We start from the raw sequence: 51,596 nt of genomic DNA, 5'->3' as shown, positions 1-51,596 counted from the left end.
CCGGCCGGGTCGCTCCTTTTCACTTCGGTGTCGAAACTTCTTTGGCGCAGGCCTGCCAGGCCGTCGCGAAGGCAATAGCCCCCTATAATTCGAATTGGTGATGCGCATATTTTTGCCTGCCCAGGGGGTTCTCATTGAGGTCCTACAGCAGGAGATGCACTGGATTTAAGGATAGGCCCGAGAGCCAAGGCGACAACCATCCGTCTAATAGCACTACGAACTTCAGCTTTTCAGTTCACTGTGGATTTTTAGAAGGGTGAAAAAATGAAAAGCGAGGAACGATTACGTGCCAAAGTGCTGCAGCACTTTGAGGCAGAGACAAACCGGATTTTGCTAGGGCAATGGAATCCGGAAAAAACTTATGATGAGTTGATCAAAACTTTAAACGGATATGTACTGAGCAAAATCATCACTGAGCCTGAAGCTCAAAGCATACGATTTTTTGCAAAAATCGCTCTTATTAACAGCTCATCAATGATCCCCCTGCGTGGCCTCGCGGATATACGCTTGGCATGCGGTTAGTTTGATCAATCCGCGATCTCCTTCACTCGTGATTCTGATAATTCGTTGAGCATGCGCCGGGTCAAGTCGGGCACGTGTGGCTCCATGAACCACGCCGCCGGCGCTGGTGGTGGCTGGCACCGCACAGCCGTTGGCGGTATCGGTGGCGTCGAGTAGGACTGACAGCCGGACATCAGCAGTAGCGAGGCGATCACGCAGGCGATCCTGATCACGTTGGGCATCGGTTAGGGCTCGATAGTGGGTTTGGTCTTTGGCGGCCAGCCGCTGCTCCAGAGCCAGGCGCTTATCATGCTCGGTACGCTGCAGCGCGGCCGAGGCCAGGGTGATTTGGTTGAGGGTTTCGGTGTGGAGCCGGGCTTGTTTTTCGAACTGCTGACCGTATCGCCAGCCCTGGACCGTCCAGGCGATGACCGCCGAGGCGGCGACCAGAGCGAACAACAGAAGCCCGGCGGCTAGCACGCGGTATTGCAGCGGGATCAGGTCGACGAGACGCATAGCACCGCCCTCGCCCGCTCCCAAAGCTGCAGGCGATCCTGCAGGCCATTGAGCCCGCCATTGATTCTCCGGGTGATCATTTCGAACTCACCCCGATCAGCCAACACGTTCAGTTCCCTGACCCACCAGAACCATGCAGCCGACTCGGCCGCCCATTGGGGTAGCTCCAGCAATTCGGGCGTGCGCAACAGGCGCTCGTCGCCGAACAGTGCCAAGCTGCAGCGCAGGTAGTTGCGGGCACCGGTAACCTGGATTAAGCCGCGACCGCGATAACGCTGGCCGTCTCCGTCGGGCTCCGGGGTGTTGCCGAGTTTCGCAGCCAGCGAACCGGTGTCGTATTTGCTGAGGTACTGATCGCCGCCCAGCTCTCGCACGTACTGCAGTTGGCCGGACTCATGCCCAACCTGGGCCAGGAATGCCGCCTGCCGCTTGGGCGTGTCGATTTGTCGGTGGGCCATGGCGGCGTTCAGGGCCGATACAAAAACGCCCGCTTGGCGGCGGGCGTTGGGCATGATCCGTTGTAGTTGCTGCTCGGTGATTGACATGGGGGCTCCAAAAAAAAGCCCGCTCGATGGCGGGTTGCGGTTGTGTTTGAGGGTGGTGCTGGGCGCGCCTAAAGCTGGACGACCTTGACCGGCTTGGCTTCCTTCTTCTTTTTCTTACCTTTGGCATCGGCCTTGCCCTTCTTGCCGCCGTTGCACTCGACGGTGGTGGTCCAGCCACTGGAGGTAAATAGTTGCTCAACCGCCTCAGCCAGGTATTCACCATCAAGCCCGGGCTTGATCCCCTGGACAATGATGGACCGTTCGGCAAACACATCGGTACGCCCGGCCATTTCCAGACGAACCCCGGCGCTGCTGCGATTGAACGCGGCCAAGCGCGCCTTGGCGGCCTGCTCGGCGGCTGACTTGTTGGGGTAGATGTGCCGGTCGGTATGGACCGCTGGCAGTCCGTTCGGCAGGTCATCGTTATCCAGCACGACCACCTTCAGGGCTCCGGATTTTTTGTCCTGGTGCTTGGTGCGTACCGCCTTTTGCGTATTGCGGTCGCCGAGACGGAATTGATAGCGACTCAGATCCGAGCGCTTCAAAACCACAGGGCTCAGATTCTTGCCGCTGGCGGTCTGGCCGCCCTGCCGAGGCATGACCAATAGCTTGCCGTCGGCCAGCTTGGCCGTGCAGTCATATTGTTTAGCAAGGCGGGTGATGAAGTTGTAATCCGACTCGTTGAGCTGGTCGACTCGCGGCACTTTTGTTTGCACAGGGCACACCGGCTGCCATCCATTGCGGGCTGCCACGTCGCGGACAATCTGCTGCAGAGGCACATTTTCCCAAGACCCGCTGCGCACGGTCTTGCCGCTGCCGCGCATGTCACTGGCTTTACCCCGGATCACCAACGTATCAGGCGGCCCCGACAACTCGATCTCGTCGACGGTGTAGCGCCCCAGACGGGTCAGGGCCTGACCGGTATATCCCAGATAAACCTCGATACCCGCCCCCCGCGTGGGCAGCGCAACCGCTTGATCACGATCATCGATCCGCAACTCGAAGTCATCCGAATCCATGCCCGGCTTGTCCGAGGTGCGCAGGCTCAATAACCGGTCATTGATCAACGCGGTGATGTCTTTGCCGTCCGCAACGATGCGATAGGTCGGCTTCATGGTGATACTCCAGAAAAGAGAAACCCCGCACGGGGCGGGGCTGGTGACTTGCGACGGTGCTGGTTAATCCCACAACTGAACGTCCTCCAGCGTCTGCGCTGGCAGATCCGGCAGCAGGATGATCACCCCAGCGCGAAACGGTTGAGGCTCATCGGCCAGGCCTTGATTGGCGGCAAGCACGGCCTCCACCGCGCCATTCAGATGGCCGTAGTAGTGATGACAGACGGTGTCCAGCAGATCTCCGTCAGACGTTCTGCAGGTCGTTGCCATAGCTCACAAACTCCAGTGAAAAGGATTGCTTACGCGGAATGCCACCGGCGAGCAGGTTGCTTTGATCTTCCTCGATGTTGAGCAGGCACCAGGTGCCGAGCACTTCGCCGTAGCCGGTGGTCAGGTTCACCGGCTGCAGACGTCGCCCGATGGTGCGCAGAGTGTCCAGCTGTTTGAGCCCACCTTTGAAGCCCGGAAAAATCACGCCCTTGAGGCTGATCTTGTCCTCTCCCTGGCCGACCGCCTGCTGGGCGATGCTGCGTGTAAGACGTTCCTGGCCTGCCCAACGAAACGACGTCTGCCGACGTAGCTCTTCGAATGCCGCCGTATCCAGGTTGAAGTAGTACGGCTGCGCGTTCGGCTCCAGGGGCTGCATGATCAGCAAGTGCGGGAACGGCTTCACTGCCTCGGCCGCAGGGGTCAGCTCTGGAGCAAATGAGCCCGTGGGCATGATATTGCTCAGTGATGGACTCACCTGGCCGGCGATGCGATTAATCGCTGCACCCGCCTTGCCGGCCTGCTCCTTGAGCGAACCCAGCCGCTCTTGGACTTGGCCGGCTGCGGTGACGGCTTGGTTGTACTTCGCCGCCACCTGGCCCACGGCGGACTGCGCCGCGTTGATTGCCCGCATGGTCCGTTGCATCTTGGCGCCGATGGCAGGCCCAATGAAGGGCACCCCCTCCAGCTCCGAGGCAGCACCCGTCATGTCGCTGATTGCACCATTGAGCGGGCCCAGCATGCCGTCGAGACTGGTACGGCCAGCCTCCCCCGCTGCAAGCAGTGATTTGAACACCGATTGCAGTTGCTCCATGTAGGCCATGGCACCTCCTTAGACGTGGGGGGCATCGAACAACTGGCTCGACGACTGTCGAGCGAGCGTCTCCCGAGAGAAAGCCTCCATGAGCTGACGCAAATGCGGCTCCAGCTCCCGAGCCAGTTGCGCAGGATCTTTAACGTCGCCCTGAACGGTGATGGAGACATTCGGCGCGAAGCTGAAAGCCTGATCAACCTTGGGCGGCACGGGCGGTGTAGGTTCAGTTGGCTTGGCGACCTCGGGAGGCTTGGCCTCTTCCGCCTTGGCCTCACTGCCAAACCAGGACTTACCCAAGAAGCTGCCGATGCTTTCCCCACCCAAGCCGCCCAACGCGGCACCGATTGCGCCGCCAATGGCGGTACCGATGATCGGCACCACCGAACCGATAGCGGCACCTGCTGCACCGCCGGCCAGGGCGCCCGCGAAACCACCCGCAGCACCGCCGTATCCCTCGGCTTTTTCGTCTTGGGTCTTGGCGTTAAGCGCGGTATCGATAACTCCCACCCCGGCATCCAAGACCGAACCGCCGGGGAGACGCTTGGTGGCTCGGGTGACGCCCCTGATCGACTGAACCGCACGGCCGAGCGAGCCATCGGGCACCGCCTCCGCCGCAGTGGCAATATGCGCAGCAGCCAACAGGCCAACCTTTGGCATCATAGAAACGGCGGCAGGAGCCGATACGGACGGGATACTCGACGCCCGGCCGGGCAATCGGCGACGTGGGAGGGTTCCGATGCCGGAACGGCGACCACGCCGCCCACGCTGACGTCTGCCTGCACCGTCGGGGCCTGAGCTTGGACCAGAGCCTGCTCGGCCTATCGCATCAGCGTTGACGACGAACACACGTTGCGGCTCAGTGCTCAGCCCCCCACCGGAATCATTGCCCGCCCCCATCAGCTTACCGAGTACGAGGCCCTTATCCACCGTCTTGATACCGGTTTTCGGAGCTTTGGCAGCAGCATCACCAAGAGCACCCACGCCTCGTTCCATCGCCCGGCCACGCGAGATGTTGTACAGCCCCTTGCCAATTTTCACCGCGCTGGCAGCCGTCTTGAGGGCCAACAAGCCAGCGGTGATGCCAGCAATGCCAAGCACCACCGGTTGCGAGCCATCCGACAGCTTGGTCAGCCCACGCACAATTGAGGTCAGGCCCTGGGCGACCGCGTCGGTCGCCGGGCGGATGGCGTCCCCCACGCTGCGCATGCCATCGCTAACCGCCTGGCCCAGCTCGTCCCACATCTGTTTCGACGTTTCGCGCCGCTCGGCCAGGTTCTTATCGAGGATCCCGCCAGAGGACTGCGAATCCTTTTTCAACTGCTCGTACAGCGACTTGTTTTGCGAGTAGGCCGTGAGCGCCGCCTTGACCTGCATGTCTGCGAACAGGTCACCGGTACGCAGGGATTTCTCCAACGCATCGAGCGCCGCCTTGGCCTTCTCCGGATCTGTCTCCTTGCTGATCTTGGCCTGGGCCTCGGCCATCTTCGCCGCTTTCGCCGGGTCGGTGGCCTGAATGTATTTCATCGCCAGGGCGAAGCTGGATTCCAGGGTCGACATGCCCTTCTGAATCCCAGTGTTCAAGGAGCCTTGATAGTCGATGCCGGCGTCCTTGTACGCCTTGACCACATCGCCCGAGCCGATTTTCTCCATCCAGTTTTTGAGGTTGTTAGCCGCCTCGTCCGAGCCGCCGGCCGTTTTCATCTGGACTTGAAGCATCGCGCCCAAGGAGCTGACCGCTTCCATGCCGGTGCTGCCGTTCTTCTCCATGCTTGCCAACAGTTGAGGAAACCACCGGGCCATGTCGCTGGCCTCGAAGCTCCCCGCCTGTCCCTGATAGGCGATGGCCTCCAGGGCCTGCTGCATCACCTTGGGGTCGTTGATCTTGGCGTTCTGCTGCAGCGCCATGATCATGCTGGCCGTGTCGACGCCGGACGCGCCCTGGCCGATGGCAAATTTCGCCGCCGTCGGCGCGTAAGCCATGGCCTGCTTGAGGTCCATGCCGGCACCGACCAACTGATTTACCAGGTCCGCCACGTCGTTACGGGCCATGCCCGTATCGCGAGAGGTCTGGATTACGGTCTGGCTAAGCTGTGTTTCTTGCGGCCTGTTGACCACATCCGCCTTGATCGCGATGTCGCGGATGATCGCCTGATAATCCGCGCTGATCTTGGTCGGAATCGCTGCAAGGCCGGTGGCGACAACGCCTTGACCAATGCTTGACGTGAGCCCTTTCTTGCCGGCATCGAGCTGCTGGTGACCTTTAAGTTGCAGATCGGCGGCTTTGGCTGCACGGCCGAGGCGCTGGTACTCTTGCCCCAGCCTGCCCACCTCCACGCCCTGCTTGCGCAGGGCATCAAGGTTGCCGTTGAGTTTGCGCAACAGGCCATCCGCCGAAGCAGCACCGCTGTCGTGCGACCGCTTCCATTCATCGCGCAGGCGGATGGTTTCGCCAATGGTGCTCTTGAGCACCTTGGCCTTGCTGCCTTTTTCCTCCAGCTTTTTGATGTGGCCATCAACCGTGCGGAAGGCAGACGCCATCGTCGAACTGACGGCGCCGCCAATCACCAGCGATAACGCCAGTTTGCTAGCCATCGTCTACCCCTTGTTCAGTCTGAGAGCCACCAGACCATGTCGGAGAACGGCATGGCTATGATTTCAGCGGCGGAAAAGTTCAGCTCGGTGGCTAAGCGCTTAGCGAGTTGTTTTTGCACTTTCTGGTCGAAGCTCATCATCTTGCACCAGGCGAAAATAGCCGGCCTGCAAGCGATTGAGGTCTTTCACAAGTAGACCGTCTAAATCCTTGGTTCCGATCTCAGCCAGCGAGGTATACAGGTACTCATCCTGTTTCTCCTCGTCGGAGGGGAACGCCTCCCGAGCGTTGCGAAGGTCGCGCACAGTCGGGGCTCGCAAACTCAATGTATCGACGCGTACCCCGTTGGCTTCGCTTGGTACGCTCAGCTTCACAGTCACGCGGTCAGCCGTCAGGGTCATCCAGCTTGGGATTTTGGTGTCGCTCATAGTGTTATGTCCTTGAAGTAGGCAGGAGGACGCCGCCCAGGCGAGGCACTGGGCGAACGGACAGAAGGAAATTAGAGGCCCAAAGCGGAACGCTGGGCGGCGAGTTGGTCAACGCCGTTGATCACTCGGCGCATGCCGATGGGGTCGATCTCGTAGACGGTTCGGCCGTCCACTTCGAGCTTGTAGTACGTCAGCCCGATGGAGTGCTTGATCTCGGCCTTATCGCCCGGCTTCCAGTCGCCCATGTCGACTTCTTTCAACGTGCCGCGCAGGGTGACGATGACCGGCGTGACTTTGCCCTTGAGCCCTTTATAGGCCCCTCGGAACGTACCGTTGAACGCCGTGCCGTCGGCCAAGCCGAAGAACTTCAACGACTCACGGCGTACGCCAGTGGTAGTAAAGTTCGCTTCCTGTTTTTCCATGCCCATGTCCAGCTCGACCGGCGCATCCATGCCGCCGCCGCGATGCTCTTCCATCTTGAGCGTGAGCTTGGGAAGCGTCAGGCTCGGCACATCGCCCTGGAAGCTGACGCCGTCGACGAACAGGTTCAGGTTCGCCAGGGTTTCGGGAATCATTGCCATTGAGGTCGCTCCTTAAGCGGCGGTGTCGAGCACTTCGGTCAGCCATTGATTGGTGACCTCTACGCGGAAGTTGGGGTTCTCTGCCGGCGGAACGTCGGTGAAGCGGATGTTCCAGTACACCTTGCCCTGCTCCAGCTGGCTGGCCGTGTTCAGCTCCGGGTCCGCGAATACCTCGAAGTTGATGATTGCGCCTTGGGCTTTCAGGTCGCGCATAAAGGCTTGCAGCCCTTCGGTCACGTCCTTGATGTAAGTCGCGGTGATGGAGCGGTCGACCGCCCATTTGTGGCCGTAGAGGATCGCGTCCATGACGATGTCCATCGTCCGTACGCGAGTGACGAACGCCCACTTCGGATCGCTCGACAACGTGCGGTTGCCCCACAGGCGGAAGCCGTCATCACGGATGATCGTGGTGATGTTGGCGTTGTTGAGCAGGTTGGCTCGGCAGGTTTCGTCACCGTCCAGAAACTCAATCGGGCGAGAGGTGCCGGTGATACCGACGAACTCTTTGTTCGAAGGCGAAGCCCAAAAGCCGTATTCGCTGTCGGTCCAGGCAAACAAGCCAGCCACCCAGGCAGAGCCCGGCGCGTCAACCGTGGCGTCCGCCGTCGTGTCCCAATACTGCACACCCGGATCAACCAGGTACGCCCGCTTGGCGCCAAAGTTCTCGGCGTAGGCCATCACCGCCTCGTCGGTGGTGTTCGGACCGTCGAGGATGGCGAGCCCTCGCAACTTGTCGGCCAGCGCGACTAGCGCAGTACCGACAGCCTGTGTCGCACTGTGCTTGGGAGTCACCAACAGCCGCGGCTGGGCGTTGAACCGGCTTTTGCCGTCCAGCAGCGCTTGCAGGCCGGTGCGCTTTCCGTTGGCCTGTACGCCGCCGATGATCGCCGAGGTTTGTTCGGCTGGACTCTCCAGCTTGGCCACACCGCAGGCCACAATCACGGCCTTGGCTCGCGTGTAGATAGCTTGGCAGGCTTTGGTCATTGCCGAGTCAGGACCGAAGGCGGCCACCGCTTCGCGCTCATTGGTGATCATCACCAGGTCATTGGGCTGTGCGCTGTAGGCCGGCGCCGGCACGAAGGTATCGACCAGTCCGATAATCGACGACGACGGCAACGCAATGACACGAGCACCGGTATCAACGTTCGTGACGGTCACGCCATGAAAGAAACTCATAGATTCTCCAGGTACGGAAAGGCCCCGCAGTGCGAGGTCTTGTTTGTGGTGAAGCGGAAAAGAAAACGCCCCGTCAGCGCGGGGCGTTTATTGGAATTGCTGATTTAGCCAAGCAGGGGCAATGGGCCGATGCTCCGCCAAGGGAAATTCGCCGGACTCCGGCCAGTTGCGCAGTTTTTGACGATAGGCTTGCAGTTCGCTGTATTGCAGCGGGGTCAGGCTGGTGGTGCCCCCGGCCTCCAGCTCATCGCGATGTCGCGATACAACCCCATCAGTTGCAAGCAGGCGCTCATCGCGCCATCGCCTTTCAATTCCTGCAAGAACATCAAATGTTGGCGGTGGTGGATCGATTAGTTCCGGTCCACTGTCCGGGCTGAAATCAATGACCTTGCCTGCGGACTGTCCCGCAAGCAGCTCCGCGTGACGTTCCGCAGTAATTTCAATAGCGTCACGAGGCATCGACAAGTGTATCGACGCGTCGTAAAACCCCTGCGCACTTTTAGAAGCGAACATAAATATCTCCTTAGTAGCCGACGGCCAGCCATGCGCATGATGAAACTACAGCTGCTAGAAAAGAGGCGGAGCCCTTATTTAGAGCTCCGATGTTATGGCCGGTGAACCCCGTTTGTCCGTTAAGGGTAAAGGTCCAGATGGAGACGTTCGGAGCGCCTCCGTTATCTTGGCTACCGATCCACGCGCAACGGTTTGGGAATGCAATGGGAAATGTTGCGGTTACGGCAGAGGTGGTCGGCGCCGTCCACCCCCACTGCAATACCAGGCCGCTGGGAAGTTTCTGATAGCCATTCATGCCAAACAAAGCGCCGAACTCAGCAGTCAGGCCGAGACCACCAGACACCAGTCCAATCCAGAGCGTCTCGGTAATGGCCACGAAGGTAATGGACTGGCCTTCAACCATCTTCACGGTGTTATTTGCTAGTCCAACAGTTAACGATGCACCCGGTACCGCCGCCACGGTGCAAGAAGTTCTTCCCCCCATCACAATCGTGATTGCTCCACCTGAAGGAATACCAGCCACCGCAGGCACGGGTAACAAAATTGCGGCCCCTTCAGCGGGCTGATACAGACCTCCCATATGCGCGGCGGTAACGACACCGGCGGGCAAGTTGCCATAAATTTTGTAATTTCCCAATGCTCTCTGGACGAACTCGGTAGTGGCTAGCAGCCGTGAGTTATCGAATTGTGTAGGGGTGTTAGCCGTAGGGTTGATCAGGGCAGGGGCATTAATCGCCGCAAACCCTTGGGTGACGTTTTGGAACGTGAGGGGCGTGGTTCCAAGAGTGATCGTTCCGTCAGTGATTAACTGCCACCGAGTATCGGCAAGGGTTGCGCCTTGCTCGACCGACAGTATCAGCGCGGAAGTTACTTCAGTACCGCTATCAGCATCTGCCGCACGCTGCCAAGCCGCTATGCCGGCTATGTAAATGCCGTTTTCCTTTGAGACTGCCTGATTCTTCACCAACACTCGATCCCCAGCGAGCAGGCTAACGCCGTCAATCGTCTGAAGCCCGGCTAGCTCAATATTAGCCGTAGTCGCCGCACGCACCGACTGCTTGTTATCGAGCTTGTACAACTCTTCTAGGATCTTCGTATCGACATATTCGCGGGTGGCAAGCACCACGGATGGATCAATCTTCAATTGAATGTTCGAAGTGCCGTTGGTGATGATGTGCATCCGCACCACCTGATTGCGGCCAGAGTTTTGCTCGAGCAGCGGCTTGTAGCTGGGCGCCACGTTAGAAACAGCGCAGAACACGCCGTCTTTGTCTTCCAGCGCCAGCTCGCGAATCCACCAGCCGCCCACATCGGGTGGCAATACCAGCTCCGCGATCAGAACATTGGCATCCTTTTCTGATACCCGGAGTTGATTGAGCTGGGCTCGATAAACCTGATTGATCAGTCTGGTTTGCGACGGACTTGGCACCGGATCGGTGCCGTTCGCATCCCCGATCAGCATGTATTTAGGCTCCCAGGGAATTCCCAAGGCGTCGCAATTGGTTTTCTTGTTGGCACCTAATGTGGTCAGCATGCCGCCAAAAATGGTGTTCTTATCAACCATAAGGGTAGGTATCCAATTCATCGATTATGTAATGGCCAATGCCGCTGTACTCCTGTACCTCGACATCGATATCGGGATTGCTCCAGGGATAAACGTCAATCTCATCGCCGTCATAAACGGTGAACCCCACAAAAGCGTCGAGGCGAGCCTCCAAAACGATGTCCAGACCCGATAGGTGGCGGCTCACCGGCCGGGCGTCATCGATCAGCCATGTCAGTTCTCGATAGGTTTCTTCGCTGATACCTTCGTCAGAAATGCCGATTTTCAAGGCGAACGTTCCCGGCACGCCCATGGGCTCGGTCTCGAACCACTCCGCTACCTCAATGAGGTAGCCGAACGGCTCCACCACACGACGCAGGGCGCCGATGGTGCCTTTATGGGCATGAACGTAGAACGAAGAACGGATCACCGAGCGCTTGACCTCTTCGGGCCACGCCTCGTCCCAACGATCTACCGACCATGCCCAGGCCAACTGGTAAAGCAGGTGCGCCGGGCAGGTGTCCGGGTTGTATAAAGTCCTGAGCGGCACGTCAGTGGTTTCGTCGATGGCCGCTTCGATAGCCCGTTCAAGCTGGGTGCTGTTGAGGGGAAGCAAACTTTTCATCAGCCACCCCGCGTGACGGTAAAGCCTGAACACCATGCCGCTTGCGCTTTGGTTGGCCGGATGTCTTCCCACCCAGGGATCTCGACACGAGCCACGCCGCTGACATGGGCTTGGGCATCGATGGCCGAACGAGCCACCTCTACCCCCAAACGACGCCGTGGATTGATCCAGCCTTGCAATCGCGCCCTACATTCGGCAAGCGCCGCTTCGGTTTCAGGACCGCTACCGGCCATGTGCACGATGGCATCGATTCGATAAGGCAGGATCTCGGCGCCCTGAACCGTCAGCCGGTCAGCAACCGGGCGCCGGTCATCATCGTTGAGGTAAGTGTCGACCTCGGCCAACAACTCTGGGCTGGCCGTGCCATCGCCTTCAAGCGACAACACGGTCACTACCACCTCGGCCGGCGCTGGGCTTTCGGCCGTGGCATCCGCGACCAATCCAGAGGCGTTGCGGGCATGCAGGATGTAGCTGTTTCGAGGTCCTGCAGTGGTCAGCCCCTCGTACCTCAGTTGCACACGCTCGCGCAGTGCGTCGTAACTCTCCAGCACCGCCGGCACCGGGGGCACGGCGGTTGAGTCTTCAGCCTGGATGACCAAACGCTGCAGGTTCACGTTGGCGGCCAACTGCTCCAGGTCCGCACCCGTGGCATGAGCCAGAAACAGCGCCTTGGCCGCGTCGTTGACCCTGGCTCGGTTCTGCATACGTCGATAGGCGCCCAGTTCCAGCAGCTTGGTCACCGGATCGCTCTCCAATAAGGCGGTCCAGTTGTCGCCCATGTACTCTCGAAAAATCGACAGCTGCCCCTGATACATTTCTTCAAAGTCCAGGCTTTCCAACACTTGCGGCGCCGGTAGCGCCGAAAGGTCGATAGTGCTCATACGTTCACCTCCAGCACTACGCCGTTGCCAATATAGGCGCCCGTCAGCTGCAGGATGATCTGGCCATCCATCACAGCGGTGACCCGCACGCGTTCCAACTTCAAGCGGGGCTCCCAACGCCCCAAAGCGCGGGCGACTTCAGCCTGCACCGCGCTTTTCCAGCCCTCATTCACCGGCAGGTCGACATAACGGCGCAGATGGCTGCCGTATTCCGGCCGCATGCGCCGGCTGCCGACCGGCGTGCTGAGAATGTCTTCCACGGACTGCCGCAGATGCGCCGAACCTGACAGCGGCTGCCCCGTGCGACGGTCCATTCCGATCATGGTGTTTACTCTGTCAGCGGTTGCAGATCCGGGTGGGCTTTCAGGAAGGCGTATTGCTCATCGCCGCACGCCGTCACCTGACCGGCAATCACCGGTACGGGCTGGCCGTTAGGCATGATCAGCGTGCGCGAGGTGTAGCGCGTGTCACGAAACACTCGCGCCGGGCCGATGGTGGTCTGCGGCTCAGATTGGGCGGGCTCAGGTAGCACCGCATCGGCGGTCGGCCGCTCCCCCTCAGTTCTTGCTTTGCTCATATCGACGCTCCAGGAATGAAAAAGCCCGCACGCGGCGGGCTGTAGATAGATGTCAGGCTCAGTGTTTGTGGTTCGGCGTGTTGCCGGTGGTGTCGATGATTTTGCCACCGCCGTTGATGTCGCCCGTGACGCGTAACGGGCCGTTGATCAGCACGTTACCGGCCAGGGTGATGTCTGCCGCCGAGGCGTTGATTGCGCCGTCCTCGACGACCACTTCGGTGCCTCCGACCTTGATGGTCACGGTGCCGCTTGGCACGGTGATGCTGTAAGTGCTGGCCTGCCAGTCGTAGACCAGCGAGCCACCGTCATCGAAGCGCCATACCTCAACGTGATCGCGGTTATCTGGCTGGCCTCCGGCGTTGCCATACAACCCAGGCACAAACGTGCCCTGCGCTGGCTCGCCGCTCGGGCTGATCAGCGCGCCCTGTTCACCCAGACTGGGCGACCGCCAGTGGCGGGCCTTGCCGGCGGCGATGCTGTGCCAGCGCACCCAGGCGCTGGTCCACTCCCCTCCGTCAGAAACGCGAACCATGCCGGCGGGCAAATCCACCCCAACTACGCTACAGGGGATGATCAGACCGGCAAGCATGCGGTCATGCTGCGCGCTCGCGTAGGTCATGCCATCTCCTCCGGAGGCAGGTAGCTGCCCTCGCTACCGGGACCAGTGTCAGAGCCGAAGCCCCAGAGGAGCGTGCCGGGCGGCTGGTTGGGCCAGGGCCATTCTTCCTCACCGAGGTAAATAGTTTGTGTCCATTCAACGACCCAGACCGCATAGCCGTCCAATTCGGGGCGGGTCCAGTCTTGGGCTGCCCGAACAAACTCGGCGGGCTCGACCTCCAGCCCCCATGTCTGGATACGCAACAGCACGGCCATTTGTGCGGCGGCGAATGCCGCTTTCTGTTGGCACTCGGCATCCTCACCGCCAACGATGAAGCGCACCTCCAAACGCGCAACCAGCGCCGTCTCCCCTGTTCCGGGATCTCGGCCGGGCTCCAGCTCGACCAACTCAATCACCGCAGCAGGCAAGTCAATATGATCGGCCATATAGGGCATGGTCCGCACGCAGGCCAATCCAGGGATCGCTTGGTCGATATGAGCCTCAACGGCCTGATACAAAAGCTCAAGACTGAAGTCAGACACGGGCCGATCCTCGCAAATACTTCTGCAGTTCAAAGTTCAGCTCCTGCTCCAGGATCTCAAGCAGGCGCTGGTGAGCCCGATTGGTCCAGGACTCGAAGTGCGGCCGGACGTCTTCCAGGGATATCTTGGCCTTGGCGAGCGGAAAGCGGCTATCGTTCTCCGAGACCCAGCCTGAGCTTGCCCCACCACCGCCAGACACCTCACTGTCGGGGTAGTCGCTAGCCTTGAAGTGCTTGCTCGCGGTTCGGATCCAGATATCGGGCCGACTGCCGTAGACCTTCTTGAAAAACGCTCCCCCATATCGACGGCCTGCTACTGAAACACCCGACCGTGATTGTCGAGGTCGACCCGCACGGCTGGCCTCAATCGCATTGATACCGAACCACAGCTTGCCCTGACCGTTTCCCGAAAGCGGATAGGCACGCAGGCGCTGCCGTACAGCAGACACCGCGATGCGCTCCTGCCGGCTTACGGTCCGGGCAATGTGAGTTCGCAGCCACCGTAGGGTTTTGTTAATGGCCCGACGCTGTGCAGCTAAGGAGGCCTTGGGGACCAACGCAGCGAAGTCAGCGAAAGCCTTCAAATCCGACCGATCAGCCTGCAGCGTGATCATGCCGCTGCTGGCTGACTGCTTGACGTAGCTGCCGACGCTCATGGGCATTTCCTCAGCACCAGAGTCACCAAGCCATCGCCGCCGGGCTCTGGCCTGACGACGAGATAGGTACCGCCGCCGTCATGTACCGGCAGGTCGACCACGACCTGCTGCCGCTCACTTACTCCCTCGGCGTCCGACACGCGGATGACTAGGTGCGGTTCGCGAAGGCCGGTGTTAATCCGGCCGAGTTTGGGTTGCAACCAGGGGGCGGAGAACATGCCCAGTACCCGGCGACCTTCGATCAGCACCGGATCGCCGAGGACGTCGAAAACCGTGTTGTCCAGGTCGCCTACCAGCTCGCGAAAGCTCACGATCAGAGTTCCAGCAGGATCTGCGCACGGGGCCGTGTGCACAGGTGCAGCGGGTTGGATTGCGCTTCGCCGGCCACACCCTTGTTGAACGGCAACGGCTCCAGCTTGCTGTAGTACGGAATGCCCTGGGTGTTGACCGTCTCCATGTAATCAGCCGGAGCGAACACCGAGATGTACAGGTCCGGCACGCCTTCAGGGACCAGCAGCGCCTTGTCGTCATGGACGAAGGCCACACCGGCCACCTTGCCACGGTAGCGCTCCCAGACGATGCCACCGAACTCGAAGCTCTCCCGAGCGTCACCACGCAACGCCGCCGCTTGTTGCGTGGCGATGTAGGTTTCCTTGACCGATTTGTGGACGATCAGCTTGTTCCAGAAGTTCTTGCCGCAGAAGGCGCGGGAGCCGGTGCTGGTGACGCTGCCCAGCGCGTCCTCCTGCATGTCCAGCGCCTCCCCGCACTTAACGCGCAATTCGGTGCTCGGGTCGTTCAGCCCCATAGACAGTTTTTGTCGGGACACTCCGAAGGTGGCGTACAGGTCCAACAGAGGTGTTGTACCGTCGGCGTCCAGAATCAAGCCGTTGAGCGCGCCCATTCGCTGAAACTCGTGTGTGGCATCCAACTGGCGGCGCGCCTTTGCCAGCCGGGTGTTCACCACGTCCTGTACTGCTTGCAACTCGGTGCGGGTGCCGAACGCCCGGATGCCCTGGATCTCGTCGGCCTTGATGGTGAAGCGTTCCGGCAGGTGCACGGTGTTGAAAGGAATCATCTTGCGTTTGCTGGCACCGACGACCAGACCCGAAGTACCGCGCTCACCGGCTGGCACCAGGGCCAGGGTGTCGCCATCCTTCTCGATTTGCACTGTCAGGGTAGCAACGCCCTCTTCTTGAAACAGACCGAGGCTGCTGATGCGGCCCGGCAGATAGGGTTGTTCGTTGATTGCGGCGGTGAGCGCCGGTACGGCAAACGCTTCGTCGTCAAAAATGGCGATATCGGCCATGGGTACACTCCAGAAATGAAAAAACCCGCTCTGAGCGGGCTTGGAAACGAGGGAGATCGACTCAGCGGACGAACAAGAAATGCGCGGCTAGGGCTTTTTCAGCATCCGGATCGAGGCCGGACAGGTGGACTTCGCTCACCTCAGCCAGGCGCACCACGGCACGGGCTCGACGTACCACGTCGGATTCGCCAAGCGGGCCGAAGAGGATCGCCACGGCGGTTTGCGTGCCGTCTTCAGCTGTCGGGTCGTAAGGGGCGAACTCGCCCGTGGCAGTGATCAGCCCGAGTACTTGCCCTGGATTCAAGGCTGGGCCTGCCGCGACGTTGATTGCTTCACGCGAGATGTTCCCGGCCCCCTCGGACAGGAGGAATTCTCCGGCGTGCATCGGTTCCAGTTTGATGGTCATGGTCTTGCTCCTTTCGAGGTATTAGCGCTACCTGACTGCGCCGCCTGACGGGCTGCCCAGATAGAGGTGGGGTCGGGTTGTTTGGCCTGGACCTTCGGGGCCGGATCTGCGTTGAGCGGTAGGCTGTTATCGATCTCGAAGCCTTTGCCGCTGCCGACCAGCTTGTCGAACAGACGCGCTCGAACCGAGGCGGCATCCAAACCGGCCGCGACGTATTCGGCGCTGAACTCAGGCAGTCGTGCGGCAACGCAGAGATCGTTTACGGCTTTGGCACGGGCCAAGCCCGCCAGGACGATGGCCTCGCTTTCCAGCTTGGTCGAGTTGAGCAGCGGCTCAATCAGGTTGCTGATGCCGTCCGCCGTACAACGCTGGGTGATCATCAGGGCCAGCTTGGCCGAGTTCGCCACAGGAGGATCCTGGGGCGGATCAGTAGGTTCAGGCTCCAGCTCGATATCCGGTTCAGGTGGTTCGTCCAGTTGGGCAAGCAATTCAGCCGGGGCATGCTGGTAACGCTGCAGCACGGCGCCCTGCCCCAGACACGCCTTGACCTTCACCCCGTCGCCCACCTCATCGGCCAGCCCGAGGGCCACCGCTTCGTTGGCAGTCAGCCAGGTTTCAGCCGCCACCAGGCGCCGAAGCTCGGCTTCGTCGATGTCCGGCGCCTTGGCCTTGTAGGCCGCGATAATGGCCTCCATGGTTTGATCGAGGACGTCGGCCACTTTCCGGAAGTCTTCGGCGTCCCCTGCCGCGTAGGTCCATGGGTTGTGGATCATCAGCATGGCGTTGGAGGCGATGACCACGCGGTGGGCCCCGCAGACCGCGACACTGGCCGCACTGGCTGCCAGGGCATCGACCCGGCCGGTACAACGCTCGCCGAGGCGGGACAACGCGTTGTGCATCGCCAGACCATCGAACAAATCGCCGCCGATGCTGTTGAATGCGGCGATAACCGGCGAAACGCCGTCGTCCATGGCGCGCAGATCCTGCACGAACTGATTCGCCGTGATGCCCCAGGTGCCGATTTCGCCGTAGACGAACACCTCGATAACCCGCTCCTCGGCTTCGCCGCTCTCCTGCATGGCGTACCAGGTCTTGTCCTGGACGTTCACCCGCTGGCCGGCTCTGTTGTAAATGCGCGGAAGCGCTGGTTTGCTCATGATTGCTCCTTGTCGTCAGTAACCTCGACGGCTTCGTGCGTGTTGTAGTTGAGGCCCAGCGCCTGGGCTCTAGCGTTGTCGGCTGCGTTTTCCGCGTCGACGGTTTCAGCGTCGTAACCGGTGCGGGTGACCATCTCGCTACGTGAGGCGAACCCGGCTTGCACTTCCATGCGGCGGGCCTGCACATCCTGAACTGGCTGGATGTAAGCCCAGCCTTGCGGCACCCAGCGCGTACGCAGGTATTCGCGGCGCCGTTTGGCGTAGTCGTCCAACACCAAGGCACCGGACAGGACCGCCATGTCCATCCAGGCAGCACGGATCGGGCGGCAGAGCTGATGCACATACACGCCGAACTGAAGCTGTTCCAGGCGGCGCCGGAACTCGTTCAACACGACGCGCAACGCCCGGTCATTCACTTCACGCATGTCACCGGTGAGGATCTCGTAAGGAGTGCCGGTGCCCGCCGCTGCGGCCATCAGTTGTTGGCGCATGAAGTCGGGGTAGTTGTTGCCTGCGTCCGGCGGTTTGGAGAACTCAACCTCCTCTCCCGGACCCAGCTCCTGCATGGTGCCGGGCTCCAGCGCGACCATGGGCGTGAAGCCGTCACGGTCAAAGCTCAGCGGCTCACCGGTAACGGGATCCCTTGGCACGGGACCAGAGTCCGGCGCAGGGCGACTGATGAATCCGGCGAAGAGGTTTGCAACCTCCTGCCGGAACAGCACTGCGTCGTCATAGTTATCCAGGCTACGCAGCCGTTTCAGTACAGGAGACAAGCGCGGAACGCCGCGCAATTGCCCCGGCTCGACCGGTTCGAAGATGTGCAGCACCTGCGATGCCGGCACGCGAACCAACTGGTTGTAACCCGCGTTCAGCGATACGCCGTCGCGGGGGTGTGACAGGTACATCCAGTAGGCCACCCGCTTGCCGTCCGGTGTGAACTCGATGCCAGCACGAATGGCGTTGCCGGTGCGCGTGGTTTCGAATTTGTCATGGGGCACGAACTCCGGTGCGAGGATCTGCACCTGGAGCGGCACTGCCAGCCCCTCGTCAAGGCGGCGTGGCCGTAGGCGGACAAAGCATTCGCCGGAAGTCTCGACGGTGCGAGCGACCAGCGCCTGCTGCCCATAGAAGTCGGTGTGCTCATCGGCGTCCGACTCATCCACCCAGTCATCCCATAGCAGCTGCAGCAGCTTGCGAAGCGCGTTGTCTTCGGTGTTCGGCCTGGGCGTGATGCCCGTGCCGATCAAGTTGCTGACGCGTTTGTCGATGACGTTGAAGGCATACGGGTCGTTGCGTACCGCTGCCCGCGACCGGCCGCGCAGGTTGCGCAGTGCCGGTGTGTTGATGCTATTAATTCCGTTGTCGGGTGCATCCCAGCCAGTGGATCGGCGACCCTCTCCGGCGCCTTCGTAACTGGCCTTGATGTTCGACGGCAACAAGAATCCGCTACGGCTTAGCGTCGGATAGTGTCGGGCCATCAGACTCCTTTGCCTCCGTGATAAAGCCGGACTACGCGCGAGCGCGGCCCGGCCGAGTTGACCAGAGAGGTGCGGATCTCGTCGCGAGCCTTGATCAGCTCGTCGACGGTGCGGTACTCCACGGTGCGGTCGGTGTAGCGCACGACTTTTTCACCGCGAGCGATGGCCGCCTCAACCGCGTCGAGGTGCTTTTGTGTAAAGGACATATCAGCGTCTCTTCAGATAGCCGCTGGTGGAACTGCGGCGTTGAGGGGGTGGTGCAGCGGGTCGTGGTTGAGCCGCTTTGGCGATGGGTTGTGGTGTTGGCTGTGGCAAGGCCGCCGGAACCGGCTGAGTGACTCGTTCGCCCTGCACGGGCTTGATGCCCAGCGCGTCATCAAACAACCCAGACTGCGCCAGAGCCTGACAGACCCGCTCCCAGTCGTGCTCCTTGTAGCGGTTGATGCCCAGGTAATGCGCCATGGCAAGGCAGTACACCATCAGGTCGAGGGCTTCGTTGCGCTCGGCCTTGCCCTTGACCCATTCGATGCGCTTGTGGCCCCGCACATACCGGGCGACCTTACGTTCAGCTACGCACTGCGCGAAGAAGTCGTCCGGCAAGTCGCTGGCAAAGTGCAACGCGCCCGGGCCGGACTCGAATGGGTAGCGGTTGTAGATCCAGTCTTTCGCCGTGTCGGTACCGACAAACCATAGCTCGGCGCCGTTGCGTTCTGTCTGGCCTTTCCAGGTCACATCCACCATGGACGGCCGCTGGGCAATCACCGGCTTGCCGGGCTTGCTCGCGCCCTTAATGGCGAACACGTTGCGCCAGCGGCGCACGCGGCAGAACTGATAAACCTCGTCGGTGTGATGACCGCCGGAGTCGACAGCCGTCGCCAGAATGCCCAGGCCAACACCGCATGGATGCCGATACTTGGCCTTGAGCAACTCGTCCAACGCCGCCCAGGTGCGGTCGTCAGCCGGGTCGCCCGCGACGATCTGGTAGTCAATGACCCAGCGCTCCATGCCGACGCCCCAGCCCATCGCCATGAACTCCAGGCGGTTGGCCTGGACGTCAACGGCGCCGGTAATCATGAGCACGCCAGCTGGCATCGAGCCGAGGGTGAAGTTCTCCAGGCGTGCCCGGTGCTTCAGGGTATCGGCCTTGGTTTGCTCCTGTGCGCTGTCCCATACCTTCGCCAAACGGGTGTTGTAGAACACCTGCATAGGTTCAAGGTCGCCCTTGGCTTGGGCTTTTTTGGCCTTTTCGAACTGCTTGGCAAGGGACTTCCAGTCCATCCAGCCGAGCGGTGAATACAAGGCGTTGAGGGTAAACCCCACCGTCTCGCCGTCACCCTCCGCATGGGCGCGCCATTCACCTTTGGCGAGCATCTCGGCCTTGTGGTACTCCTCGATCAGCACGTCACAATCAGGGCCCGCGCACTGGTAATGCACCACGCTGAAGTCCCGCGAGTAGTGCAGGCGCTCCCATTCCAGGGTCTGCATATGGCCGCAGGTGGGGCACGGTACGTAGTAGTGACGCTGGTCGCTGCCCTCGAACAAGTCGGAGATCCGCGAGGCGCCTTTGATGGTTGGTGAACTGGAGAAGTAAAACTTGGCATTGCGACCGAACGTACTGCCCCGCGTTTCCGCCAGCTCGATGGGATCGCCCTCCTCGCCGATGTCCACTTCCCAGCGGTCGATCTCATCGCCGTAAACGTAGCGCGCCGACAGCTCCGAAAGGTTGGCCGCAGAGCCGGCTGTGGTGACGTACAGAGAACCGCCCTCGAACTCCTTGGTGTCCATGGTGTTGCGGGAATCTCGGGAGCGGCTGGAGGCCACTCGTTCGCGCAGGACCGGCGTGGCCTTGATGGTCTTGCCTATCCGCGAGGAGACCCGCTTCGCCAAGCCCAGGCTCGGCAGCAACGTCAGGATGTTCGACGGCGCCATGTGGATCAGGCCGCCGATCCAGTTCAAGGCGATCTGGGTTTTCATCAACTGCGAGGCGACCATGGTCACCACGCGTTTGCAGGGGTGAGCCGGTGAAAGGCATCGCATCGGCTCGCGGGCGTACGGTGTACGTGACGTGCGGTACTGGCCGGGCTCTGCGGCGCCGGTGTCACGCGGGATGCGCATGTATTCGTCGGCCCATACATCGATCCAGACATCCGGGTCGGGACGCAGCCCACGGAAATACGCCTCGCGGTACACCTCTGCACCGTCAGGGATTTCCGTGGGCATAGGCTCAACTCGTGTTCAGGGCGTGTTCAAGGTCCGCCGAGGACAGGCGCTCCGCGTCCTCCAGCGTGCGGCGTAAGGCCGCCGTCAGGTGCTTTTCGATTTCCCAGGGGTCGGTCATGACTGCCAGCTCTGGCGCAAGCTGTGGCGGCATGCCAAACAGCTGATCGCGCAGGAGGCGGCCAGCGTTGTAGGCGCCCAATTTCACGGCGGGTAATGCGACCAGCGACCCCTTGGCTTTGTGCAGCTCGATTTCCGCGAGCTGGGCCAGGTTGTGCTCACGCAGTGCGCGGGCTTTCTGGAAATCGGGGAGCTGCCCCGCAGGGGTGTTCGCGGGCGGCGGCGCAGCCGTGCAAGTCGACTCAACCGAGGTTGAAAGCTGGCCGTACACGTCACGCTGAATCCGGTCCTGCTGGTGACGTTCGGCGACGGCGGCTTTGCTCGGGTCGGCAGTGTCGCGAATCAACGCTTCGCTGGCCTGAACATCGACTTGTTTGCCGTCGGCACTGAGCACCAGCCGGTTGTTGTTTTTCAACCAGGTGATGTAACTCGGTGCCCTGCCGATCCGGGCCGCGAAGGCGCTCTTCGACAGGTACTGTGGTTCTGTCATGAGCCCTCCTTTCAACGGCTTTTCAATGCAGACCTTTCAATTTCAATGGCTTGAATTTCAGTAAGCTGGCAACCCTGCCGCTAACGCTTTCCCGCGGGTTTGCGACCCCGTACCCCAGGGAAAACGGCAGGGTCCCCGGCGCCAAAATCATCCCTGCCCGCCAGCGGTCGGCGGTGCCTCTGCAATACCCAGCCGCTTGGCGGCCCAGCGTTCGTAGAGGCCGATGGCAACATCGGCACCCGCCATCGCCGTCAAACATCCCAACGCCCCCGCCGTCCAGATGGACATGCCGGCGGCGATCATCAACATCATCGCCGTCACCCCGCAGGCGATACAGGCACCGGATCGAAGCGCGAGCCGCCGAAGCAATGCCCAGCCTCGCGCCCCATCCTTGTCGGCCCGCCACATCTCCCCCGATACGCCGCCAACCAAGGCCAGGAGAATTACTAACCAGATTGGCATTTCTGCCAGTGCTTGCTGCTCATTTGTCATAAGATTTTTTCCTGATTATCGGTCTGTTTCAGTACGATTGCGCGCGTTCAAATCACTGTTGAGTTTGTTACTCAGCCATTGTTTTTAAGGAGGGGGGTATGACGGGTTTCGAGTCGGTAAGTCTTGCAGTCGCCGTAGTCGGCGTGTTGGTAGCACTGGTTGCTGTCCCGGCATTTGTGCTCATGTGGATACAGGCCACAGATGAGCAGAGGGAACGCTTTAGAAAGTTCTGGAAGAAAATTGGTGCAAGGGCTTACAGGGGCTGGGCTTACGTTTCCTGCTTGATACTCGTAGCTTCCGGTGTTGAGAGGGTTACTGCGTTTGTTACCAGCTCTGCCCCGATCACTCGTCTCGACATTTTCCTGTTGCTTCTGAATCTAATGAGCCTCATGGTTTTTTCGGTGGCATCACTGATTATGTTCGTAGGGTTCCGCCTGACCGATCTGAAGCAAAAGGCCCTCTTACAAAACAAACCTACCTAACGCAAAAACCCGGCGCAGGGGCCGGGTCTGATGTTTGTGTGTGCCTGCCGCTTTATGCGGTCGCACCTATCGAAGATGAGTACTTTTTACAGGTCGATTCCGGTGGCAGCAAGCCCGTTTTAATGCCACCCGGTGAATGTCTGGTGAACGCCTAGGCAATGTCGGCGAATATCTTTATTTCAGCTTCCTGCGCCTGGGGCGCTGTCCTTCCTGTCCCACTATCTCTGATCGAAGTAGGACAGCTACAGGCGCCTAGAATCGGGGCCTGCCCCACTGTCCTACTTAATTTTCTCTTCTCTCCCGTAAAGAGAAAAAGCTAAGAGCACGCGTGCGCGCCATGGGCGCGTATGCGCTCCCGCTACGCTCACACATGGGCGGGACGTGCGGGAAGGTTGGACAGTAGGACAGCTCAACAACAGCGCGGCCCGCGCTTGTCCAACTGCATCAAACAGCAGTGGGACAAGGCGAGCCGGTAGGACAGCCACGGACGCAAACGGGGTCAAGCAGCGACCCCCATCAGCAGCCAATAGATGCACAGGTGCGCGTCATGCAGACGCTGGTAGTAGGTGTCACGCCCGCAGCCGCAGTGGGCATACTTCAAACGCATATCGGAGTCCTGGTTGCAGTAGTGCTCTCGCACGATCTGCACATGCAGAGGATCGAGGTGTTTGGTCACGATCAGCTCAATGTCCAGCGAACCTTCCAAGGGCGCACGGAACGCTCGCCGACCGCGAATCAGCTGTCCATTGCTCTCCATCATCATGGCGACCATGTTCCCGCCGGCGAGCCCGCCAGCACTAAGGTCGCAGTGAAGCTCCTCGGCCCATTTGCGCAGCCGCGAATCAATCTCCTTAATCATCGAAACATGGCTCCTCAAACGGTTGCTGCTCCAGGTTCGATGCCCTGCCCCAGTTGTCTGGCTTCTTGTAAGCCCAAGGCCTGATGCCGCTCTTGCGCAGAGCAGGTTGCCGGACCTTGCGCCAACCCAACCGGTGCATGATCGCCCCGACCCGCATCTGCTCTGGCTTGCCCCAGTGGCCATAATCCAGCTTCAACGCCCCCAGCAGAATGTCGGTGCCGGTTGCGGTCTCGCCAATCTGAGACTCCTCGAGCCAAGACAGGATCGGGCCTTCCCATTCATCCACCACAAAGCGCTCTTCCTGCGCCTCGGCGAACAGCGGCGCCTCCTCCCGGTTGACCCACCAGATATCGCCGGACTGATAGCAAAACATCGCCTCGGCCCACAGCTGGTCGCGGATCTCGCGCAACTTATCAAGGTCCACCTTGGTACAAGCAACCGGCCAATATCGACGGTTGCCGGTGGCATCCTTCAGGTATTCGTCCTGGTTCGTCGTACCCACGAAAACACACTGGCGTGGCACGTCCATCGTTCTTCGGCCGTAGCTCTCGCGGTAGGTGTCCGTCGAGGCCGAGAAGAACTGCTTCGCCTTGGTGGACTCGGCCTTGTTAAAACTGTCCAGCTCCCCCAGCTCAACGATCCACTTGCCGCGAATCGCCTGGAACCCATCCTTGTCGCCCAAGGCGAAGGGGGTATCCATAAACCAGGCACCACCCAGCACCGACATGGCCGTGGATTTACCGGCGCCCTGTGCGCCTTCGAGGATCATCACTGAGTCAGCCTTGCAGCCCGGCTGCATCACACGGCCGACCGCCGACACCATCCAGCGCTTACCGACCTTGGAACTGTAATCCGTCGGGGCCACGCCCATGATGTCAGTCAACCAGGTGTCGAGCCTGGGCACCCGATCCCACTCCAGGCTATTCAGGTAATCGCGAACAGGGTGAAAGGCATGGTCATGTGCAACAACACTGACAGCCTCGATAACGCTGCTCGCCTTGACCCGCAGGTTGTACTGTTGCGCGAGCCACTTCATGACCAGCATGTCATCAATATCAGCCCAATCGCCTACACCGCCGCCATACGGAGCAGCACGCAGCTTGACGATCTTTGAGCTGAACGCACTGAAGCCAATCACTCCGGCCCAACGTTCGTCGTTGCCCAGGATCAGCTCTACGTTTTGCATGTGCGCGATCAACATGCCGTTTTCTGTGCGGGCCAACAGGTCTTTCCAGCCACCCGCTGCAGGTGGCTTGACCACCGCCAGAACCTGGCGGCGCACCGCCTCCAATCCTTCAGCACAGTGCAGGTCGTTGAAGTCGGTCCACTTGTCCTCTCGTTCACCCGAAAAGATCGGGGCAACTACCTGGCCGCCAACAACCGTGGCTGCATTGTTGGCCTTCTCTTCACCTGGGTTCCAGGGCTCGCCATTTGGGCGCTTGGTTTTCCAGTCATCATCCCGGCAGATGATTAGTGGACGCCCCGGGAACCGCTCGCGCATTACCTTGGTGACCGTCATGAGGTTGCCCGCATCAAAGGCAATGGCGACCGTCAACGAGGTCGCCATGTGCAGGCTTGCACCGGTGGCGTAGCCCTCACACACCAGCACTGGCTCGCCCGGTTCAGGGTGCGGACCAATGAGGTGGAAGGCGCCTTCCTTCGCCATTCCATAGGGCCAGTAAGACTTGTCGCGGCCAGTGTCCTCTTGCTTCTCGGGAAATATCACTTGTAACCCGACGATCTGGTCCCGAGCGCTTTGCATGGGCACCAAAACCGCGCCGGAGCGCGGAGCATAACGAACGCCCAGGCCCACGATCTGCTTTCGATCCAGATAGGTGCTACGGCCCTTCTCGGGCATCCGCTTGAATAAACCAGCAGCACGGTTAGCCGCTCGACGGGCAGCGTTGGCAGCCTTCTCGGCGGCCTTGCGCTTGGCTTCCTCCTGACGAGCGCGCATGACTTCACGCTCTTCAGGCGTCATCCGGCCGGGCTTAACCCTGATCTTTTGCGTTTCCCCTGTACGCCAGTCGCCGAACGCACCGAAGATCAAGGTTTCGCCCTTCTCGGTGTGGTGCTCGTGCAGAACGTACCAGCCGTTTTTCTCTTTGCCCTTATCCAGAGCGGTCTTGCATCGAGTCAGCTTGCCGTAAAGCAGTGGCTGCGCGGGCTCCAGACCGAAGTCCGCAAATTGATTCAGCACGTCATCGAGCATGGCGAGCCTCTCGCATCTCATCGATGGACTGGCAGTTCACGCACTGCGTGCAGCCCTGCTGTGCCAGTCGCCGCGCCTCGGGGATCGGATCGTCACAGCTTTCACAGAACAACAACGAATGCCCAGGCAACGCCGGCTTGAACGCACTGCGCGCAGCAAGCGCCTGATCGATGCGCTCCTGCACCAAGTCATTGGCGAAATCAGCAATGTCAGCCACGGCCGTCACCCCGCGTTGTGTGGTTGACGTACGTGGCGCGATTGAACAAGCCCAGCAGCCCCTGGATACCTCGAAACACCTGCAGGCGGATCGCTGCCAACTCGTGATCACTGACCACCCCATCGCCAATGCTCTTGGCCCAGGTGTCGGCCAGATCTGCCACCTGCCGAAAGTACTCAGCGAGGCCGACGGTAAGGGTTTCCGGCATGTCAGTGGTGTACACCTCAGACAGCTCGTGCCAGATCGTATCGCCGACCAAGGCATGCACCGCATCCAGAATGCGCCTGTCCTTAGTCAGCTCGAGGATCTCGCCAAACTCTTGAATGTTTACCGAATGGCTGGGGTGCGTGGGGGACAGCTTGTGCTGCAGCGTGGTGGGGTTTCGGCCGGTGGTGGCGGCGATTGCAGCGGCGCCGCCTGGGTAGTCCCGTGCGGCATGGTAAAGCGCCAGATCGAGCGGCAGGACTTCCCGCTGTGCTCGTTCGACGCAACTAAGAGCGATTCGGCTCATGGCATTATTCCTAATAAGTTGCCAGTGCCGCGCGGCATGCAGTGGTGATACATTTGCCGCGTGGCTTGAAAGGGCCCAAACGCCGGCTAGATCTTAGGGATCGACACCGGCACCGTGCCGAGGCGAACAATCCGTTGCTCACCTCTGGCGCAACAGCTGCCCAATCTGTGGTGGAGAAGGCAGCAACACCAAGGCTTCCGAGCCTTGGGAAAGCGCGATAAAGGGAGGTGGTTTGCATGTGGTGTGCCCGCCTACCTTTATCGCGACCCGACAGCGCTGTGGTGGTGCGTGCCGGGAGGAACTGGGCGACCTTTGGGTCGCCTTTTTTCTAGCTAGGCGACGGCCTTGTGTGGAGCTGATGCGTTCAAAAGCCAAGACGCTTGGAAACCATTGCCTTTCCGCATCGCCGCATCTGCCAGTAGCTCAGCGTATTTTGTTTCACCGGTGTAATCGGTTCGCGGCAGGCATGCAGCCTGACGCCACTTGTTCAACGCTTGACAGCTTCTGTTACATACCTTGGCGGCGGCCCCAATGCCGCCTGCAGCTTCGAAAGCGAACGCAATAGCGCTCGGAAAATCAGCGGGGTCCAACATGTCAGCCTCCATTTATCAACTTACGGTTGATGTTATAGATCAACTGACTATTGTGCAACCTTTGTGAGAGCATCAACCTATGGTTGATAAAAATACCCTCCGCGCAGCTTTCAGCGAGCGCCTACACGAAGCACTTGATGATGCGGACATACGACGCCGAGGCCGAGGCGTAGACATCCATCGTGAGCTACAACGTCGGGGGGTAAACAAAACTACACAAGCTATTAGCAAATGGTTGAATGGAGAAGCCTTTGCCGAGGCAGATAGCATGTCTGCCCTTTGTTCATGGCTGAAAGTTCGCCGGGAATGGCTTGAGTACGGCGTCTTACCAAAACTTCCTTTGGGTGAGAATGACAGCCGCTCATCTAGCTCTGCCGATGAAAGTAATGTAAGCGTGGTTAGCCATCGGTTCGGCAAGGTTCCATTAATTTCATGGGTGCAAGCTGGAGCTTGGTGTGAAGCCATCCCAAATATAGAGTCTTATGATTCAGACTCTTGGCTATCTTGCCCTGTTCAAATAAGTGCTCACGGATACGCTTTGAAGGTTCTTGGCGATTCGATGACGAACCCCGGACCAGGTCGGAGCTACCCTGCCGGGTGCATTATTTTCGTAGATCCAGAAGCCGAAACTAGGACAGGGGATCGGGTAATTGCAAGATTACCTCGAACTAACGAAGCTACTTTTAAGATATTAGTAGAAGATGCAGGCCGGCAGTATCTCAGACCAATTAACCCGCAGTATCCGATAATTGAAATAACGGAAGAAACTCACATCTGCGGGAAAGTTGTTGGCGCCTTCGTTCCAGAGTAGTCACCCAAAGTCAAAACGACTCTCAGCAGCCCATCTCAGACTTTATACCATACATATTCTCAACTCTTATTGAGTTAAGCTTATTGTCGGAACCAACAATGCGCAATGCCTCAACCACGGCGTTTCCGATGGTAGCGTAAGCTATCGAATCGGCCTTATTGGCGGTGGACAAATTCCGGAAGGATAGCAGTCCACTACGAAGCTTTGTGGTTAAATTCTCAGGCGTAGACCGCAGCCATTGCACATAATCATCAGCTGTCATGCTTGCTAGATATGCAACATCCTCCGGACTCCAGGAGCGCTCCGTTCCCACTCGCCATGAGATATCGTCAATATTTAGATTCTTGCCAGCCTTACCTGCTTCGATAACTTTCGCTCTAAGAACTTCATTTTGTACGCGATCTAAGTGCCAGGAAGACATGACTGAGCTATCTTGGAAGCTCCGTTCGTGGACAACCACGAAGTCCTCGATATATTCATCAACCGCCTCCCCCAACTCTTCTAGCATATCAATCGCAGAAGAAAAATCTGACAAAGAAATTGTCTTCAACTCCGTATCAAGGACTTTCTTGAGCCGCTGTGTAAACTCATCTCCATCGTCACCAAAAGAGTCATGATAGATTTTCCACGCACCTCGCAATTCAGCGTCAACATTACTTACCCGATATCGCTCCTCTACTTCTGCAAAGACAGTTAAAACAGCTTCTTCTTCGACGAATCCACGCTCAAGATAGCTACCAATTCGCGCGTCGAATTTTGACTCCGACATTTGTAGTTCAACATTCATGTTTTTGAATGCTAACTGCCCCTCAGTCAGGCTATCTGCACTGGAATTAAGATAATTAGCCCATGAGCCTGCGGCCAAGCTACTACGAAGATCAGAATAACTTATGAAACCATTACCTAAATAATAGGAAGAACACAGCACTGCCGCGTGCAAATAGAATTCACAGACAAGTCCTGAATCCTTATTATTCAAAAACGATGCATGTGCGCTTAGCAAAGCTTTCAGCTTTCGAAGCACTCTAACATTCTTAACACCAATTTTTAATATTACAGACCTGAGAAAATCGTAATGATCAAAATCTGGAGAAAACACATGATTAAAATTCGTTTCGCACGACGGACTATACAGCAATTCTGCATCCACAACTTTTTCGCGATATGACTCAAACTGTTCTAAATCACCGCTGCCTTTATCGAAGGATTTCTCATTAAAAATCATGACAACCTTACAAGATTTCCTCTGAGCCAACTCATCCGCCAGTCCCATAAACTCTTTGATGCTCAGCCCGCTTCCTTTGCGCTCAATATCGTCAAAACAGACCACATAGTTATTTACCAAACTATATTCAAAACTGGACATAAGGCTAGAAAACTTATCCAGCATCGGTATTTTTTTGGCGTGTCCGGTCAGAAATCCCAAAAAAGGAGCTTTCGATTTCGCCAAGTCCAATGCTGACTTGACTTGAGGAAATTTCGAGTAAAGCGTACTGGACTTCTCAAGTTCCCTTTCAAAAGTTTTTACTATCTTTTCGTCCGACGCGATGGCACTACCATTCTGAAAAATACTCGCTCTAATATCAGCAAGAGAGTTCCTGCCAAAAAGCGAAACGTAGCTATATGCAATCTGACCTAAATCTTTTTTTTGTATACGACCAGCAATGTATTCTTCCCAAAAAAAAGTTTTCCCAACTCCCCAATCACCCCTCAATACTATGACTCCAGAGTTAGATTCAAAAAACACATCTAATGATTTTTTTAGGTAATCCATACGATCGACTTCCATTGCTGGGGCTGAGGATCCACATCATAGCAATGAGCCACCCCGCGTTCACTATCATCGTGCCAAATCGACTCATAGGTAAAAAATCAACGATCAGTTGTTGACATACATCAACTCCTGGTTGATATTCATCTCACTCTTCCACCACAGAGCGAGGTAAAACCATGCACACCACTGCATCCATACACGTACATCCGGCCGTAGCCGACCTAACTCGGATCTTCGAAGTGAGGCGCTTGGCACGCAGTCACGGCTGCACCTTCATTCCGTCAAAACCTAAGCCACAGGCTCATACCGCACCGACCTCTTTCGATCCAAACGACGGAGGCCGGGCGGCATGAGCAAATTCAGGATTTATAACCGCACACTGACCTTGCTCAGCGCTCAGGTGAACCTCAGCGGGACATTCAACCACACCCTACGGTCCACGGCTCGACGCGATGTACTGGCGTTTCGGTTGAAAGTGGAACGCAACAAAGTGGACAGCACCTTCACAATTGAGTTGGGTTCAGAGCGCCACACGCTGACCCTCCCCAACACTAAGAAAACGCACTTGAAGCTGGCCGACTTCATCGAGGAGATCCTCAACGGCCCTTTTGAGCTATCTGGAGAATCCCACCCGCTACGACATGCAGAACGCGAGTACGGTGCTTTTAGCACTCAGCAGCGCGAACAAGTTCTCAGGCTCGTATGCACGGGCGGGTTTATCGACCTGGACCTGGGCTTTGAACTGCCGATCCGGCTCGCCGTGCACCGCACACGTACACGCGCGGGCATCACCATAGTCATGAGCATCGGCGTCAAAAGCCCGCGTACCAAGTGCTTCACCGTGTACGGCACCGACGCCGAGATGTACGAGCAGGTTTGCGAATCCATCAACCACCTGGCTGCGCTGGCGACACCCACCGCGCACGCAGCATAGGAGGGCTGACATGGAGCGCAATCTCGAAAAGACCGCCAAGCACTTTGGCCTGACCCGCCCCACCCTGATCAAGCTCATGCGTGAGAAGGGTCTGCTCACCGACCGCAACCTGCCGGCGTTCCCCGTCCGCGACCGTGAATACCTTCGGGTCAAGGACAGCAACTGGTACCACGACACGCTGGGCATGCAGTACAGCCAATCGACACGCGTCCGGCAGGCCGGCATCCCCTGGCTAGCAAAGCAACTGGGCCCCGACCTTCCTGCCATCCCGGCAGACAACCGTGACGTGGCCTAGGGAATACGCCCGCCAGATCATCGCCCTACGCACCCGAGAGGAGCGCAACGCCGCGCTCCTTGAGGTGCCGGAGCATCTGCGCGAGCTGACCAAACGCCATTGCCTCAATGCCTGGAATCACCCGGCCCGAAACAAACGCATGGAGAGCCCCAAGCCTCATGACTAGCCAGCCTCAAAACCCGCTGCGCCTGATGCCAGCACCGGAGACGGCCACCGTCGAGCTGCTGTATCGCACCTTCGGCGACGTGCTTATTCCCCTCGAAAAGCTGCGCGTGCAGTACTTTCGCAACCTCAACGAGCAGTCGTTTGCGGCCGAAATCACCAGCGGCCGCATTCAACTGCCCGTGACCACGCTGGACAGCAGCCGTAAGGCACCGAAGTACGCGCACATCCGCCACGTCGCGGCACTGATCGACATCCAGGCCTATAAGGCCGACGAAGTCCACGCGAAGGCACAGGCCGACGCAACCGAAGAAATCCAGCCGTAACGGCTGCCACCACCAGCCACCCGAACCACCAGGAGCACACCACATGACTGCAATTCAAATATGCGCGTTGATCGCCCTGATCGCCGGTGCAGCCCTCATCTACTGGACCGGCTATAGAGGCGGCCTTATCGATGGGCGCATTCAAGGTCACGAGGCTGGCATCGAAGAAGGCACGCACGACGAGCGTGCGGCAAACGCCAAAACCATTCGCGAACTAAAGGCATCGCTCAACTTCATCCGCGCCGACCACAAGCACCTCGCTGCCCATGCGAAGCAGCTAAGAGAAAGCCAAGCCTTCGGTTCTCAAGAGCGCCAAACGCTTATGCAGATCGCCGAGAAACTGAGGTTGGCATCAGACACCTTCCGCGCCATGAGCTCTAAGGCCCAGGCACAGCAGGCGCTCGACCTGCGCGACAAAGCACTGGACATGGCCGCGCTGCTGGATCAGGTCAAAGTGGAGGACGCAGCATGAGCCGCCACAGCCCGATGCTACGCCTCTCACCTCAAGACGCCGGCGCTCTTCACCAGCAACACGCCAAAGCCACCGCCGAACTGCGCGAAGTGACTCGATTCCGCAAAGAGTTCGACCGGCAGCTGTCGTTGCTGATCGGCTACGACGCCCTGCGCAAGTTGCACAAGGACACCCAGAACGCCCTGCTGCTCGCCGACCTGGTCAAGGAGGCAGCATGAACTGGATCCTCACTCATACCGGCAAACGCTTTGACCTGTTCGAGCCGGACGTCGACCTGATCGACCCACGAGACATTGCGCACTCGCTCGCTCACTTGTGCCGTTTCAATGGCCACACCCGAGAGTTCTACAGCGTAGCCCAGCACAGTTGCTTGGTTGCGGATCTAGTGCCGGCCGAGCACAAGCTCGCCGCCTTGCTCCACGACGCCACCGAAGCCTTCATCGGCGACATGGTGCGGCCGCTCAAACAGTGGATGCACGCCTACCAGGACGTCGAGGCTTGGATCTGGGACCGCATTTGCACCCGCTTCAGCCTCGATCAGGACCTGCTGGCATCCGTCACCCAAGCCGACCTGATTGCCCTGGCCACCGAACGCCGCGACCTGATGCCACCCGACCCGGCCACCTGGGATTGCCTTGTCGGCATCGAACCCGCGCCCGAACGCATCCGGCCGTGGTCACCCACCGAAGCCCGGCTCACCTACCACCAGCGCCTGATGGACCAACTCGCTATCGAACACCGGAGGAAAGCGGCATGAAGCAAGTACAGAACCACACCCCATACCAGCCCGCTTTGCTCCGCAGCGCTAGCAGGGTCGACGCGCCTGTAAAAAACAGTCTCTGCTGCGCAGCAGCAGGCATTACTGCTCTTCCCAGCAGCACCACCGAGGCGCTTATACCCCACGAAAAGCTGCGCCGGGCAGCGCACACTGAAGCAACGCTGATCGCCCAACATAGCCCGCCCGCGCAGCCTGCTCAGGGGTATAAAGCCCACTATAATGTAGTGTCATGCTTTACAAGCGGCATTAATCCGACCTCGAGCCTTTTCAGCCGCGATGGCAGCCGCCTCGATGTCATAGATAACAAGCATGGAAATGCCACCAGGTTTCGCTTCCTGAATTATCTGTATGCCATGAAGGACATCTCTGACCGCTGCACGGAGTTCAAGCCAGCCTATAGCTGCTTCAGCGCGAGGCACCTCATTGAACTGCACCTCACGCATCAAGTAATCGCAGTCGCGCATAGAGACCTCAAGCCTGGAGACCATACGTCTGTCGCCAGCATTGTCGCTAAGGTAACGGCTGGCATCACCCGATACATTTGCAACGAAATTCGCGACGGCAAACAATTTATCCAAAAGCTCACGCTCCGCCTGCTTCCCAGCTTGATATGCTCGCTGGTTTTGCGAACTGGCTACGGCAATTGCAACGATAATCGCAAGGACAGAACCGACAGCTTGCACCCATGCCGCCGCGTCCTTCTTGGCATCAAAAGCATCAAGCAATACAAACAGAGCCCACCCCAAAGCGCCGATAGCCAAAAACAACCACACCACCCATACCGTGGCCACGATCATAAGCGGTGGAACGTTCAACCCTTTCATTCAACTCGACACCTTACTATCAAAAAATCCGAGATATTGCCCAGCTTCATTGCTCCCGTCCACGGAGGCCAAGCATGATGGCATTGATACCTCCAAATGTGGACGGACAATCAAACGGCATGATGGAGGCCGCATGAACACTCTTTTCCTGTTAATGGCCCAGTATGAAGGGCAAGCGGTTATCCCTCTTGATCGCGTCTGTAGTGACTATATGAATTTGACCGTGGAAAAATTCAAAAGAAAAAGACTCGATGGGGAAATCGACATTCCCGTTGTGAGGCTCGGTGCTGACAGTCAAAAGGCGGCATTAGGCATACACCTTCGTGACTTGGCAGAGTACATCGATAAGCAACGCGAGAAAGCAGCAAAGGAACAGAACCAGCTGATGGGACGCGCTGCTTAATGTAAAGGGGCATCAGCCCCTTTTTTGCCCTGAAGGACATGCAAAGCTAGTTACATTTTGCCCATTATGAAATAAAAAATAATTGTACTTTTTATGAAGCGCGTAAGTTTTAGCCAAGTCATAAATCTCATAATATTTAGACCTCGCAGTATTATAGCGCTTAACGTCCTCTGCCGTTCCACAATGCGGATTCGAGTCTAAATCCACTCCTAGAGCAGAAAATTCTGACATTAACAACTGAAGCTTAGTCTCGGCATCCTTACGTACTTGAGCCTCACTTAATGCACTTTGCTGATCTCTTAATTGCGCCAAAGATTTTTCATTCGCGCTTTTCTGTGATTTTATCTCAGATACAGTTCTGGCGACTTCATCCTCAGCTTTTTGCACATTGTATTCACGCTTCTGCAACTCAATTTCACGATCACTTTGAGTTTCCATGACCGAAGCTTTTTCCTCTAAGAATTTTATTTTTTTAGCGTTCAAATCCTCATAACCTTTCCAGAGAAATCCAAGCCCACTGGCATACATCACCAACAGAACAATCACTACTACAAAGTGCTGCTTAACAACGTCTATCATCCCCTTGAAACTCATAGTGAAGCTCACCCACCAATAAAATTAATCGTACAGATTTTCTAGCCACTTCCACGAGGCATATCGATCCCCGCGCCCCCTTAAGTGAGTATACCGTCGCAAGGAGTTCCAATCACGATGACCTGAAACACTCGACACCCTTGGAATATCCCAGTCCATCTCGAACAACCGACTCACCCCTTCATGCCGGAGGTCATGAAAATGAAGGTCAACTATCCCCAGCAACGGACAAGCCCTGGTGAAAGAGGCTGATACCGATCTACCATTGAAAGGGAAAATCTCCCGCTCCACTTTGGGCATTGAATTCAAGATCGCCCATGCCTCGTCCGGCAAGTGACACCAGACGTCGTTACCTATTTTCTGACCAGGGTTCTTCATGTCTCGAACCAGCACCGCCTGCCTGGATTCGTCGATGTCCTCCCAGCGTATCCGAGTGACTTCTTCCTGCCGACGTGTCGAAAAGATAGCAAAAGCGATTATTTTTGGCATGGGGATCGAGTTATTTCCCCGAGTCTGCATTTCAAAGTAATGCTTCATCAGCTTGTCCAACTCATCAAGAGTAGGTCGGCGATTGCGCTCTTTGCTCTTGGTGACCATTCCGAGCTTACGCAACACCTTTCGAGCGTCAGTCATGGCAAGCGGATCTATCTCATACCCCCAGGCCGGCCGAGCGACCGACAGTACCGCTCCCAAATGCGACAAATCGTTGCCCACCGTCTGCGCCTGGACACCGCCCCCCTCTTTGCTCATCCGCCACTGAGCAAACTCCACCAGCTTCTGACTATTCAGCGCCGAATCATCGACCTCGCCCAGCCACGTCTCCTTGATCGCCGTCAGGGTTGCTCGTTTAGTCCTCCCCAGCGGCCGGATCTTTTCGTACTCGTCCAGGTACTGATCGATCATTTTTTTGATCGTCACGCCCTTCCGGTTCGCACGTTCGATAGCACCTGGCGCGGCCAGCTCCGTCTCCCGCCGCTTGATCCATGCCTGAGCCACCTGCTTCCGGTCGAAGGTCTGGCTTTCCTGATAAACTGTCTTTCCGTCCCGATTAATCCGTATCTGCGCCGTGTAGGCTGTCGAATTGTCCTTGCGCTTGCGTGATGTGATCGTGCCCATATCCAGTTGCTACATTGCCGAGACCGGTTGCTACAATGTAGCAACCGCCTTCCAAAAACAAGGAAAAATGGGTAAAAACCGCTGTATAAAAGATCAGTATCAATGAACTTAGAAAAAACTGAAGCTCCCGCAAACACTGGATCATCTCGCCAAGAGCCTTCCCGCCGTTTCAGCGTGGCGCCGATGATGGACTGGACTGACCCCCATTGCCGGTACTTCCTGCGCATCCTCTCCAAACACGCCCTGCTCTACACCGAAATGGTCACCACCGGCGCCTTGCTCAACGGTGACCATGAGCGTTTCCTGCGTCACCACGAAGCCGAACATCCGCTGGCCCTGCAATTGGGCGGCAGTGTTCCCGCCGATTTGGCCGCCTGCGCCCGAATGGCCGAGGAGCATGGCTACGATGAGGTCAACCTGAACGTCGGTTGCCCCAGCGACCGGGTGCAGAACAACATGATCGGCGCCTGCCTGATGGGGCATCCCGGGCTGGTGGCCGATTGTGTGAAGGCCATGCGTGATGCGGTGTCGATTCCAGTGACGGTGAAGCACCGGATCGGGATCAATGGACGCGACAGCTACGAGCAGCTGTGTGACTTCGTCGGGACGGTACGTGAGGCCGGGTGCGGCAGTTTTACCGTGCATGCGCGAATCGCGATTCTGGAGGGATTGTCGCCCAAGGAGAACCGCGACATTCCACCGCTGCGTTATGACGTGGTGGCGAAACTGAAAGCTGACTTCCCTGAGCTGGAAATCGTCCTCAACGGCGGGATCAAAACGCTTGAGGCGTGCCATGAACACCTGCGGACGTTCGACGGGGTGATGCTGGGTCGCGAGGCATACCATAACCCGTATCTGCTGGCCGAAGTAGACCAGCAATTGTTCGGCAGCACTGCGCCGGTCATCAGCCGCGCCGAGGCCTTGGCGCAATTGCGGCCTTATATCGCCGCGCACTTGGCGGCTGGCGGCGCCATGCATCACATCACCCGGCATGTGCTGGGGCTTGGAACGGGTTTTCCAGGGGCGCGGCGGTTCCGGCAGTTGTTGTCGGTGGACATTCACAAGACCAAGGATCCGTTGGCGCTGCTGGATCAGGCCGGGCGGTTGCTTGAAGGGCGTTAACCATCACTTGCTTTGAACCTGCGCGCTGTTTTGGCATCGTATCTACCGATAGTTGCCCCGGCCTTTCAAACAGCCGTTTCCGGGTTGTTGCCGCTGGGGCCATCGATACCTCTTCACGCCCTTGAGTGGCTGCCGGCCCTCGGGTAATGTCAACGGACCCATAGGACAGAGCACGCTCATGACTTCCAAGCTGGAACAACTCAAGCAGTTCACCACCGTCGTGGCCGATACCGGCGACTTCGAAGCCATCGCCCGCATCAAACCGGTGGACGCCACCACCAACCCTTCCCTGCTGCTCAAGGCTTCGGCCATTCACGGTTATGCCGAGCTGCTGAACGCCTGCGTGGCGGACTGCAAGGGCGACGTGGGCCTGGCCAGCGACCGTTTTGGTGTAGCGGTCGGGCAAGAAATCCTCAAGGTGATCCCGGGGCGCATCTCCACCGAAGTGGATGCACGCCTGTCGTTCGATACCGAGGCCATGTTGAAGCGCGCCCATCGCCTGGTCGACCTGTACGAAAAGGCCGGTGTGGGCCGGGATCGCGTGCTGATCAAGATCGCCTCCACCTGGGAAGGCATCCGCGCCGCCGAGCAACTGGAGCGCGAAGGCATCCAGTGCAACCTGACGCTGCTGTTCTCCTTCGCCCAGGCCGCGGCCTGCGCCGACGCCGGCGTGTTTCTGATTTCGCCTTTCGTGGGCCGTATCTATGACTGGTACAAAAAGGCCAATGGCAATGACTACACCGGGGCCGACGATCCCGGCGTGCAGTCGGTGACGCGCATCTACAACTACTACAAGGCCAATGACTACAAGACCGTGGTCATGGGCGCCAGCTTCCGTAATCTCAACCAGATCGAGCAACTGGCCGGCTGCGACCGCTTGACCGTCAGCCCCGAACTGCTGGAAAAACTGGCCGCCGACGAGGGCAAGCTGGAACGCAAGCTGGCGCCTGGCCAGGCCGGGGAAGCCCGTCTGAGCCTCAATGAGGCGCAGTTCCGCTGGTTGTCCAACGAAGATGCCATGGCGACCGAGAAACTGGCTGAAGGCATTCGTCAGTTCGCCCGGGACCAGGAGAAGCTGGAGGCGTTGCTGCAAGCCAAGCTTTGAGCTGATTCGCAAGGCATAAAAAAGGGCGAACCTTGATAGGTTCGCCCTTTTTTATGCGGCTCAGCCTGAGAAATCTGGCGCCTGAAAGGCCATTCGCGAGCAGGCTCGCTCCCACAGGAGAATTAGGGGCAGATCCAAAGGGTGCGGTCCAACGCAAGCCACTGTGGGAGCGAGCCTGCTCGCGAAAGCGTCGGTCAGGCCAACACATATCCCAAGGTCAAGGCCGCTCCAGCGCACTCACCAGGTCATGGAACGCTTCACGATTGGAGTCGTTCAGCCCCATGAGGATCTTGTGGGCTTCCAGCACCTTGATCCGCACTTCTTCCTCGGACTGGTCCTGGTCAGGCAGGTCATCCAGGCATTCGGGGCACGGCACGGGATCGCCGACGATGTTGAAAACCTGGTCGAAACCCATCGATTGCAGAAGACGGGTAATGTCGTTGTGGGTGGTGACGACGGTCGGCAGCAAGCCAACTTTTTGCCGCGACAGGATCGACAGCTTGGCCAGCAGGCCGAGGGTGGTGCTGTCGATGCTGCGGGTTTCGGTCAGGTCGATCACGATGGCGTTGAAGTTCAGCGCGGTGAAGATCTTCTCGATTGTCGCATCCAGCGCCGAACACAAGGTCAGGCGCACTTCACCGACAAACTTCAGGACAAAAGTGCCGTCCTGCTCGGCGAACTGGATTCTACCGGTACTCATCAAAGGTTCCTGCTCAACACTAACAGGGCGATATCATCCGGCATCTCCCCTAGCGTGGCTAATCCAAACACTTGCCGCAGGCCTTCCAGGCTGCCGCCCGCCGCACTTACCCGTTCAGGCAAGGCCGCTTCTTTCTCTTTGAGTGTAGGTTCCGACAAAAGGTCCAGAATGCCATCAGACATCAGCGTCAAGCTGAAGGCCGGGGGCAATTCCAGCACGTGGTCTTCATAGGTGGCCTCGTTGAACAGGCCTACCGGCAAGCCACGCCCTTCCAGGTAACGAACACTGTCAGGTGTGTACAACACAGGCAACGGCAGGTGACCGCCGATGCTATACGTCAACAAACCAGTCTCCTCGTCGATGACTCCACCGACCATCGTGACGTGTTTGCCCAGCTTACAACTGATCAGGCCTCGGTTGATATGCCCAAGAACCTCCGAAGGCTTGAATTCGGGCAACGTACCATTGCGCTTGGATTCGAACAGCAGGCGCGTGGTCATGAACTTCAGCAGCACCGTCACGAATGCCGACGAAGCACCGTGCCCGGAAACATCCGCCAGGTAGAAAGCCACTCGGCGCTCGTCGACCCGGAAATAATCGACGAAATCTCCCGACAGGTACAACGACGGGATGATCTGGTGGGCAAAACGGAAACCGTCGACGGTCCAGGGGCTGACCGGCAGCATGTTCATCTGCACCTGACGCCCGGCGTTCTGGTCTTCCTGCAACAGGTTCAGGCTGGCTTCCAGCTCACGGTTGGCCGTCTCCAGCTTCTCGCGATAGCGCTGGTTCTCGACCAACAGGCGCGAGCGGTCCAGGGCACGGCGCACGGAGTGCTCAAGCACGGCAAGGTCTTCGAGGGGCTTGATTAGGTAATCCGCCGCGCCCAGGCGCAATGCCTCGACCGCGTCGTTCATCACCCCCGCGCCCGACACCACGATCACCGGGGTCTGTGACGACAGCTCGGTGACCTGGCGAATGAGTTCGAGTCCGCCCATCTGCGGCATGCGCAGGTCGCAGATGACCAGGTCGGGCTTGTCCTGCTCGAATACCTGAAGACCCTGTTGGCCATTACTGGCCTGCAAGACGCTGAAACCACTGTCTTCCAAGTAGGCGGCGAGACTGGCTCGCACCACTTCGTCATCATCGATTATCAGCAGCGTGGCACTGGTTTTTGGCATGTGGGCAAACGGCGCCAGAATTAGGTTGGCGTAGCGGGCGCGGCGTTGGCCTGGCGCGTACTACTGGATTCGCTTTCTAGCCTCTCTGTCGTACCGGCTTCAGGCCTTTGCCCTACACACGATTACACCAGAGGTGCCCTTCTAAGGCGCAGACGGTACTCCCATCCGCGGGGCGTTTCAAGCTCATGCGGATAGCCCGCTTGAGCTCTTTATTTGTCAAAGCACAGAGAGTTATAAGAACCGAGCGAAGCGTAACTCAATGGAAGGTTCATTCCGGCCCTGGGCAGGAGCCAAAGCACGAAAGGCGGCCTTTCGGGCCGCCTTTCGCATTCAACCGGCCGAAATCAGAAATCGTCTTCGACCTGGCCATCCTTGACCTTGAATTCACGGTTCTGCAGGAAGGCGTTGCGCAGGAACACATACTTGTCGCCACTGACCATTTTTTCGGCCGACAACAGGCTGGCGCGGGTGTCGACGATGTTCAGGCCCCAGATCGAATTACGCACCGAGACGTTGTCGATGTAGGGGTATGGGGTGGCATAGCTGTCGACCAGCTTGGCCGGCGCATCACGCAGAGTGCTCGGCCCCAGCAGTGGCAGCATCAGGTAGGGACCGCTGCCCAGTCCCCAGTATCCCAGGGTCTGGCCGAAATCTTCGTCGTTGCGCTGCAGCCCCATCTGGGTCCCGACATCGAAGAAGCCCAACAGGCCGAACGTCGTGTTGAAGATCAACCGGGCGGTATCGACCCCGGCGGCAGCCGGCTTGGCTTGCAGCACATCGTTGGCGAGGTTGCCGACATCACCGATGTTGCGAAACATGTTGTGGATGCCGTCCTCAAGGAACTGCGGGGTCACGTATTGGTAACCCTGGGCCAGCGGTTTCAGCGCGTAGGTGTCGATGGTGTCGTTGAAGGTAAATATCGGACGGTTGATGCTTTCCCAAGGATCTTCTTCCGTGGCGGCCTGAGCGGCGAACGGCACCAGCAGGACGCTGGCAGATAGACACAGCTGAGCTAGACGTTGGCTCCAGCGCATAGGGGAAAACTCCTTGGATTATTCAGGCAAGGGCGCCGAGCCCAGGCGGTAAGGTGGCTAGTATAAGGCGGAACGCGTGGATAGGCAGCACAGAAAAAGGAAGCTCTCCGTAGGAATTTTCCACACCGGCCGCCTTCACCCCACTGTAACCGGACTGTCATCGTGCCTCGTTAGGCTGCAGGTTATTTCAAGGACGTCCACATGCCCCGCGCCGAAGCCAAGCCCCTCCCCGCCCCCAGCCTGACGGCCGTCCTGTTTGGCCTCAGCGGGTGCCTGGTTGATTTCGGCTCACGTGCTCGCCAGCCTGGGATTACGCCGGCCGAGCACACGCAACTGACACCCGGCGCGTTGGAAAGCCTGCAGCACTTGCGGCAGCTCGACATCCCCTGCGCCTGGCTTGACGAACTGTCCCCGGCCATCAGTCATGGATTGGCAGCCGCTTTGCCGGCTTGGATAAAATCTCCGCAACTTCCTGCAACAAATAATCCTTGGCCAGCGCCCCACGCCTGTTGGCAAGCCCTTATGGCGCTGGATGTCAGGCAACTGGATGGCTGCGTATTGGTCAGCGGCGAACCGAAGCTGTTGCAGTCGGGGCTCAACGCCGGTCTGTGGACTATCGGGCTGGCATCCTGCGGCTCGCTGTGCGGCCTGACGCCCGCCGAATGGCAAGCCTTGAGCCAGCAGGAACGGGAAATCAAACGGGCCAAGGCCACGGTCCAATTGTTCGGCTTAGGCGTGCATTCGGTGATCGATCACCTGGGCGAACTCGAGACCTGCCTGGCCGATATCAGCCTGCGTCGCCTCAAAGGCGAGAAGCCCTGACCAGGATCATGCAGGGCGCTTGAGTGTGGATTACTCTTAAGGCAAGCCATGGACTTTTGACGCTGCGTCGCGGTCCATGGCAGTGCCTATCAATAAAGGGAGTACGCCAATGCCTGCCCGCGACTTGCAAGAACAGCTCAACACCCTGCGCGAGCAATTGGAACAGAATCCACCTCTTTCCGAAGTCGAGCGCGAAGACCTGCACGCGCTGATGCAACAGATAGAACTTGAGCTTGAGTTGGAAACCCAAACATCGGACACCAACCTCGCTGACAATGTGAACCTCGCCGTCGAACGCTTCGAGCTGGAGCATCCAACGATTGCCGGAACACTGCGCAATATCGTCAACACCTTGGGCAGCATGGGGATCTAAGCCCGCCAGACGCAAAAAGCCCTGCTATCACCAGCAGGGCTTTTTAGTATCTGCAAATTGAAATGCAATCCACTGTGGGAGCGAGCCTGCTCGCGAAAGCGGTGTGAAAGTCAGCACATGTGTTGAATGTACGACCGCCTTCGCGAGCAGGCTCGCTCCCACAAGAGTCCTCCCACAAGGGCTCTTTTCACAAGAACTCTTCAGCACGGAAGTTTTATTGCCGAACCAGACGCTGGTTCGGCAGCTGCACATCCTCGGTGCTGCGGTACGGATTGATATCCAACCCACCCCGCCGTACATACCGCGCATAGACCGTCAACTTCTCCGGCTTGAGCAAGCGTTGCAGGTCGAGGAAGATCCGCTCGACGCACTGCTCGTGGAAGTCCGAATGCTGGCGGAAGCTGACGATGTAAGCCAGCAGGCTGGCGTGGTCCAGCGCCGCACCGCGATACTCCACCGCCACGCTGCCCCAGTCCGGCTGGCTGGTTACCGGGCAGTTGGATTTAAGCAGGTGGCTATGCAGGCTTTCCTCGACGATACGCGATGCATCGCAACGCAGCAGCTCCGGACGCGGGTGCTCGTAGGAGTCGACAGTGATGTCCAGGTCGTCAACGCAGACACCGGGTAATGCAACGATGCCTTCGCTCTCGACGTCCTTGAGGCTGCGAATCCGCACGCCTACCGGCTTGCCCGCCGCGGCCGAAAGGTCCTGGCGCAGCGCCGCTTCCAGGCTCGCGCTGTCGTTGAACGAGGTCTGGTTCAAGGAGTTCAGGTACAGCTTGAAAGACTTGGATTCGATGATATTCGGCGAATCCGCCGGGATTGCGAATTCACCGATGGCGACAACCGGCTTGCCGGACGGCAGCAGCCATGACAGCTCGAAACAGTTCCAGAAATCCACGCCCTTGTACGGCAGGGTCTCGGCCGTCAGGCCCAGTTCCGCCCATTTCGCGGTGCGCGGGATCGGAAACAGCAGTGACGGCGTGTACGTGGCGATGTATTCGCTGGATTTGCCCAGCGGCGAGTGTTCGGCTGCGGGATGCATGACGGAAACCTGACTGAAGAATCAGCGGATTCTAGCAGCCTTTACGGGTTCCTTGAGCGCTTGCTCCGCCAACTGGCTTACAGTTGCATTACAACTTTGTCAGCTTGCCCCATGACACCATGCACCACGGTATAACGCCCACGTTCAAACACAGCCTTGAGCCCGACCATGAAACTGCTGATCGTCGAAGACCAACTGAAAACCGGCCAGTACCTGCGCCAAGGCCTGGGCGAAGCCGGGTTCAACGCCGATCTGGTGGCTGATGGCAGCACCGGCCAGCAACTGGCCGTGAGCGGCGAATACGCGCTGTTGATTCTCGACGTGATGCTACCCGGCCGCGATGGCTGGCAGATTCTGCAAGCGGTGCGCGGCGCCGGGCTGGACACGCCGGTGCTGTTTCTCACCGCGCGCGATGCGGTAGAGGATCGTGTGCATGGTCTGGAACTGGGTGCCGATGATTACCTGGTCAAGCCCTTCGCCTTTTCCGAACTGCTGGCCCGGGTGCGCAGCCTGCTGCGCCGAGGCAGTTCGGCGAACCAGGAAACCACTTTGCAACTGGCGGACCTGCGGCTGGACCTGATCCGGCGCCGAGTAGAACGCGGCGGCAAACGCATCGACCTGACCGCCAAGGAATTTGCCCTGCTGGAGATGCTGCTGCGGCGCCAGGGCGAGGTATTGCCAAAATCCTTGATTGCCTCACAAGTCTGGGACATGAATTTCGACAGTGACACCAATGTCATCGAAGTGGCGATCCGGCGCCTGCGGATCAAGGTCGACGACGAGTTTCCCGACAAGCTGATCCACACCGTGCGCGGCATGGGCTATGTTCTCGAAGAGCGTAGCCTGTGAGCCGCCGATGGTCGCTGAGCAATCGGTTGGCGCTGCTTTTCGCCGCCTGTACTGCCGTCGTCTCGTTGTTTGCCGGCGTGCTGTTCAGCCGCGGCAGCGAGGCGCACTTCATCGAGCTGGACCAGCAGCTGCTCGAGGCAAAAATGGCTGGCGTGCGCCGCACCCTGCAAGATGACCCCAACCCCCAGGCGCGCCTGGCGGATGAGTTGAACCGTCAGCCGGACCTTGCCTTGCGTATCAAGGACCGCGATGGCGTGCGCTGGCATGACAGCTCGATCCGTCTACCGGTCCAGGTGCCTGAACGGCCCGGCCTGTCGACCCTCAACGACACCGACAATGACTACCGCGTATTAAACGCGCCACTGGATCCCAATCGCGCGGATTCGCCACAGCTGACACTGCTGCTGGACATCACCCATCATCAGCATTTCCTGCAACGCATGCAGCGCCTGATCTGGCTGACCGTCGGCCTCTCGGCGCTGGCGACCGCCCTGCTTGGCGCCTGGGCTGCCCGACGCGGCTTGCGTCCCTTGCGCCGCATGGGCGCCATTGCCAGCAGCGTCTCGGCGCGCTCGCTCAATGCTCGACTGCCAGAAGAACACATGCCCGCCGAACTGGCGGAACTGGCCCACAGCATCAACGACATGCTTGGACGCCTCGACGATGCCTTCCAGCGCCTCTCCGCCTTCTCCGCCGACATCGCCCATGAGTTGCGTACGCCGTTGTCGAACCTGCTGACCCATACCCAGGTCACGCTCACCCGCGAACGCTCGCTGAACGACTATCGCGAAGCCCTGCACAGCAATCTCGAAGAGCTGCAATGGATGGCACAACTGGTCAACGACATGCTTTACCTGGCCAAGGCCGACCATGGCTTGCTGGCCGTCCAGCGCGAACGACTGGACCTGGCGCTGGAAACGGACCTGCTGCTGGAGTTTTTCGCGCCACTGGCCGAAGACGCCGAGGTAAGGCTGAGCCGCGAAGGGAACGCACGTATCGAGGGCGACCGCAGCATGCTGCGCCGCGCGCTGTCCAATCTGCTGGACAACGCCCTGCGCTTCAGCCCTGGTGGTGGCGAGGTGCGGATACGGATTGTCGATGGTCCGCAGACCGTGCGCATTGACGTGGAAAACCGCGGAGGAGAAATTCCGGCGGCTCTGCTGCCGCGCTTGTTCGACCGTTTCTATCGCGCCGACCCGGCTCGCCAGGAAGGCCCCAATGAACACGCCGGGCTGGGGCTGGCCATTACCCGCTCGATCATCCGTGCCCATGGCGGGGAAATCCGCTGCGAATCGGCCGATGGCTGGACGCGATTCGTGATCGAGTTGCCCAATAGCAATTAAAATCTGCCCCTGTGGCGAGGGAGCTTGCTCCCGCTGGGCTGCGCAGCAGCCCCCAAAAGCTGCGCGCTCATGCGACATGACGTGCAAACTTTCAGTTTTTTGGGAGCGCTACGCACTCCAGCGGGAGCAAGCTCCCTCGCCACAACAGCCTTTCCGGCACATGTCTCAGGAATACCGCAACGCCTGCGCCGGTTCGATCTTCGCCGCGCGCCAGGCCGGGTATACGGTGGCGAGGAAGCTGAGGATGAACCCGGCGGAGCAGATCAGCACCACGTCGCCACGCTGCAGCTCCGACGGCAGGTTGCTGACGAAGTACACGTCGGAACTGAAGATGTGCTGGCCGCTGACCCGCTCCAGCCAACCCACCAGCGCGCTGACATTCAACGCCGCAATCACCCCCAGAACCCCGCCGATCAACGTGCCGACGACGCCGATCACCGTGCCCTGGACCATGAAGATCGCCATGATCTGTCGCGGCGTGGCGCCGATGGTGCGCAGGATCGCGATGTCCGCGCCCTTGTCGTTCACCACCATGATCAACGTGGCGATGATATTGAACGCCGCCACCGCGACGATCATCAGCAGCAGCAGGCCGATCATGGTTTTTTCCATTTTCATCGCGCTGAACAGGCTGCCCTGGGTGTGGGTCCAGTCGTCGGCCTTGTAGGCCGCGCCAAGCCCGCTGGCGATATCACCGGAGACTTTCGGCGCTGCGTACAAATCTTTCACCGCCAGACGCACGCTCTGTACCTGGTTCGGTTGCCAATGCTGCATCTGCGCGGCATCGGCGAGGTGAATCAGCGCCATGGAACCGTCGAGCTCGGCGCCGACCTTGAACACCCCCACCACGTTCAGCCGCTGCATCCGTGGGGTGATGCCCCCCGGCGCGGTGCTGACTTCCGGCACGATCAGGGTGACCTTGTCGCCGACATTCAAGCGAAAGCGCCGCGCGGTGATCTCACCGATCACCACGCCGAATTCGCCCGGCTTCAAGGCATCGAGACGCCCCTGGACGATGTGCTGGGCGACAATCGACACCTTGCCTTCCTGGGCCGGATCGACGCCGCTGATCTGGATTGGCTGCATCGAGCCTTTATGGCTCAGCATCCCTTCCATCTCGGTGAACGGCACCGCAGCCGTCACTTGAGGATTTTTCAATGCCGCGGCGGCCACCGGTTGCCAATCGTCGATCGGGTTGACGCCGACGATCGTGGCGTGAGGAACCATGCCGAGGATGCGCGAGCTCATTTCGCGCTGGAAGCCGTTCATCACCGACAACACGACGATCATCGCCAACACGCCGAGGGCGAGGCCGATCATCGAGGTCATCGAAATGAACGAGACAAAACGATTGCGGCGCTTGGCGCGGGTATAGCGCGTGCCGATGAAAATCGATAACGGTCTGAACATTCGCTGGGCACCGTATGAAAATAAAATACCCGGCGCCTTCGTCAGGCACCGGGTTTCGGTCGGTCAGATGGGCGTCAGGCAACCTTCCTGCAAATGCAGGACGCGGTCCATCTGCCGGGCCAGGTTCATGTCGTGGGTCACCACCAGGAACGCCGTGCGCATCGAGGTGCTGAGTTCCAGCATCAAGTCCTGGATGCCTTGCGCGGTGTGGGAGTCGAGGTTGCCGGTCGGCTCGTCGAGCATCACCAGTCCAGGCTTGTTCACCAGGGCCCGGGCAATCGCCACGCGCTGGCGCTCGCCTCCGGACAGTTCGGCCGGCTTGTGCTCCAGGCGATGGCCCAGTCCCACCCGTTCCAGCAACGCCGTAGCTCGCTGACGGGCTTCGGGAATTGCGGTGCGGCCGATCAACAGCGGCATGCAGACGTTTTCCAGCGCGGTGAACTCGGGCAGCAGATGGTGGAACTGATAGACGAAGCCCAGCGAGCGGTTGCGCAACAGGCCGCGGGCCTTTTCGTTCAACGCCGAAAGCTCTTCGCCCGCCAGCCAGACGCTGCCGGCGGTCGGCGTATCGAGGCCACCGAGCAAGTTCAATAAGGTACTTTTGCCCGATCCGGAAGTCCCGACGATCGCCACGCGCTCACCGGGATGCAGCTCCAGTTGCAGGCCCGACAACACCACCACCGACTCCGGGCCTTCCTCGTAGGATTTGCCCAGGTTACGGCAGCTCAAGATTGCTTTTTCACTCATGCCCGACTCACTCATAACGTAACGCCTCCGCCGGCTGGGTGCGCGCGGCACGCCAGGCTGGATACAGGGTGGCGAGGAAACTCAGGATCAACGCGGCGCCGCAGACCATCAACACGTCGTCGGCCTGCAACTGCGAAGGCAGGTAGTCGATAAAGTACACGTCGGCGTTGAGAAACTTGTGCCCGATCAGCCCTTCGAGGCCGGCGATCGCAGCGCTGACATTCAGCGCGGCGAACATCCCGACCAAAGCGCCTACAAACGTGCCGATGACGCCGATGACGGTGCCTTGGACCATGAAGATCCGCATGATCTGCCCCGGCGTGGCGCCGAGGGTGCGCAGGATGGCGATGTCGCCTTTCTTGTCGTTTACCACCATCACCAGCGTGGAGATGATGTTGAACGCCGCCACGGCGACGATCAGCAGCAGAAGCAGGCCGATCATGGCTTTTTCCATGCGGATCGCCTGGTACAGATTGCCGTGGGTGCGGGTCCAATCGCGGGCGTAATAGCGGTCTTCGCCGAGCTGCTGGGCAATGTTCCAGGCCACGCGCGGCGCCTGGAACAGGTCGTCGAATTTCAACCGCAGGCCCTGGACCTGGTCCGGCTTCCAGCGATGCAGGCGCGCGAGGTCCTGAAGGTTGGTCACCCCCAGGTAACCGTCCAGCTCGCCGGCGCCGACATGGAAGATGCCGACCACGGTGAAGCGCTTCATGCGCGGGAACATGCCGCCTGGGGTGACGGTGACTTCCGGCGCGACAAACGTCAGTTTGTCGCCGATGGCCACGCCGAGCTTGGCCGCCGCCTTGTCGCCGATCACGATACCGAAGCTGCCCGGCGCGAGGTCGTCGAGTTTGCCCTGCTGCATGAAGTTGTCGATGATCGACACCTGCCGCTCCAGCCCGGGATCGATGCCATTTAGCAAGACCTTGGAAACCTTGCCGTCGTTGGTCAGCAACCCCTGCATCTGGGTGAAGGGCGCAACGGCCAGCACCTGCGGGTTCTGCTTGACCTTGGCGGCCAGGCTCGGCCAGTCGCTGATGGCTTCGCCGGTTTCGAGGGTCGCGTGGGGCACCATGCCGAGCACGCGGGTGCGCATTTCATGGTCGAAGCCGTTCATGACCGACAGCACGACGATCATCACCACCACGCCGAGAGCCAGGCCGATGATTGACGTCAGGGAAATGAACGATACGAAATGATTGCGACGCTTTGCACGGGTATAACGCGTGCCGATGAATACGAAGAGAGGTCTGAACATGTCGGGGCTTGTTCGGAGGGAAAAGGAACGTCCTTGTGGCGGGGGTCACAAACCAGCTTTACACTCAGACCACCGCCGCTACCATGGGTTCGCCATGTCGACATTAGATGAAGAAGATCGCCGCGAATACTACCGTATCGAGGACACGATCGCACTGGAAATTCGGCCCCTGTCCATTCCTGAAGCAGCTAGCCAGGAAGTGTTGCAGGATGAGTCCCCGTTGTTCAACCTGCTCAGCGAGCTGCACCTGAGCGAGTTCGAATCACAGCACCTGTTACGCCAGATCAGCGAGCGCGAGCGCAGCATCGCGGCCTACCTCAAGGCCATGAACAAACGCATCGACCTGCTCAGCCAGGTCATCGCCGTTACGGTGCTCGGCGAAATCGGCGATCCCCAGCCGGTGATCATTTCCGAAGGCGGCATTGATTTCCAATACCCCACCGCCATCGCCGTCGGCGCGCACCTGTCGATCAAGCTGGTGCTGATGCCCCAGGCCCTGGGGCTGTTGCTTCGTGCCCGGGTCACCCATTGCGATCCCAAGGGCGACGGTTATGACGTGGGTACCGAGTTTGAGCACCCGACCGACGCCCAGCGCCAATTGCTGGCCCGCTACATCCTGCAGAAACAGGCGCAGGAACGGCGCCTGGCCCGGGAACTGAACGAATCTGGCATCGATAAGGAAGAACCGTGACCCTCATTTATGGCCACCGCGGCGCCAAGGGCGAAGCACCGGAAAATACCCTCACCGGTTTCCAGGAATGTCTCAAGCACGGCGTGCGCCGTTGCGAGCTGGACCTGCACCTGTCCATGGACGGCGAGTTGATGGTGATCCACGACCCGACCCTCAAGCGCACCACCGATCGTCGCGGCAAAGTGGTCGAACACACCGCCGCCGAGCTGGTGACCTATGACGCGCGCAAGGGCGGCCCGGGCTGGATCCAGCCGTGCGCGATTCCGCGCCTGGAAGAGTTGTTCGAGAAGTGTGATTTCGAGCATTGGCAGCTAGAGGTGAAAAGCGCCTCACGCACCCGCGCCGCCGCCACCGTGCTGGGGATCCGGGAAATGGCCCAGCGCTTCGGTCTGCTGGACAAGATCACCATTACTTCCAGTTCCAGGGAAGTGCTCAAGGCCGCGCTGGACCTGACTCCGGACATTTCCCGTGGACTGGTGGCCGAATACGCCTGGCTCGACCCGTTGAAGGTCGCCCAGAGCTATGGCTGCGAGATTCTGGCGCTGAACTGGACCCTGTGCACGCCGGAACGCCTGATCAAGGCGCAGCGCCAGGGGCTGCATGTGTCGGTGTGGACCGTCAACGAACCCGCGCTCATGCGCAGGCTCGCCGACTTTGGCGCTGACAGCCTGATTACAGACTTTCCCGGTTTGGCCACTGCCACCCTCGAGAATTGCTGAAATCGGTCTCCCCGGCCGGCTCAGGCCACCGGCCGGAGCCGCTCAAAAAAGCCGGTTGAGCCCGTCGTAGGCTGCCACCCGATAGGCTTCGGCCATGGTCGGGTAGTTGAACGTGGTGTTGACGAAATATTTCAGCGTGTTCAGTTCGCCCGGCTGGTTCATGATCGCCTGGCCGATGTGGACGATTTCCGAGGCCTGGTAGCCGAAGCAGTGCACGCCGAGCACTTCCAGAGTCTCGCGGTGGAACAGGATCTTCAGCATGCCCTGCGGCTCGCCGGCGATCTGCGCCCGCGCCATGCTCTTGAAGAAGGCCTTGCCGACCTCGTAAGGCACCTTGGCCTGGGTCAGCTCCTGCTCGTTCTTGCCGATCGAGCTGATCTCCGGAATGGTGTAGATGCCGGTCGGCACGTCATTGACGAAACGCCAGCTGCCGTTGTCGACGATGCTGCCGGCGGCCGAACGGCCCTGGTCGTGGGCGGCACTGGCCAGGCTCGGCCAGCCGATCACGTCACCGGCGCCATAGATGTTCGGCACGCAGGTGCGATAGTTCTCGTCGACTTCGATCTGGCCGCGACTGTTGACCTTCACGCCAATGTTTTCCAGGCCCAGGGTGTCAGTGTTACCGGTGCGGCCGTTGCACCAGAGCAAGGCGTCGGCCTTGATCTTCTTGCCGGATTTGAGGTGCAGGATCACACCGTTGTCCACGCCTTCGACGCGCTCGTAATCCTCGTTGTGGCGCACGGTAATATTGTTGTTGCTGAAGTGGTAGCTCAAGGCCTGGGAGATTTCCGAGTCCAGGAAACTCAGCAACTGGCCACGGTTGTCCACCAGCTCCACCAGCACGCCGAGGCCGCTAAAGATCGAGGCGTATTCGCAACCGATCACGCCGGCACCGTAGACGATAAGTTTGCGCGGGGTATGCCCCAGGCTCAGGATCGTATCGCTATCGTAGATACGTGCGTGGTTGAAATCGATGTCCGCCGGGCGATACGGCCGCGAGCCGGTGGCGATGATGATGTGCTTGGCCACCAGTTTCTCGACCACGCCATTGCCGCAGACCACTTCGACTGTCTGCTCGTCGGCGAAGCTGCCGGTGCCGAAGAACACGTCAACACGGTTGCGGGCGTAGTAGCCGGTACGCGAGGCTACTTGCTTGGAAATCACCTTCTCGGCGCTCTTGAGCACGTCCGGAAAGGAGAACCAGCGCGGCTCGCCGATCGCCCGGAACATCGGGTTGGTGTTGAACTGCATGATCTGCCGGACCGAGTGACGCAAGGCCTTGGACGGGATGGTACCCAAGTGGGTGCAGTTGCCGCCAACCTGCCGACGGCTGTCGACCATCGCCACCTTGCGCCCTGCCTTGGCGGCGTTCATTGCCGCACCTTCCCCCGCCGGGCCGGAACCCAGTACCACCACGTCGTAGTTGTAGACAGCCATGCGTACTCCTCAGAACAGGCCGCGATGCCACGGTTGGCACCGACGGCTAAATCATGCCGGCCGGCGGCATGAAGGAACAATTTGGGACCGGTTCACGCGTCCGGCCACAGTCTATAGAAGCGTCAACGCCGCGCACATTACCCCTTGGTCGCGTCGTAGGCTAGTTTTGCCTGCGCTATTTCGCCACAGGTGGCTTTCATGACGCTGTCACCGCTTAATCAAGTTCGCCTGCATCATCGTGGGGGGGGGGGGGGGGGGGGG

The 51,596-nt window shown here is 59.2% G+C and carries 62 protein-coding genes; 18 read left to right on the top strand and 44 right to left on the bottom strand.

The window, feature by feature from the left end; all coding sequences use genetic code 11:
* Positions 1–471: 471 nt before the first annotated feature.
* From ACE04F_RS14475 to ACE04F_RS14345, 27 genes are all read right to left on the bottom strand, one after another.
* Entirely contained in the window at positions 472–1,017 is a 546-nt protein-coding gene (locus tag ACE04F_RS14475; protein WP_486107699.1) for a lysis system i-spanin subunit Rz, read from the bottom strand.
* On the bottom strand, positions 999–1,562 hold the full coding sequence (locus tag ACE04F_RS14470) for a glycoside hydrolase family 19 protein (RefSeq protein ID WP_486107697.1): 564 nt from the start codon (positions 1,560–1,562) through the stop codon (positions 999–1,001). The genes ACE04F_RS14475 and ACE04F_RS14470 overlap by 19 nt, the downstream gene beginning before the upstream one ends.
* A 68-nt stretch (positions 1,563–1,630) precedes the next feature.
* A complete protein-coding gene (locus ACE04F_RS14465) occupies positions 1,631–2,677 on the bottom strand; it encodes a phage late control D family protein (RefSeq protein ID WP_486107695.1) in 1,047 nt (348 codons plus the stop codon).
* A gap of 63 nt (positions 2,678–2,740) precedes the next feature.
* Positions 2,741–2,947, bottom strand: a complete 207-nt coding sequence (locus ACE04F_RS14460) for a tail protein X (protein WP_486107693.1) — start codon at positions 2,945–2,947, stop codon at positions 2,741–2,743.
* The gene (locus tag ACE04F_RS14455) at positions 2,922–3,767 is read right to left on the bottom strand and encodes a phage tail protein (protein ID WP_486107691.1); all 846 of its coding nucleotides are present in this window, start codon (positions 3,765–3,767) and stop codon (positions 2,922–2,924) included. Before ACE04F_RS14455 ends, ACE04F_RS14460 begins: the two co-directional genes overlap by 26 nt.
* Positions 3,768–3,776: 9 nt before the next feature.
* A complete protein-coding gene (locus ACE04F_RS14450) occupies positions 3,777–6,350 on the bottom strand; it encodes a phage tail tape measure protein (protein WP_486107689.1) in 2,574 nt (857 codons plus the stop codon).
* 99 nt (positions 6,351–6,449) lie between these two features.
* Positions 6,450–6,776: a phage tail assembly protein gene (locus ACE04F_RS14445; RefSeq protein WP_460107450.1), complete on the bottom strand. Its 327-nt coding sequence runs from the start codon at positions 6,774–6,776 to the stop codon at positions 6,450–6,452.
* A gap of 71 nt (positions 6,777–6,847) precedes the next feature.
* Positions 6,848–7,357: a phage major tail tube protein gene (locus tag ACE04F_RS14440; protein ID WP_411386984.1), complete on the bottom strand. Its 510-nt coding sequence runs from the start codon at positions 7,355–7,357 to the stop codon at positions 6,848–6,850.
* Between the two features lie 12 nt (positions 7,358–7,369).
* Positions 7,370–8,533, bottom strand: coding sequence for a phage tail sheath subtilisin-like domain-containing protein (locus ACE04F_RS14435; RefSeq protein ID WP_486107686.1), 1,164 nt, complete (start codon positions 8,531–8,533; stop codon positions 7,370–7,372).
* An 87-nt stretch (positions 8,534–8,620) separates the two neighbouring features.
* On the bottom strand, positions 8,621–9,046 hold the full coding sequence (locus tag ACE04F_RS14430) for a phage tail assembly chaperone (protein WP_486107684.1): 426 nt from the start codon (positions 9,044–9,046) through the stop codon (positions 8,621–8,623).
* A 10-nt stretch (positions 9,047–9,056) separates the two neighbouring features.
* Positions 9,057–10,610, bottom strand: coding sequence for a phage tail protein (locus tag ACE04F_RS14425; protein ID WP_486107682.1), 1,554 nt, complete (start codon positions 10,608–10,610; stop codon positions 9,057–9,059).
* On the bottom strand, positions 10,603–11,214 hold the full coding sequence (locus ACE04F_RS14420) for a phage tail protein I (protein WP_486107680.1): 612 nt from the start codon (positions 11,212–11,214) through the stop codon (positions 10,603–10,605). The genes ACE04F_RS14425 and ACE04F_RS14420 overlap by 8 nt, the downstream gene beginning before the upstream one ends.
* The gene (locus tag ACE04F_RS14415) at positions 11,214–12,095 is read right to left on the bottom strand and encodes a baseplate assembly protein (protein ID WP_486107678.1); all 882 of its coding nucleotides are present in this window, start codon (positions 12,093–12,095) and stop codon (positions 11,214–11,216) included. Before ACE04F_RS14415 ends, ACE04F_RS14420 begins: the two co-directional genes overlap by 1 nt.
* Complete coding sequence (locus ACE04F_RS14410; RefSeq protein ID WP_198724298.1) at positions 12,092–12,418, bottom strand: GPW/gp25 family protein; 327 nt, start codon at positions 12,416–12,418, stop codon at positions 12,092–12,094. The genes ACE04F_RS14415 and ACE04F_RS14410 overlap by 4 nt, the downstream gene beginning before the upstream one ends.
* A gap of 5 nt (positions 12,419–12,423) precedes the next feature.
* Complete coding sequence (locus tag ACE04F_RS14405; RefSeq protein ID WP_486107676.1) at positions 12,424–12,672, bottom strand: hypothetical protein; 249 nt, start codon at positions 12,670–12,672, stop codon at positions 12,424–12,426.
* 58 nt (positions 12,673–12,730) lie between these two features.
* Positions 12,731–13,291 carry a phage baseplate assembly protein V gene (locus tag ACE04F_RS14400; RefSeq protein WP_486107674.1) on the bottom strand — a complete coding sequence of 187 codons (561 nt, stop codon included), beginning with the start codon at positions 13,289–13,291 and terminating at the stop codon, positions 12,731–12,733.
* Positions 13,288–13,812, bottom strand: coding sequence for a hypothetical protein (locus ACE04F_RS14395; RefSeq protein ID WP_486107672.1), 525 nt, complete (start codon positions 13,810–13,812; stop codon positions 13,288–13,290). Before ACE04F_RS14395 ends, ACE04F_RS14400 begins: the two co-directional genes overlap by 4 nt.
* Positions 13,805–14,467 (bottom strand): hypothetical protein, encoded by a 663-nt coding sequence (locus tag ACE04F_RS14390; protein ID WP_486107670.1) that lies wholly within the window; start codon positions 14,465–14,467, stop codon positions 13,805–13,807. Before ACE04F_RS14390 ends, ACE04F_RS14395 begins: the two co-directional genes overlap by 8 nt.
* Complete coding sequence (locus ACE04F_RS14385) at positions 14,464–14,778, bottom strand: head-tail joining protein (RefSeq protein WP_486107668.1); 315 nt, start codon at positions 14,776–14,778, stop codon at positions 14,464–14,466. The genes ACE04F_RS14390 and ACE04F_RS14385 overlap by 4 nt, the downstream gene beginning before the upstream one ends.
* Before the next feature lie 2 nt (positions 14,779–14,780).
* A complete protein-coding gene (locus ACE04F_RS14380) occupies positions 14,781–15,776 on the bottom strand; it encodes a major capsid protein (RefSeq protein WP_486107666.1) in 996 nt (331 codons plus the stop codon).
* Positions 15,777–15,837: 61 nt separating this feature from the next.
* Complete coding sequence (locus tag ACE04F_RS14375) at positions 15,838–16,182, bottom strand: head decoration protein (protein ID WP_486107664.1); 345 nt, start codon at positions 16,180–16,182, stop codon at positions 15,838–15,840.
* Positions 16,179–17,339, bottom strand: coding sequence for a head maturation protease, ClpP-related (locus tag ACE04F_RS14370; protein WP_047227255.1), 1,161 nt, complete (start codon positions 17,337–17,339; stop codon positions 16,179–16,181). The genes ACE04F_RS14375 and ACE04F_RS14370 overlap by 4 nt, the downstream gene beginning before the upstream one ends.
* Positions 17,336–18,817, bottom strand: coding sequence for a phage portal protein (locus ACE04F_RS14365; protein WP_486107662.1), 1,482 nt, complete (start codon positions 18,815–18,817; stop codon positions 17,336–17,338). The genes ACE04F_RS14370 and ACE04F_RS14365 overlap by 4 nt, the downstream gene beginning before the upstream one ends.
* The gene (locus ACE04F_RS14360; protein ID WP_014339651.1) at positions 18,817–19,023 is read right to left on the bottom strand and encodes a phage head-tail joining protein; all 207 of its coding nucleotides are present in this window, start codon (positions 19,021–19,023) and stop codon (positions 18,817–18,819) included. Before ACE04F_RS14360 ends, ACE04F_RS14365 begins: the two co-directional genes overlap by 1 nt.
* A gap of 1 nt (position 19,024) precedes the next feature.
* Positions 19,025–21,037, bottom strand: coding sequence for a phage terminase large subunit family protein (locus tag ACE04F_RS14355; protein ID WP_486107660.1), 2,013 nt, complete (start codon positions 21,035–21,037; stop codon positions 19,025–19,027).
* Between the two features lie 4 nt (positions 21,038–21,041).
* Positions 21,042–21,644 carry a terminase small subunit gene (locus ACE04F_RS14350; RefSeq protein ID WP_486107658.1) on the bottom strand — a complete coding sequence of 201 codons (603 nt, stop codon included), beginning with the start codon at positions 21,642–21,644 and terminating at the stop codon, positions 21,042–21,044.
* Between the two features lie 147 nt (positions 21,645–21,791).
* A complete protein-coding gene (locus tag ACE04F_RS14345; RefSeq protein ID WP_047227250.1) occupies positions 21,792–22,136 on the bottom strand; it encodes a phage holin family protein in 345 nt (114 codons plus the stop codon).
* A 98-nt stretch (positions 22,137–22,234) separates the two neighbouring features.
* Here ACE04F_RS14345 and ACE04F_RS14340 point away from each other — a divergent pair, with 98 nt between their 5' ends.
* Complete coding sequence (locus ACE04F_RS14340) at positions 22,235–22,618, top strand: hypothetical protein (RefSeq protein ID WP_486107656.1); 384 nt, start codon at positions 22,235–22,237, stop codon at positions 22,616–22,618.
* A 499-nt stretch (positions 22,619–23,117) separates the two neighbouring features.
* On the opposite strand, the gene ACE04F_RS14335 is transcribed toward ACE04F_RS14340, so the two are convergent.
* From ACE04F_RS14335 to ACE04F_RS14315, 5 genes are all read right to left on the bottom strand, one after another.
* Entirely contained in the window at positions 23,118–23,477 is a 360-nt protein-coding gene (locus tag ACE04F_RS14335; protein WP_486107654.1) for a PA0613 family protein, read from the bottom strand.
* A complete protein-coding gene (locus ACE04F_RS14330; protein ID WP_486107652.1) occupies positions 23,470–25,689 on the bottom strand; it encodes a VapE domain-containing protein in 2,220 nt (739 codons plus the stop codon). Before ACE04F_RS14330 ends, ACE04F_RS14335 begins: the two co-directional genes overlap by 8 nt.
* The gene (locus ACE04F_RS14325; RefSeq protein WP_014339657.1) at positions 25,679–25,906 is read right to left on the bottom strand and encodes a TraR/DksA family transcriptional regulator; all 228 of its coding nucleotides are present in this window, start codon (positions 25,904–25,906) and stop codon (positions 25,679–25,681) included. Before ACE04F_RS14325 ends, ACE04F_RS14330 begins: the two co-directional genes overlap by 11 nt.
* Positions 25,899–26,417, bottom strand: coding sequence for a phage regulatory CII family protein (locus ACE04F_RS14320; protein ID WP_072348342.1), 519 nt, complete (start codon positions 26,415–26,417; stop codon positions 25,899–25,901). The genes ACE04F_RS14325 and ACE04F_RS14320 overlap by 8 nt, the downstream gene beginning before the upstream one ends.
* Before the next feature lie 332 nt (positions 26,418–26,749).
* On the bottom strand, positions 26,750–27,010 hold the full coding sequence (locus tag ACE04F_RS14315) for a hypothetical protein (protein ID WP_458129466.1): 261 nt from the start codon (positions 27,008–27,010) through the stop codon (positions 26,750–26,752).
* 79 nt (positions 27,011–27,089) lie between these two features.
* Between ACE04F_RS14315 and ACE04F_RS14310 the strand changes: the two genes are divergently transcribed.
* On the top strand, positions 27,090–27,821 hold the full coding sequence (locus ACE04F_RS14310; RefSeq protein WP_486107649.1) for a LexA family protein: 732 nt from the start codon (positions 27,090–27,092) through the stop codon (positions 27,819–27,821).
* A gap of 22 nt (positions 27,822–27,843) precedes the next feature.
* On the opposite strand, the gene ACE04F_RS14305 is transcribed toward ACE04F_RS14310, so the two are convergent.
* Entirely contained in the window at positions 27,844–29,595 is a 1,752-nt protein-coding gene (locus ACE04F_RS14305) for a P-loop NTPase fold protein (protein WP_486107647.1), read from the bottom strand.
* Between the two features lie 349 nt (positions 29,596–29,944).
* Here ACE04F_RS14305 and ACE04F_RS14300 point away from each other — a divergent pair, with 349 nt between their 5' ends.
* The 7 genes from ACE04F_RS14300 to ACE04F_RS14270 are packed head-to-tail and all read left to right on the top strand — an operon-like array spanning position 29,945 to position 32,541.
* Positions 29,945–30,529 carry a hypothetical protein gene (locus tag ACE04F_RS14300; RefSeq protein ID WP_486107645.1) on the top strand — a complete coding sequence of 195 codons (585 nt, stop codon included), beginning with the start codon at positions 29,945–29,947 and terminating at the stop codon, positions 30,527–30,529.
* Positions 30,530–30,539: 10 nt separating this feature from the next.
* A complete protein-coding gene (locus ACE04F_RS14295; protein ID WP_486107643.1) occupies positions 30,540–30,824 on the top strand; it encodes a phage antirepressor KilAC domain-containing protein in 285 nt (94 codons plus the stop codon).
* Complete coding sequence (locus tag ACE04F_RS14290) at positions 30,811–30,990, top strand: hypothetical protein (protein ID WP_072393820.1); 180 nt, start codon at positions 30,811–30,813, stop codon at positions 30,988–30,990. The genes ACE04F_RS14295 and ACE04F_RS14290 overlap by 14 nt, the downstream gene beginning before the upstream one ends.
* Entirely contained in the window at positions 30,983–31,312 is a 330-nt protein-coding gene (locus ACE04F_RS14285) for a pyocin activator PrtN family protein (protein WP_486107641.1), read from the top strand. Before ACE04F_RS14290 ends, ACE04F_RS14285 begins: the two co-directional genes overlap by 8 nt.
* Before the next feature lie 43 nt (positions 31,313–31,355).
* A complete protein-coding gene (locus tag ACE04F_RS14280; protein ID WP_486107639.1) occupies positions 31,356–31,784 on the top strand; it encodes a hypothetical protein in 429 nt (142 codons plus the stop codon).
* Complete coding sequence (locus ACE04F_RS14275) at positions 31,781–32,002, top strand: hypothetical protein (protein WP_486107637.1); 222 nt, start codon at positions 31,781–31,783, stop codon at positions 32,000–32,002. The genes ACE04F_RS14280 and ACE04F_RS14275 overlap by 4 nt, the downstream gene beginning before the upstream one ends.
* On the top strand, positions 31,999–32,541 hold the full coding sequence (locus tag ACE04F_RS14270) for a phosphohydrolase (protein ID WP_486107635.1): 543 nt from the start codon (positions 31,999–32,001) through the stop codon (positions 32,539–32,541). Before ACE04F_RS14275 ends, ACE04F_RS14270 begins: the two co-directional genes overlap by 4 nt.
* A 248-nt stretch (positions 32,542–32,789) precedes the next feature.
* Here the strand turns inward: ACE04F_RS14270 and ACE04F_RS14265 are convergent, their stop codons facing one another.
* A complete protein-coding gene (locus tag ACE04F_RS14265; RefSeq protein WP_434573065.1) occupies positions 32,790–33,386 on the bottom strand; it encodes a hypothetical protein in 597 nt (198 codons plus the stop codon).
* Between the two features lie 133 nt (positions 33,387–33,519).
* On the opposite strand from ACE04F_RS14265, the gene ACE04F_RS14260 reads away from it, so the two are divergent.
* Positions 33,520–33,789, top strand: a complete 270-nt coding sequence (locus tag ACE04F_RS14260) for a pyocin activator PrtN family protein (protein WP_434573063.1) — start codon at positions 33,520–33,522, stop codon at positions 33,787–33,789.
* 12 nt (positions 33,790–33,801) lie between these two features.
* Here ACE04F_RS14260 and ACE04F_RS14255 read toward each other — a convergent pair whose 3' ends face one another.
* Entirely contained in the window at positions 33,802–34,383 is a 582-nt protein-coding gene (locus tag ACE04F_RS14255) for a hypothetical protein (protein ID WP_486107633.1), read from the bottom strand.
* Between the two features lie 24 nt (positions 34,384–34,407).
* Positions 34,408–35,499, bottom strand: coding sequence for a tyrosine-type recombinase/integrase (locus ACE04F_RS14250; RefSeq protein ID WP_486107631.1), 1,092 nt, complete (start codon positions 35,497–35,499; stop codon positions 34,408–34,410).
* Between the two features lie 102 nt (positions 35,500–35,601).
* On the opposite strand from ACE04F_RS14250, the gene dusA reads away from it, so the two are divergent.
* Positions 35,602–36,621: a tRNA dihydrouridine(20/20a) synthase DusA gene (gene dusA, locus ACE04F_RS14245; RefSeq protein WP_486107629.1), complete on the top strand. Its 1,020-nt coding sequence runs from the start codon at positions 35,602–35,604 to the stop codon at positions 36,619–36,621.
* A gap of 178 nt (positions 36,622–36,799) precedes the next feature.
* The gene (tal, locus tag ACE04F_RS14240) at positions 36,800–37,726 is read left to right on the top strand and encodes a transaldolase (protein WP_305500037.1); all 927 of its coding nucleotides are present in this window, start codon (positions 36,800–36,802) and stop codon (positions 37,724–37,726) included.
* A gap of 217 nt (positions 37,727–37,943) precedes the next feature.
* On the opposite strand, the gene rssC is transcribed toward tal, so the two are convergent.
* The 3 genes from rssC to ACE04F_RS14225 form a co-directional block, all read right to left on the bottom strand.
* Positions 37,944–38,426, bottom strand: a complete 483-nt coding sequence (gene rssC / locus ACE04F_RS14235) for an anti-sigma factor antagonist RssC (protein WP_039589104.1) — start codon at positions 38,424–38,426, stop codon at positions 37,944–37,946.
* A complete protein-coding gene (gene rssB / locus ACE04F_RS14230; protein WP_434573055.1) occupies positions 38,426–39,607 on the bottom strand; it encodes a two-component system response regulator RssB in 1,182 nt (393 codons plus the stop codon). Before rssB ends, rssC begins: the two co-directional genes overlap by 1 nt.
* 344 nt (positions 39,608–39,951) lie before the next feature.
* The gene (locus tag ACE04F_RS14225) at positions 39,952–40,641 is read right to left on the bottom strand and encodes an MlaA family lipoprotein (protein WP_486107626.1); all 690 of its coding nucleotides are present in this window, start codon (positions 40,639–40,641) and stop codon (positions 39,952–39,954) included.
* A 201-nt stretch (positions 40,642–40,842) separates the two neighbouring features.
* Here ACE04F_RS14225 and pcrP point away from each other — a divergent pair, with 201 nt between their 5' ends.
* Positions 40,843–41,463, top strand: a complete 621-nt coding sequence (gene pcrP / locus ACE04F_RS14220; protein ID WP_486107624.1) for an HAD superfamily inactivated hydrolase PcrP — start codon at positions 40,843–40,845, stop codon at positions 41,461–41,463.
* Positions 41,464–41,572: 109 nt separating this feature from the next.
* On the top strand, positions 41,573–41,836 hold the full coding sequence (locus tag ACE04F_RS14215; protein ID WP_486107622.1) for a DUF4404 family protein: 264 nt from the start codon (positions 41,573–41,575) through the stop codon (positions 41,834–41,836).
* A gap of 214 nt (positions 41,837–42,050) precedes the next feature.
* On the opposite strand, the gene queF is transcribed toward ACE04F_RS14215, so the two are convergent.
* Entirely contained in the window at positions 42,051–42,881 is an 831-nt protein-coding gene (gene queF / locus ACE04F_RS14210; protein WP_486107620.1) for an NADPH-dependent 7-cyano-7-deazaguanine reductase QueF, read from the bottom strand.
* 168 nt (positions 42,882–43,049) lie between these two features.
* Between queF and ACE04F_RS14205 the strand changes: the two genes are divergently transcribed.
* Positions 43,050–43,730, top strand: a complete 681-nt coding sequence (locus tag ACE04F_RS14205; protein WP_486107618.1) for a heavy metal response regulator transcription factor — start codon at positions 43,050–43,052, stop codon at positions 43,728–43,730.
* Positions 43,727–45,073, top strand: coding sequence for a heavy metal sensor histidine kinase (locus ACE04F_RS14200; RefSeq protein ID WP_486107616.1), 1,347 nt, complete (start codon positions 43,727–43,729; stop codon positions 45,071–45,073). The genes ACE04F_RS14205 and ACE04F_RS14200 overlap by 4 nt, the downstream gene beginning before the upstream one ends.
* A gap of 165 nt (positions 45,074–45,238) precedes the next feature.
* Here the strand turns inward: ACE04F_RS14200 and ACE04F_RS14195 are convergent, their stop codons facing one another.
* The 3 genes from ACE04F_RS14195 to ACE04F_RS14185 all read right to left on the bottom strand — a co-directional run bounded on the left by ACE04F_RS14195 (position 45,239) and on the right by ACE04F_RS14185 (position 48,488).
* On the bottom strand, positions 45,239–46,483 hold the full coding sequence (locus ACE04F_RS14195; protein WP_486107614.1) for a lipoprotein-releasing ABC transporter permease subunit: 1,245 nt from the start codon (positions 46,481–46,483) through the stop codon (positions 45,239–45,241).
* A gap of 63 nt (positions 46,484–46,546) precedes the next feature.
* Complete coding sequence (lolD, locus tag ACE04F_RS14190) at positions 46,547–47,230, bottom strand: lipoprotein-releasing ABC transporter ATP-binding protein LolD (protein ID WP_162843734.1); 684 nt, start codon at positions 47,228–47,230, stop codon at positions 46,547–46,549.
* Positions 47,231–47,237: 7 nt separating this feature from the next.
* The gene (locus ACE04F_RS14185) at positions 47,238–48,488 is read right to left on the bottom strand and encodes a lipoprotein-releasing ABC transporter permease subunit (RefSeq protein ID WP_486107612.1); all 1,251 of its coding nucleotides are present in this window, start codon (positions 48,486–48,488) and stop codon (positions 47,238–47,240) included.
* A gap of 94 nt (positions 48,489–48,582) precedes the next feature.
* Between ACE04F_RS14185 and ACE04F_RS14180 the strand changes: the two genes are divergently transcribed.
* The gene (locus ACE04F_RS14180) at positions 48,583–49,179 is read left to right on the top strand and encodes a PilZ domain-containing protein (RefSeq protein ID WP_486107610.1); all 597 of its coding nucleotides are present in this window, start codon (positions 48,583–48,585) and stop codon (positions 49,177–49,179) included.
* The gene (locus tag ACE04F_RS14175; RefSeq protein WP_486107608.1) at positions 49,176–49,898 is read left to right on the top strand and encodes a glycerophosphodiester phosphodiesterase; all 723 of its coding nucleotides are present in this window, start codon (positions 49,176–49,178) and stop codon (positions 49,896–49,898) included. Before ACE04F_RS14180 ends, ACE04F_RS14175 begins: the two co-directional genes overlap by 4 nt.
* A gap of 42 nt (positions 49,899–49,940) precedes the next feature.
* Here ACE04F_RS14175 and sthA read toward each other — a convergent pair whose 3' ends face one another.
* Positions 49,941–51,335, bottom strand: a complete 1,395-nt coding sequence (gene sthA, locus ACE04F_RS14170) for a Si-specific NAD(P)(+) transhydrogenase (protein ID WP_245142796.1) — start codon at positions 51,333–51,335, stop codon at positions 49,941–49,943.
* Positions 51,336–51,596: the final 261 nt, after the last annotated feature.

The organism is Pseudomonas sp. AGC41, from assembly GCF_057334555.1.
The sequence above is the reverse complement of the archived record's forward strand: the minus strand, read 5'-3'. Positions and strand labels throughout refer to the sequence as shown.

Bases quoted from the DNA above. Each gene is read 5' to 3' on its own strand.
- ACE04F_RS14470 (WP_486107697.1), bottom strand. From the start codon at position 1,562: ATGTCAATCACCGAGCAGCAACTACAACGGATCATGCCCAACGCCCGC.
- ACE04F_RS14475 (WP_486107699.1), bottom strand. From the start codon at position 1,017: ATGCGTCTCGTCGACCTGATCCCGCTGCAATACCGCGTGCTAGCCGCC.
- rssB (WP_434573055.1), bottom strand. From the start codon at position 39,607: ATGCCAAAAACCAGTGCCACGCTGCTGATAATCGATGATGACGAAGTG.
- ACE04F_RS14445 (WP_460107450.1), bottom strand. From the start codon at position 6,776: ATGAGCGACACCAAAATCCCAAGCTGGATGACCCTGACGGCTGACCGC.
- ACE04F_RS14410 (WP_198724298.1), bottom strand. From the start codon at position 12,418: ATGATCGGAATGGACCGTCGCACGGGGCAGCCGCTGTCAGGTTCGGCG.
- ACE04F_RS14450 (WP_486107689.1), bottom strand. From the start codon at position 6,350: ATGGCTAGCAAACTGGCGTTATCGCTGGTGATTGGCGGCGCCGTCAGT.
- ACE04F_RS14295 (WP_486107643.1), top strand. From the start codon at position 30,540: ATGGAGCGCAATCTCGAAAAGACCGCCAAGCACTTTGGCCTGACCCGC.
- ACE04F_RS14455 (WP_486107691.1), bottom strand. From the start codon at position 3,767: ATGGCCTACATGGAGCAACTGCAATCGGTGTTCAAATCACTGCTTGCA.
- ACE04F_RS14345 (WP_047227250.1), bottom strand. From the start codon at position 22,136: ATGACAAATGAGCAGCAAGCACTGGCAGAAATGCCAATCTGGTTAGTA.
- lolD (WP_162843734.1), bottom strand. From the start codon at position 47,230: ATGAGTGAAAAAGCAATCTTGAGCTGCCGTAACCTGGGCAAATCCTAC.
- ACE04F_RS14215 (WP_486107622.1), top strand. From the start codon at position 41,573: ATGCCTGCCCGCGACTTGCAAGAACAGCTCAACACCCTGCGCGAGCAA.
- ACE04F_RS14440 (WP_411386984.1), bottom strand. From the start codon at position 7,357: ATGGCAATGATTCCCGAAACCCTGGCGAACCTGAACCTGTTCGTCGAC.
- ACE04F_RS14415 (WP_486107678.1), bottom strand. From the start codon at position 12,095: ATGAGCACTATCGACCTTTCGGCGCTACCGGCGCCGCAAGTGTTGGAA.
- rssC (WP_039589104.1), bottom strand. From the start codon at position 38,426: ATGAGTACCGGTAGAATCCAGTTCGCCGAGCAGGACGGCACTTTTGTC.
- ACE04F_RS14195 (WP_486107614.1), bottom strand. From the start codon at position 46,483: ATGTTCAGACCGTTATCGATTTTCATCGGCACGCGCTATACCCGCGCC.
- ACE04F_RS14420 (WP_486107680.1), bottom strand. From the start codon at position 11,214: ATGAAAAGTTTGCTTCCCCTCAACAGCACCCAGCTTGAACGGGCTATC.
- ACE04F_RS14270 (WP_486107635.1), top strand. From the start codon at position 31,999: ATGAACTGGATCCTCACTCATACCGGCAAACGCTTTGACCTGTTCGAG.
- dusA (WP_486107629.1), top strand. From the start codon at position 35,602: ATGAACTTAGAAAAAACTGAAGCTCCCGCAAACACTGGATCATCTCGC.
- ACE04F_RS14405 (WP_486107676.1), bottom strand. From the start codon at position 12,672: ATGAGCAAAGCAAGAACTGAGGGGGAGCGGCCGACCGCCGATGCGGTG.
- ACE04F_RS14275 (WP_486107637.1), top strand. From the start codon at position 31,781: ATGAGCCGCCACAGCCCGATGCTACGCCTCTCACCTCAAGACGCCGGC.
- ACE04F_RS14305 (WP_486107647.1), bottom strand. From the start codon at position 29,595: ATGGATTACCTAAAAAAATCATTAGATGTGTTTTTTGAATCTAACTCT.
- ACE04F_RS14320 (WP_072348342.1), bottom strand. From the start codon at position 26,417: ATGAGCCGAATCGCTCTTAGTTGCGTCGAACGAGCACAGCGGGAAGTC.
- ACE04F_RS14350 (WP_486107658.1), bottom strand. From the start codon at position 21,644: ATGACAGAACCACAGTACCTGTCGAAGAGCGCCTTCGCGGCCCGGATC.
- ACE04F_RS14310 (WP_486107649.1), top strand. From the start codon at position 27,090: ATGGTTGATAAAAATACCCTCCGCGCAGCTTTCAGCGAGCGCCTACAC.
- ACE04F_RS14460 (WP_486107693.1), bottom strand. From the start codon at position 2,947: ATGGCAACGACCTGCAGAACGTCTGACGGAGATCTGCTGGACACCGTC.
- ACE04F_RS14250 (WP_486107631.1), bottom strand. From the start codon at position 35,499: ATGGGCACGATCACATCACGCAAGCGCAAGGACAATTCGACAGCCTAC.
- ACE04F_RS14360 (WP_014339651.1), bottom strand. From the start codon at position 19,023: ATGTCCTTTACACAAAAGCACCTCGACGCGGTTGAGGCGGCCATCGCT.
- ACE04F_RS14375 (WP_486107664.1), bottom strand. From the start codon at position 16,182: ATGACCATCAAACTGGAACCGATGCACGCCGGAGAATTCCTCCTGTCC.
- ACE04F_RS14335 (WP_486107654.1), bottom strand. From the start codon at position 23,477: ATGATTAAGGAGATTGATTCGCGGCTGCGCAAATGGGCCGAGGAGCTT.
- queF (WP_486107620.1), bottom strand. From the start codon at position 42,881: ATGCATCCCGCAGCCGAACACTCGCCGCTGGGCAAATCCAGCGAATAC.
- ACE04F_RS14365 (WP_486107662.1), bottom strand. From the start codon at position 18,817: ATGGCCCGACACTATCCGACGCTAAGCCGTAGCGGATTCTTGTTGCCG.
- ACE04F_RS14430 (WP_486107684.1), bottom strand. From the start codon at position 9,046: ATGTTCGCTTCTAAAAGTGCGCAGGGGTTTTACGACGCGTCGATACAC.
- ACE04F_RS14315 (WP_458129466.1), bottom strand. From the start codon at position 27,010: ATGTTGGACCCCGCTGATTTTCCGAGCGCTATTGCGTTCGCTTTCGAA.
- ACE04F_RS14205 (WP_486107618.1), top strand. From the start codon at position 43,050: ATGAAACTGCTGATCGTCGAAGACCAACTGAAAACCGGCCAGTACCTG.
- ACE04F_RS14300 (WP_486107645.1), top strand. From the start codon at position 29,945: ATGAGCAAATTCAGGATTTATAACCGCACACTGACCTTGCTCAGCGCT.
- ACE04F_RS14280 (WP_486107639.1), top strand. From the start codon at position 31,356: ATGACTGCAATTCAAATATGCGCGTTGATCGCCCTGATCGCCGGTGCA.
- ACE04F_RS14340 (WP_486107656.1), top strand. From the start codon at position 22,235: ATGACGGGTTTCGAGTCGGTAAGTCTTGCAGTCGCCGTAGTCGGCGTG.
- ACE04F_RS14425 (WP_486107682.1), bottom strand. From the start codon at position 10,610: ATGGTTGATAAGAACACCATTTTTGGCGGCATGCTGACCACATTAGGT.
- ACE04F_RS14380 (WP_486107666.1), bottom strand. From the start codon at position 15,776: ATGGCCGATATCGCCATTTTTGACGACGAAGCGTTTGCCGTACCGGCG.
- tal (WP_305500037.1), top strand. From the start codon at position 36,800: ATGACTTCCAAGCTGGAACAACTCAAGCAGTTCACCACCGTCGTGGCC.
- ACE04F_RS14225 (WP_486107626.1), bottom strand. From the start codon at position 40,641: ATGCGCTGGAGCCAACGTCTAGCTCAGCTGTGTCTATCTGCCAGCGTC.
- ACE04F_RS14180 (WP_486107610.1), top strand. From the start codon at position 48,583: ATGTCGACATTAGATGAAGAAGATCGCCGCGAATACTACCGTATCGAG.
- ACE04F_RS14435 (WP_486107686.1), bottom strand. From the start codon at position 8,533: ATGAGTTTCTTTCATGGCGTGACCGTCACGAACGTTGATACCGGTGCT.
- ACE04F_RS14255 (WP_486107633.1), bottom strand. From the start codon at position 34,383: ATGAGTTTCAAGGGGATGATAGACGTTGTTAAGCAGCACTTTGTAGTA.
- ACE04F_RS14330 (WP_486107652.1), bottom strand. From the start codon at position 25,689: ATGCTCGATGACGTGCTGAATCAATTTGCGGACTTCGGTCTGGAGCCC.
- ACE04F_RS14465 (WP_486107695.1), bottom strand. From the start codon at position 2,677: ATGAAGCCGACCTATCGCATCGTTGCGGACGGCAAAGACATCACCGCG.
- ACE04F_RS14185 (WP_486107612.1), bottom strand. From the start codon at position 48,488: ATGTTCAGACCTCTCTTCGTATTCATCGGCACGCGTTATACCCGTGCA.
- sthA (WP_245142796.1), bottom strand. From the start codon at position 51,335: ATGGCTGTCTACAACTACGACGTGGTGGTACTGGGTTCCGGCCCGGCG.
- ACE04F_RS14285 (WP_486107641.1), top strand. From the start codon at position 30,983: ATGACTAGCCAGCCTCAAAACCCGCTGCGCCTGATGCCAGCACCGGAG.
- ACE04F_RS14400 (WP_486107674.1), bottom strand. From the start codon at position 13,291: ATGACCTACGCGAGCGCGCAGCATGACCGCATGCTTGCCGGTCTGATC.
- ACE04F_RS14390 (WP_486107670.1), bottom strand. From the start codon at position 14,467: ATGAGCGTCGGCAGCTACGTCAAGCAGTCAGCCAGCAGCGGCATGATC.
- ACE04F_RS14260 (WP_434573063.1), top strand. From the start codon at position 33,520: ATGAACACTCTTTTCCTGTTAATGGCCCAGTATGAAGGGCAAGCGGTT.
- pcrP (WP_486107624.1), top strand. From the start codon at position 40,843: ATGCCCCGCGCCGAAGCCAAGCCCCTCCCCGCCCCCAGCCTGACGGCC.
- ACE04F_RS14355 (WP_486107660.1), bottom strand. From the start codon at position 21,037: ATGCCCACGGAAATCCCTGACGGTGCAGAGGTGTACCGCGAGGCGTAT.
- ACE04F_RS14370 (WP_047227255.1), bottom strand. From the start codon at position 17,339: ATGAGCAAACCAGCGCTTCCGCGCATTTACAACAGAGCCGGCCAGCGG.
- ACE04F_RS14265 (WP_434573065.1), bottom strand. From the start codon at position 33,386: ATGAAAGGGTTGAACGTTCCACCGCTTATGATCGTGGCCACGGTATGG.